General features: G+C 61.4%; 39 protein-coding genes (1 of these 39 only partly in view). 21 read left to right on the top strand and 18 right to left on the bottom strand.

Annotated elements, in window-relative coordinates; all coding sequences use genetic code 11:
- Positions 1-734 carry the 5' portion of a phosphonoacetaldehyde hydrolase gene (phnX, locus tag GIW28_RS09280; RefSeq protein WP_138453609.1) on the bottom strand. Its footprint begins 94 nt before the window's first position, so 734 of the gene's 828 nt are visible here — the first part of the coding sequence; the start codon lies at positions 732-734; its stop codon lies beyond the left edge, outside the window.
- A 29-nt stretch (positions 735-763) separates the two neighbouring features.
- Positions 764-1,873: a 2-aminoethylphosphonate--pyruvate transaminase gene (locus GIW28_RS09285; RefSeq protein WP_236446004.1), complete on the bottom strand. Its 1,110-nt coding sequence runs from the start codon at positions 1,871-1,873 to the stop codon at positions 764-766.
- 114 nt (positions 1,874-1,987) lie between these two features.
- Here GIW28_RS09285 and GIW28_RS09290 point away from each other — a divergent pair, with 114 nt between their 5' ends.
- On the top strand, positions 1,988-2,845 hold the full coding sequence (locus GIW28_RS09290; protein WP_017136483.1) for a LysR substrate-binding domain-containing protein: 858 nt from the start codon (positions 1,988-1,990) through the stop codon (positions 2,843-2,845).
- Between the two features lie 117 nt (positions 2,846-2,962).
- On the opposite strand, the gene GIW28_RS09295 is transcribed toward GIW28_RS09290, so the two are convergent.
- Positions 2,963-3,835 (bottom strand): LysR substrate-binding domain-containing protein, encoded by an 873-nt coding sequence (locus GIW28_RS09295; protein WP_236490391.1) that lies wholly within the window; start codon positions 3,833-3,835, stop codon positions 2,963-2,965.
- 255 nt (positions 3,836-4,090) lie between these two features.
- Here GIW28_RS09295 and GIW28_RS09300 point away from each other — a divergent pair, with 255 nt between their 5' ends.
- The gene (locus GIW28_RS09300) at positions 4,091-5,404 is read left to right on the top strand and encodes an MFS transporter (RefSeq protein ID WP_017136485.1); all 1,314 of its coding nucleotides are present in this window, start codon (positions 4,091-4,093) and stop codon (positions 5,402-5,404) included.
- Between the two features lie 110 nt (positions 5,405-5,514).
- Positions 5,515-6,222, top strand: a complete 708-nt coding sequence (locus GIW28_RS09305; protein ID WP_056858461.1) for a YebC/PmpR family DNA-binding transcriptional regulator — start codon at positions 5,515-5,517, stop codon at positions 6,220-6,222.
- Positions 6,223-6,345: 123 nt separating this feature from the next.
- Here the strand turns inward: GIW28_RS09305 and GIW28_RS09310 are convergent, their stop codons facing one another.
- Positions 6,346-7,650, bottom strand: a complete 1,305-nt coding sequence (locus GIW28_RS09310; RefSeq protein WP_026013646.1) for a protein kinase — start codon at positions 7,648-7,650, stop codon at positions 6,346-6,348.
- A gap of 40 nt (positions 7,651-7,690) precedes the next feature.
- Positions 7,691-8,785 (bottom strand): cell division protein ZapE, encoded by a 1,095-nt coding sequence (gene zapE / locus GIW28_RS09315; RefSeq protein ID WP_138452058.1) that lies wholly within the window; start codon positions 8,783-8,785, stop codon positions 7,691-7,693.
- A 215-nt stretch (positions 8,786-9,000) separates the two neighbouring features.
- Here zapE and GIW28_RS09320 point away from each other — a divergent pair, with 215 nt between their 5' ends.
- The 7 genes from GIW28_RS09320 to GIW28_RS09350 are packed head-to-tail and all read left to right on the top strand — an operon-like array spanning position 9,001 to position 15,351.
- Positions 9,001-9,501: a spore coat protein U domain-containing protein gene (locus GIW28_RS09320; protein WP_017136489.1), complete on the top strand. Its 501-nt coding sequence runs from the start codon at positions 9,001-9,003 to the stop codon at positions 9,499-9,501.
- The gene (locus tag GIW28_RS09325; RefSeq protein WP_170040858.1) at positions 9,495-10,037 is read left to right on the top strand and encodes a spore coat protein U domain-containing protein; all 543 of its coding nucleotides are present in this window, start codon (positions 9,495-9,497) and stop codon (positions 10,035-10,037) included. The genes GIW28_RS09320 and GIW28_RS09325 overlap by 7 nt, the downstream gene beginning before the upstream one ends.
- 18 nt (positions 10,038-10,055) lie before the next feature.
- Positions 10,056-10,589: a Csu type fimbrial protein gene (locus GIW28_RS09330; RefSeq protein ID WP_026013648.1), complete on the top strand. Its 534-nt coding sequence runs from the start codon at positions 10,056-10,058 to the stop codon at positions 10,587-10,589.
- A 5-nt stretch (positions 10,590-10,594) separates the two neighbouring features.
- A complete protein-coding gene (locus GIW28_RS09335) occupies positions 10,595-11,095 on the top strand; it encodes a Csu type fimbrial protein (protein ID WP_026013649.1) in 501 nt (166 codons plus the stop codon).
- A 26-nt stretch (positions 11,096-11,121) separates the two neighbouring features.
- The gene (locus GIW28_RS09340) at positions 11,122-11,907 is read left to right on the top strand and encodes a fimbrial biogenesis chaperone (protein WP_170040859.1); all 786 of its coding nucleotides are present in this window, start codon (positions 11,122-11,124) and stop codon (positions 11,905-11,907) included.
- A 44-nt stretch (positions 11,908-11,951) separates the two neighbouring features.
- Positions 11,952-14,345, top strand: a complete 2,394-nt coding sequence (locus tag GIW28_RS09345; protein WP_032865533.1) for a fimbria/pilus outer membrane usher protein — start codon at positions 11,952-11,954, stop codon at positions 14,343-14,345.
- Positions 14,346-14,361: 16 nt separating this feature from the next.
- A complete protein-coding gene (locus GIW28_RS09350; protein WP_236446006.1) occupies positions 14,362-15,351 on the top strand; it encodes a Csu type fimbrial protein in 990 nt (329 codons plus the stop codon).
- A gap of 75 nt (positions 15,352-15,426) precedes the next feature.
- Here the strand turns inward: GIW28_RS09350 and GIW28_RS09355 are convergent, their stop codons facing one another.
- Both GIW28_RS09355 and GIW28_RS09360 read right to left on the bottom strand, forming a co-directional pair.
- Positions 15,427-16,164, bottom strand: coding sequence for an anti-sigma factor family protein (locus tag GIW28_RS09355; RefSeq protein WP_017136496.1), 738 nt, complete (start codon positions 16,162-16,164; stop codon positions 15,427-15,429).
- Positions 16,161-16,667, bottom strand: coding sequence for a sigma-70 family RNA polymerase sigma factor (locus tag GIW28_RS09360; protein WP_017136497.1), 507 nt, complete (start codon positions 16,665-16,667; stop codon positions 16,161-16,163). Before GIW28_RS09360 ends, GIW28_RS09355 begins: the two co-directional genes overlap by 4 nt.
- A 197-nt stretch (positions 16,668-16,864) precedes the next feature.
- Between GIW28_RS09360 and GIW28_RS09365 the strand changes: the two genes are divergently transcribed.
- The 5 genes from GIW28_RS09365 to GIW28_RS09385 all read left to right on the top strand — a co-directional run bounded on the left by GIW28_RS09365 (position 16,865) and on the right by GIW28_RS09385 (position 22,282).
- On the top strand, positions 16,865-18,445 hold the full coding sequence (locus GIW28_RS09365; protein ID WP_017136498.1) for an amino acid adenylation domain-containing protein: 1,581 nt from the start codon (positions 16,865-16,867) through the stop codon (positions 18,443-18,445).
- Entirely contained in the window at positions 18,438-19,736 is a 1,299-nt protein-coding gene (locus tag GIW28_RS09370) for a hypothetical protein (RefSeq protein WP_099550039.1), read from the top strand. Before GIW28_RS09365 ends, GIW28_RS09370 begins: the two co-directional genes overlap by 8 nt.
- Before the next feature lie 42 nt (positions 19,737-19,778).
- On the top strand, positions 19,779-20,543 hold the full coding sequence (locus tag GIW28_RS09375; RefSeq protein ID WP_017136500.1) for an enoyl-CoA hydratase-related protein: 765 nt from the start codon (positions 19,779-19,781) through the stop codon (positions 20,541-20,543).
- 120 nt (positions 20,544-20,663) lie between these two features.
- Positions 20,664-21,746 (top strand): catalase family peroxidase, encoded by a 1,083-nt coding sequence (locus GIW28_RS09380; protein ID WP_138453619.1) that lies wholly within the window; start codon positions 20,664-20,666, stop codon positions 21,744-21,746.
- Complete coding sequence (locus tag GIW28_RS09385; protein WP_099550040.1) at positions 21,743-22,282, top strand: cytochrome b; 540 nt, start codon at positions 21,743-21,745, stop codon at positions 22,280-22,282. The genes GIW28_RS09380 and GIW28_RS09385 overlap by 4 nt, the downstream gene beginning before the upstream one ends.
- Before the next feature lie 19 nt (positions 22,283-22,301).
- Here the strand turns inward: GIW28_RS09385 and GIW28_RS09390 are convergent, their stop codons facing one another.
- Complete coding sequence (locus tag GIW28_RS09390; RefSeq protein WP_099550041.1) at positions 22,302-23,453, bottom strand: M14 family metallopeptidase; 1,152 nt, start codon at positions 23,451-23,453, stop codon at positions 22,302-22,304.
- Positions 23,454-23,918: 465 nt separating this feature from the next.
- Entirely contained in the window at positions 23,919-24,269 is a 351-nt protein-coding gene (locus GIW28_RS09395) for a DUF6124 family protein (protein WP_017136505.1), read from the bottom strand.
- A gap of 130 nt (positions 24,270-24,399) precedes the next feature.
- Between GIW28_RS09395 and GIW28_RS09400 the strand changes: the two genes are divergently transcribed.
- The gene (locus tag GIW28_RS09400) at positions 24,400-25,035 is read left to right on the top strand and encodes a LexA family protein (protein ID WP_017136506.1); all 636 of its coding nucleotides are present in this window, start codon (positions 24,400-24,402) and stop codon (positions 25,033-25,035) included.
- Here the strand turns inward: GIW28_RS09400 and GIW28_RS09405 are convergent.
- Genes GIW28_RS09405 through GIW28_RS09420 form a run of 4 tightly spaced genes read right to left on the bottom strand, consistent with a single transcriptional unit; the run spans position 25,032 to position 30,559 of the window.
- On the bottom strand, positions 25,032-26,957 hold the full coding sequence (locus GIW28_RS09405; protein ID WP_236446008.1) for an acetyl/propionyl/methylcrotonyl-CoA carboxylase subunit alpha: 1,926 nt from the start codon (positions 26,955-26,957) through the stop codon (positions 25,032-25,034). The two genes, GIW28_RS09400 and GIW28_RS09405, sit on opposite strands and share 4 nt — an antisense overlap.
- Positions 26,954-27,760, bottom strand: a complete 807-nt coding sequence (locus GIW28_RS09410; RefSeq protein WP_236446010.1) for a gamma-carboxygeranoyl-CoA hydratase — start codon at positions 27,758-27,760, stop codon at positions 26,954-26,956. Before GIW28_RS09410 ends, GIW28_RS09405 begins: the two co-directional genes overlap by 4 nt.
- Before the next feature lie 15 nt (positions 27,761-27,775).
- Positions 27,776-29,383 (bottom strand): carboxyl transferase domain-containing protein, encoded by a 1,608-nt coding sequence (locus tag GIW28_RS09415; RefSeq protein ID WP_017136509.1) that lies wholly within the window; start codon positions 29,381-29,383, stop codon positions 27,776-27,778.
- Between the two features lie 12 nt (positions 29,384-29,395).
- Entirely contained in the window at positions 29,396-30,559 is a 1,164-nt protein-coding gene (locus GIW28_RS09420; protein ID WP_017136510.1) for an isovaleryl-CoA dehydrogenase, read from the bottom strand.
- Between the two features lie 149 nt (positions 30,560-30,708).
- On the opposite strand from GIW28_RS09420, the gene GIW28_RS09425 reads away from it, so the two are divergent.
- Positions 30,709-32,346, top strand: coding sequence for an AMP-binding protein (locus GIW28_RS09425; protein WP_236448232.1), 1,638 nt, complete (start codon positions 30,709-30,711; stop codon positions 32,344-32,346).
- Between the two features lie 577 nt (positions 32,347-32,923).
- Here the strand turns inward: GIW28_RS09425 and GIW28_RS09430 are convergent.
- The 3 genes from GIW28_RS09430 to GIW28_RS09440 form a co-directional block, all read right to left on the bottom strand.
- Entirely contained in the window at positions 32,924-33,823 is a 900-nt protein-coding gene (locus GIW28_RS09430; RefSeq protein WP_099550045.1) for a hydroxymethylglutaryl-CoA lyase, read from the bottom strand.
- 17 nt (positions 33,824-33,840) lie between these two features.
- Positions 33,841-34,233, bottom strand: coding sequence for a MerR family transcriptional regulator (locus tag GIW28_RS09435; RefSeq protein ID WP_017136513.1), 393 nt, complete (start codon positions 34,231-34,233; stop codon positions 33,841-33,843).
- Positions 34,234-34,490: 257 nt separating this feature from the next.
- On the bottom strand, positions 34,491-35,426 hold the full coding sequence (locus GIW28_RS09440; protein WP_017136514.1) for a LysR family transcriptional regulator: 936 nt from the start codon (positions 35,424-35,426) through the stop codon (positions 34,491-34,493).
- A gap of 166 nt (positions 35,427-35,592) precedes the next feature.
- Between GIW28_RS09440 and GIW28_RS09445 the strand changes: the two genes are divergently transcribed.
- Positions 35,593-36,822, top strand: a complete 1,230-nt coding sequence (locus tag GIW28_RS09445; protein WP_058420935.1) for an acyl-CoA dehydrogenase — start codon at positions 35,593-35,595, stop codon at positions 36,820-36,822.
- A gap of 350 nt (positions 36,823-37,172) precedes the next feature.
- On the opposite strand, the gene GIW28_RS09450 is transcribed toward GIW28_RS09445, so the two are convergent.
- A complete protein-coding gene (locus tag GIW28_RS09450) occupies positions 37,173-38,501 on the bottom strand; it encodes a substrate-binding domain-containing protein (protein ID WP_236448170.1) in 1,329 nt (442 codons plus the stop codon).
- 197 nt (positions 38,502-38,698) lie between these two features.
- On the bottom strand, positions 38,699-39,511 hold the full coding sequence (gene xthA / locus GIW28_RS09455) for an exodeoxyribonuclease III (RefSeq protein ID WP_017134623.1): 813 nt from the start codon (positions 39,509-39,511) through the stop codon (positions 38,699-38,701).
- A 168-nt stretch (positions 39,512-39,679) separates the two neighbouring features.
- Here xthA and GIW28_RS09460 point away from each other — a divergent pair, with 168 nt between their 5' ends.
- The 3 genes from GIW28_RS09460 to GIW28_RS09470 all read left to right on the top strand — a co-directional run bounded on the left by GIW28_RS09460 (position 39,680) and on the right by GIW28_RS09470 (position 45,804).
- Positions 39,680-40,330 (top strand): GNAT family N-acetyltransferase, encoded by a 651-nt coding sequence (locus GIW28_RS09460; RefSeq protein WP_138814865.1) that lies wholly within the window; start codon positions 39,680-39,682, stop codon positions 40,328-40,330.
- 63 nt (positions 40,331-40,393) lie between these two features.
- Positions 40,394-42,121 carry an autotransporter assembly complex protein TamA gene (locus GIW28_RS09465; protein WP_170040869.1) on the top strand — a complete coding sequence of 576 codons (1,728 nt, stop codon included), beginning with the start codon at positions 40,394-40,396 and terminating at the stop codon, positions 42,119-42,121.
- Positions 42,121-45,804, top strand: coding sequence for a translocation/assembly module TamB domain-containing protein (locus tag GIW28_RS09470; protein WP_236448072.1), 3,684 nt, complete (start codon positions 42,121-42,123; stop codon positions 45,802-45,804). The genes GIW28_RS09465 and GIW28_RS09470 overlap by 1 nt, the downstream gene beginning before the upstream one ends.
- Positions 45,805-45,992 lie beyond the last annotated feature (188 nt).

Below are 45,992 nucleotides of genomic sequence, written 5' to 3' on the forward strand. Positions count from 1 at the left end.
GGTCGCGAACCCTCGAACAACTTCTCGATGCGTGTGCGCTCGCTGGCCAGGGCGGCGGCGTCCAGGTCACGAAATTGCTCGTAGGTCAGGCCCAGCGCATTGCCGGAGCAGGTCAGTGCCACGGTCCACATGCCGGCGCGACGGCCTTCGAGGATGCCCGGTACGGTATCGTCGACCTTCACGCACGCCGCCACATCGTCAATGCCCAGCGCGATCACGTTGGCCAGTGCCTGGGCGGGCCACGGGCGGCCGTTGGGCACTTCGTCGGTGGCGACCACGTGGTCGGCGATGTAGCCGTTGGTGGCGGCCAGGGCGACCACCTTGTCCATCACCTGTTTGGGGTAGCCGGAGCAGGAGCCTATCTTGATGCCTTGCACACGCAGGCGGGCGATGGTGTCGAGGGCACCGGGGATCAAGGCCGAGTGCTCGGCGATTTTCTCGATCTGCAAGGGCATGAAACGCTGGTAGATCGAGGTCACGTCGTCATCGGTCGGCGTGCGGCCAAAGGCTTTGCGGTAGCGTTCGGCGACCTGCGGTTGGTCGCAGAGCGTGCGGATATGGTCCCACTTGCCCATGCCCATCGGGCCACGGGCTTCTTCGATGGAGACTTGCACGTCGAACTCGGCAAACGCCTCGACAAAGATCTGCGTGGGCGCGAAAGAGCCGAAGTCGACCACGGTGCCGGCCCAGTCGAGGATCACGGCCTGGAGGGTGTTGGGGTTTTGATAGTTCATGGTTCAAGTCCTGTGGGTAATGGGGGCAATCAGATGTCCAGCACTTCCATTTCTTGCAGCACCTGGCCGATCGCCTCGACCGCCGCCTGCATGCCCTGCGCGTCAACGTGGCCGATGCAGCCGACGCGGAAGGTTTCTACTTGGGTCAATTTGCCGGGGTAGAGAATGAAACCCTTGGCCTTGACCCGCTCGTAGAAGTCCTTGAACTGGTAGCGCGGGTCTTTTGGCGCATGGAAGGTGACGATGATCGGCGCCTGGATGGCCGCTGGCAGGAAGCTGCGCAGGCCCAGTGCGGCCATGCCGTCGAGCAGCGTCCGGCAGTTGTCGGCGTAGCGTTGATGGCGTGCGGGCAGGCCGCCTTCTTCCTGGTATTGCAGCAAGGCTTCGTGCAGCGCGGCGACCACGTGGGTCGGCGGGGTGAAGCGCCATTGGCCGGTCTTGGCCATGTAGCTGTGCTGGTCGAACAAGTCCATTGCCAGGGAATGGCAGTTGCCTTGGGCGCCCGCCAGTGCCTGTTTGTCGGCGAAGACAAAGCCCATGCCCGGCACGCCTTCCAGGCACTTGCCCGAGGCGGCGATCAGCGCGTCAAACGGCACTTCGCGGGCGTCGATCGGCAGTGCGCCGAAGGAACTCATGGCGTCGATGATCAGGCGTTTATCGTGCTGTTTAACCACCTGCGCGATGTCCGGCAGCGGGTTGAGAATGCCGGTGCTGGTTTCGCAGTGGATCAACGCGACGTGAGTGATCGCCGGGTCGGCGTGCAGCAGGCGGTCGACGTCGGCGGCGGTAGTGGGTTCGTCTTCAGCGGTTTCGAAGGTGCTGAAGTCGCGGCCGAGCACTTCGCAGATCTTCGCCAGGCGCTTGCCGTAGGCGCCGTTGATCAGCACCAGTACCTTGCCGTTGCGCGGCACCAGGGTGCCAATGGCCGCTTCGACGGCAAAGGTGCCGCTGCCTTGCAGGGGCACGCAGTGGTGGCTGTCGGTGGCGTGCAGGATCGCCAGCAATTGTGTGCAGACGCTGGCGGTCAGTTGGTTGAAGCGGTCATCCCATGACCCCCAATCCACCATCATTGCCTGACGGGTGCGGTTCGAAGTGGTCAAGGGGCCAGGGGTTAGCAGGATCGGCGCGGCAGTGCTCATCTCAAGTCCTCGCAAGGTCATTGGGGGGTGAAGCTACGGCGCCTAAATTGCAGTTTGGCTTGTCATCAATCAAATTGTTTGTTGTTATGCGAGCTATCAGTGAGGCCGATAGCTATGAATTTGTTTCAACTGCGTGCATTCGATGCCGTGGCCCGCGAGGGCAGCTTTACCCGTGCCGCCGCACGGCTGTTCATCAGCCAGCCGGCGGTGACCGGGCACATCAAGGCCCTGGAAGAGCACTACCAGATCGCGCTGTTGCGCCGTACCGCCCGGCGGGTGGAATTGACCGAGGAGGGCACGCGTCTGGCCGCGATCACTCGGGCAATTTTCGGTCTGGTGGATGAAGCGCAGGCGTTGCTCGAAGCCAATCGGCAGTTGCTCAGCGGACGCCTGGAAGTGGCCGCGGACGGCCCGCATCTGGTGATGCCGATGATCGCCAGCCTGCGTGCCCGTTACCCCGGCATCACCGTGAACCTGCGTCTGGGCAATGCCCAGGAAACCCTGGCGGCGCTGCTCTCCGAGCATGCGGATGTGGCGGTGCTGACGGAGGTGGAGCCGCGCAATGGCCTGCACCTGCAGCCGTTGAGTGAGTCGCGGATTTGCGCGCTTGTCCCGGCCAGCCACCCGTGGGCGGCACTGCCCAAGGGCATTCGCCTGGAACAGCTCAACGAGGTGATCATGGTATTGCGCGAGCCCAGCTCCATCACGCGGCGAACCTTCGATGATGCGTGTGGAGCTGCGGGTGTGCAGCCCAAGGTGCTGCTGGAACTGGACAGCCGCGAGGCGGTGACCGAAGCCGTGGCGGCCGAGTTGGGCGTAGGCGTGGTGTCGTCAATGGAAGTCAGCCAGGACCCGCGTGTGCAGGCCGTGACGATTCAGGGCGATGGGTTGTTGAACCGGCATATGCTCGGCTGTATGGAGCGGCGCCGCTCGTTGCGGCTGATTCAGGCGTTCTTTGAGTTGGCGTCTTGAGTTGAAGACCGAGTCGAGGCCATCGCGGGCAAGCCCGGCTCCCACATTGGTCCGGTTACTCATGTACTACTCGGTCAACTGTGGGAGCCGGGCTTGCCCGCGATGAGGCCCTAAAACTCAGCGCAAACTGTCCCGCACAATATCGAGAAACGTCGCCACCACCCGCCGCGAACTCTGCTCCTTGAGGCACACCAGCGTTTCCTTCATGCGCTGGCTGCAATCGCGGATCGGCAGGGCATACCCCCGCGAGTCGGCGCCGAGTTCCGCTGCCGACACCACGCCCACACCAATCCCCACCACCACCGCCTCCCGCGCGGCTTCGCGGCCTTCCACCTGGATCGCCGGGCGGATGCGCAGCCCGGCCTGACGCATTTCCTGCTCCAGGGTCTGACGGGTGACCGAGCCGATTTCCCGCAGTACCAGCGGCGTGTCATCCAGGTCGGCGAGGCAGATGGATTCACGCCCAGCCCACGGGTGGTTGCGCGCCACAAAGGCGAGTAGCTGCTCATCGGGCAGCGGCAACGACAGCAGGCGTTCATCGTCGACATCGCGCCCCAGCAGGGCCAGGTCGGCCTGGTAGTTGTACAGGCGAAACAGCGATTCATCCGTGTTGCCGGTTTCGATCTTCACGCTGATCCCCGGATATAACTGGCAGAAGCGTGCGATCTGCGGCAACACGTGCACGGGCGCGTCCACGGCCAGGGTGAGGGTGCCGGTGAGCAGGGCGCGGGAGTCTTGCAACAGCTCTTCGGCTTCGGCCTCGATCACAAACAGGCGCTGGGTGATGCCGAGCAGACGCTCGCCCAGGTCGGTGAGGCGCACGGCGCGTTTGTTGCGGTGAAACAGCAGCACGCCGAAGCGTTCTTCGAGCTTGCGCACCTGGTCGGAAATCGCCGGTTGCGTCAGGAACAGGCGTTCAGCGGCCTGAGTGAAACTGCCGTGTACGGCCACGGCGTGGAAGGCTTTGAGCTGGGCGTGGGAAACCGACATCGCAGATCCTCTTACAAGCTGAGCTTATAGGTGAAATACGATAAATCGATTTTACCTATTAGTCAGCCATTGCTTTGATACGCCAACCGCCGACGGCTGAGTCCTACAACCGCGGCGGCCATGGGTTCTGGCAAACCGGACCCATCTGACCAATGCCGCGCCCTCCAGGGCTTGGCATTGCAGTGCTCAACCATAAAAACAACAGGCATTTGCTTCTAGATCCTGCCGGCACACTCACCTGAGGTCAGAACCACAATGAATATCCAAACGGGTAGCATCAAGCGTTGGCGCGTGCAGATTTTCGCCATCACCTGGCTGGCGTACGCCGCGTTCTATTTCACTCGCAAAGCGTTTTCGGTGGCCAAGCTGGGCATCGTCGATGACCCCAGTTTCCCCCTCGACAAAATGATGATGGCCAACCTTGATGGCCTGTACCTGGCGGCCTATGCCGTGGGGCAATTCACCTGGGGCATGCTGGCGGACCGCTTCGGGCCACGGGTGGTGGTGCTGGGCGGATTGTTGATTTCTGCCGCAGCGGCGTTGGTGATGGGCACCTTTGCCACCTTGCCGATTTTTATCAGTTGCATGTTGATCCAGGGGCTGGCGCAGTCCACCGGCTGGTCGGGGCTGTGCAAAAACCTCGGCAGTTTCTTCCCGGCGCAGCAACGCGGGCGGGTGTTGGGGTTGTGGAGTTCGTGCTACGCCTTTGGTGGCCTGGTGGCATCGCCCTTTGCCGGCTGGTGGGCGTACACGCTGATCGGCACTTGGCATGCGGCGTTTATTTCCAGCGCGGCGGTGGTGGCGGTGGTGGCTGTGCTGTTCTTTATCTTCCAGCGCAATACACCGCAGGATGTCGGCTTGCCGGCTGTTGAGCCGGAGCCGGTCGTGGCGGCCGACACACAGCGAGTCAGCGTGCTGGAACCGCTGCGCGCGATCCTGCGTAACCGTACGGTGCTGGTCTTGGGCCTGGCGTACTTTCTGTTGAAACCGGCGCGTTACGCGATCCTGTTGTGGGGGCCGGTGATCGTTTACGAGCAAATGCCCTCGGTGGGCAAGGTGGGTGCGGCCATCGTGCCCACGGCGTTCGAGCTGGCCGGGTTGCTGGGGCCGATCATGATCGGGCTGGCGTCCGACAAACTCTTCGGCGCCCGGCGCATGCCGGCCTGTGTGCTCAGCCTGCTGGCGCTGACCGTGGCCCTGGCGTTGTTCATGGGCGCGCTGCACACCGGTAGCGTGATGCTGGTGATGGCCCTGCTGTTTGTGATGGGCCTGACGCTGTATGGGCCTGACTCGATGATCAGCAGCACGGCGGCCATCGACTTCGGCACCGCCAAGGCCGGCGCCACGGCCGCAGGCTTTGTGAACGGTTGCGGTTCGGTGGGGGCGATCCTTGGCGGCCTGCTGCCGGGCTACTTCGATACGGTCACGGTGTTTATCGTATTTGCCGGCGCGGCGTTGTTTTCTTCACTGGTGCTGATGCCTTACTGGAACGCCAGGCCCGCCGCGCTGGCGCAGGTTGGCGACTTTGTGCCCGACCGCAACGTCACGATCAAACCCTTGCGCACCTGAGGCACTTGGCCGGTTTTTTGGTGGATTAGAGTGTTTTTGCGCTATAAACTCTGCCCCCAAAGCGCCGGCCAGTAGACGTTTCGGCGCGATGGACGAAAAGAGAGTGAGTCATGGGCGCACAGTGGAAAGTCAAACATAAAGAAGCGGCATCCAATGCCAAGGGCAAGATCTTCGGCAAGCTGGTGAAAGAAATCACCATCGCCGCCCGCAACGGCGCCGACACCGCGACCAACGCCCACCTGCGTTTGGTGGTAGAACAGGCCAAAAAGGCCTCGATGCCCAAGGAGACCCTGGAACGCGCGATCAAGAAGGGCGCCGGTCTGCTCGGCGAAACCGTGCAGTACCACCGCGTGACCTACGAAGGTTTTGCCCCGCACCAGGTGCCGCTGATCGTTGAATGCGTGACCGACAACATCAACCGTACCGTGGCAGAAATCCGCGTGGCCTTCCGTAAGGGCCAACTGGGCGCTTCCGGTTCCGTGGCGTGGGACTTCAACCACGTCGGCCTGATCGAAGCCTCGCCGGACAGCCCGGACGCCGACCCGGAAATGGCCGCCATTGAAGCCGGCGCGCAGGACTTTGAAGACGGCGAAGAAGAAGGGAGCACCTTGTTCATCACCGAAACCACCGATCTTGATGCGGTGCAAAAAGCACTGCCAGAGCAGGGTTTCACCGTGTTGTCGGCCAAGCTGGGCTACATCTCGAAGAACCCGGTCAGCGGTTTGACCGATGAGCAGATGGCTGAAGTCGAAGCCTTCCTGGAAGGCTTGGACAACCATGATGACGTGCAGGATATGTTCGTAGGGTTGGCTGGCTGATTTATCGCTGAATAAATGCCGGCAAAAAATGTGGGCGCTGGCTTGCCTGCGATAGCGGTGGAACATTCACCTACTCAGTGACTGATCCACCGCTATCGCAGGCAAGCCAGCTCCCACATTGGTTTAGTGGTGTGGCAGAGCGTGCAGCAATGCTTCGATTTCTTCGAAGCTCGGGCGCGCCAATACATCGGGCTGGCAGCAGCTTTGTTGCAGCGCCACCAGTGCTTCATTATTGAAGCCTTCTTCTACCCGCTCCAACAACTCCCCCAGCAACACCCCGAATGCACGCACTTCAATGCGTTGCAACGCCCTGGTTTCCTGCGTGTCTGCCGTGACATGGAACGACGCCGCGCCAAAATCCCCAAGCAAACAATCACCCGCCGCATTCCACAGAATATTGTGGCCGTACAGGTCGCCATGGGTAATGCCATGTCGGTGCAGATGCGCCGCCACCGAGGCGATGCCGCGTGCCATGCGCAAAGCCACTTCGGCACTGAAGCGCGTACCCGGTGCGTAGATATCGCGGGTGCATGACGCCAGGCTCGGCAAGGCCGCGAGGTTGCGGTAACTCGGGTCGATCAGGTCCATCACCAGGGCTGCCTGGTCCTCCGGGTGGCCGACCACGCGCCCCTCCACCTTGATCAGATTCGGGTGCAGCCCGGCGGCGATGCAGGCCTGCATTTCATGCAGCGGCGAGCCGTCGCTGGTGATCGTGCCTTTGTAGAGTTTGACCGCGACCGGCAACGCTGGCGGCTTCCACAACGCCTTGCGGATGATCCCCGAAGCGCCTTCGCCCAACACCTCGCCCAGTTCCAGTTCAGCCCAAGGGATATTCGGCGTTGCATCATCGCTCGCCACTTCAACGGCGATTTCCACCGGGTTACCGGCATAGGCCAGCCAGGTCAGGCTCGGCAGCGTCAGCAGCCATGGCGGCAGTTGGGTGAAGCGGTTGGAGGCGATACGCAGCAGCTCGAGGTTTTTGCAGTTGAGCAGACTATGCGGCAGGTCCGTCAGGTGGTTGCCGGCCAGCATCAGCTTTTGCAGGAGTGGGCGCTCGCCCAGCTCGCCGGGTAACTGGCTGATGCAGTTGTCGGTGAGGATCAGCCAGCGTAACTGTGGTGGCAGCGCGGCGGCGGGTACGTGGCTGATCTGGTTGGCTTTAAAGCCGATCATGCTCAGGTTGGCGCACTGGCCCAGGCAGGCGGGCAGCTCAGTGAAGGCGTTATCCGAGCAGAACAGCACGCGCAGGTGCGCCAGCCGATACAGGTCGTCGGGCAGGCTGCTCAGGGCGTTGCCGGTGAGGTTGAGGATTTCCAGGCTGTCGGCCAGTTCGAAGATTTCCGGCGGAAATTCGGTCAGCCCGCAAGACAGGTCCAGGCGTTTGATACCGGCCAATTGGCCAGCCTTGAGTTGGGCGAGGGTATTCATGAACGGCGCGGTCACTCGGCAAGGTGGGCGTGAAAGGCGCTCATGATACCGGGTCGGGCGCGGGTTGCGGGCACACCGTTTGTAATTGGTTCAGCCGGCTGGCGGTGCGGGCGAGGTCGATGGCCTGGCCTTCCAGGGCACGCGCCAGGGGTTGCTGGCCGATCAGGGTCAGGCGTTTGTCCTGGTCGTAGAGTACGTCCACCAGGTTGATAAAACGCTGTTGCACGGCGATCGGGCAGTCAGCCAGGGAGGGCAGGCCGTCGATGACCCAGTGGTCGAAATCCTCGCACAGCAACAGGTAATCCATCACGGCGGTGAGCTGTTCACACAGGTCGTTGAAGGTGAACACGATGCTGCGCGCCTGATGGCTGCGGCAGAGCAATCGGCGGTTGCCGACCTTCAGGGTTTGCGCCGCGCCAGGTGTGGCGGGCAGCCCGAGGACTTCGCGCTGGGCGGCGCTACCGGGCCATACATACTGGCCGCCGGTGAAACGCTGTTCGGCATGGGCCTGGGGCAAGCTGCGAAAATCCTCGGGCGAGCTGACTTCCAGCACCTGCATGCGCGTGGCGATCAAGTCGATCACCGGCTTGAAGCGCTGGTGGTACAGCGGGTTGGGCAGCAGGCCGTCGGGGGCGTAGTTTGAGGTCACCAGCACCAGCACGCCACGCTGGAACAAGGCCTGGAACAGGCGGCTGATGAGCATGGCATCGCCGATATCGTGGACGTGGAATTCGTCGAAACACAGCACCCGGCAATCGGCCAGCAGCTCGTCCAACGTCACGCCCAGGGCGTCGTCCTGTTCGCGGTGCTGGAACATGCCTTGGTGCAGGCGGGTGAAAAATGCATGGAAGTGCACGCGTTGCTTTTGTGCAATCGGCAGCGCCTGGAAGAACCCATCGAGCAGCCAGCTTTTGCCACGCCCCACTGGGCCGTGCAGGTACAGGCTGCGCGTCGGCTGGCCGGCGAGCAGATGCCGGGTTTCGCGGGCGAGGGCGGTAATTGCCTGGGTTTGGCCGGCGCTGAGGGTATAGCCCTGGTCTCGGGCCTTGTTTTCAAAGAACGCCGGGATAGGCGAGGCGCCTGTCAGCGCGTTTTTTTTACCCAGCAGACGCTGAATCAGGGAAAACACAACCAATGCACGTCACTCTGTATGTCGGTGGTTGCCCACTTTAGGGCGCTCGCGTCGATTTGACCAATACAGAACGGCGCCCCCCGCTATCTCGAAAAGGCATGTAACGCCCGCCACCCGGCCCAGACTGGCAGTTTCGCCCTTTGAGGCTAACCTCTTACAGAGCAATCACCCCTGTACAAGGATTTGGGGCCGTGAAGGGACGAGGCGTTTTGGCAGTCATGGGCACGATGCTCTGCAGCACGGTTTACGCTGCGCAACTCCAGGTGGAGGTGCGCATCGACGTGCAACGGGGCTGCCAGTTGGTGGGCACCACCCGCAGTGCGGGCATCGAGCAACTTGGCGTATTGGATTTTGGCAGCGGCCCGCGTCTGGATGACCCGGCCGGGCCTCTGAGTGCGGCGCTTATCAGCCAGCGCCAACCGCGCCTGGAGTGCAACCCCGACACCCCTTACCAACTGCGCGTTGACGGCGGCCTGCATGGCGGCAGCGGCGAAGTGCGCTACCTGAGTGCTGCGACGCCCTCGAGCAAACCGATTCCCTATCGTATCTATGCCGATGCCGCGCGGCGTATCGCCTTGCCGGTCAATGAACCGCTGAGCGGGCGTGTGCCCGACTCCGGCAGTGTCGACCTGCCGCTGTATGGGCGCATTGAGCCGCTCAAGGACATCCCGGCGGTCGGTCGCTACACCGACCTGCTCAAGGTCACCGTCACATGGTAAGCCGCAGCTTGGTCCTGGCGGCCATGGGCGGCCTGTTGCTGCTGGCCGATGACGCCCAAGCGGCGGTCGCCGGGCAGATCCACGCTCGGCTGGTCATCACCGCCAGTTGCCAGGTGAGCAAAGACATCGAGAGCGCGCCGGTGAGCCCCGCCGGCGGTAGTGCGCTACTGGATTTCGGCACCCAGGGGCCTACATGGAGCCACCCGTTGGGTGCGGGTGTTACCGATGGCAGCAAGGCGCCGCTGTCGGTGTCCTGCAACCCCTCGGTGGTCAGCAGCTTCACCGTGACCATCGACGGCGGCGCTCATGGTGATGGCACCACAAGGCGCCTGAGTAACGGGCGCCAGACCATTCCCTATCAACTGTCGGCTGACTCGCTCGGCCGGCGCAGCTACAGCATTGGCGAGCAACGCAATTTCGTCGTGACCAAGGGCACACAAGTACCGATCCCGGTATTCGGCTCGGTGGTGGCGAATACCAGGGCCTTACCGGCCGGCATCTACACAGACACCCTGACGGTGACTCTGGATTGGTAAACGATGAGGATGGACATCATGCATGCACTTATAGCAAAGGCGGTTTTTCCATTGATGGCGTTGGCGTGGGTGTCGGGCGCACAGGCGGCGACGGTGGCCGGTACGGTCAGCGCCACCCTGGTGCTCACCAGCAGCTGCCAGGTCAACGGCGCCGCAGCCACCGGCGGGATGAGCTTCGGTAACTTGAACTTCGGTACCGCCAACAGCCTGTTCACCGAAGCCGACGGCCAGGTGCTGGGCGGCGGTGGCGGGGCGTTGTCGATCCTGTGTTCGGCGGGTACTTCACCGACGTTGACGGTGTCTGCCGGTGCCCACGACGGCCAGTCCGTGGGCGGTGGTCGCGCGCTGTATGACGGGGTGGCCAATTACGTGCCGTATGACCTCTACACCGACAGCGGCCACTCGACGCTGCTGGCCATCGGAGGGGTGATCAACCTGGCGCCGAGCACTGGCGTGGCCCAGGCCGTGAATATCTACGGCAAGGCCAATGGCAAGGCGGGCTTACCGGCCGGTACTTACACCGACACGGTTAACGTGACCCTGACGTTCTAAGTGCCATGGGCCGGGCAGGGTGTGCGGCGTTGGCGGTGTGCATCGGCTGGGGAATGCCGCTGTCGCTGTTGGCGGTGACCAGCCAGTCGTTCCAGGTCAGCGCGACGATCACGCCAGGTTGCCTGGTGGTCGGCGGCGGTACCAATTACGGCAGCCTGGCGTTCGGCACCTATTCGGCGTTGGCCACCAGCACGGCGTCTGTCGCGCTGACGGGCGGCGTGACCCTGCAATGCACGCCGGGGGTGGCGCTGAGCATGAGTGTCGATGGCGGGTTGCATAACAACAGCGGACGGCGGATGCAGCTCAATAGCGGCACCGCCCAGGTGGTTTATCAGTTGTTTCGGGACGCGGCGTTCAGCCAGAGCCTGGGGATCAGCCAAAGCGTGAGCGTGGCCTACAGCGACGCCAACAACATCACCTTGCCGATTTATGGGCGAGTGCAATTACCGGGTAACCAGCCTGGGGGGACGTACAGCGACACGTTGCAGGTGCAGCTGTCGTGGTAAGGCGATCGGTATAAGGAGTGAGATCTATGTGTGCAGCTTCCCGGCACGGGTGGGCAGCGGGTTTGAGCGGGTTGTTGATGTTGGCGGCGGGGCAGGCCCAGGCGGCCAGCTCGGTGCTGATCTGGCCGATTGACCCGGTGCTGGAAGCCGACCAACAGGCCAGCGCGCTGTGGCTGGAGAACCGCGGCACCGAGACCGCCAACCTGCAGATCCGCGTGTTTGCCTGGACCCAGAGCGGTTTTGATGAGCAATACCAGAACCAGCGCGATGTGATTGGCAGCCCGCCGGTGGCGAAAATCGAGCCTGGGCAAAAGCAATTGGTGCGCCTGACCCGAACCAAAGAAGTGCCGCCCGGCCAGGAGCTGGCCTATCGCATCATCATCGATGAGATCCCTTCGACCACACCACCGCCGGCTTCGGCGGATGGCAAGACCGCCGCTGCTATCCGCTTCCAGATGCGTTATTCGGTGCCATTGTTTGCCTACGGTCCAGGCCTGTGGAGCAAGGTCGACGGCACCCGTGACCGTGACCCGAAAACCGCCGGCAAGCCGGATTTAAGCTGGAAAAAAGTCACCGTGGGCGGGCGCAACTACGTCGAGATGCGCAACCAGGGCGCCGTGCATGCGCGCCTCACCGATGCCACCTTCAAGCAGGGCGGCCAGCCGCGGCCCTTGGTAGAGGGCTTGATGGGCTATGTGCTGCCGGGCGCGACCATGCGCTGGCCGGTGCCGGATGGTTTGCCGGCCGATCAGCCGCTGCAGGTGCGCATCAATGGGGCAACGCAAGTGGAGAATCTCGTGCCAGGACGCTAACTCAGTGTGGCAGGGCATGGAGTAGGCCCTGGTGTTAACAACGGATGGAGATGTCCATTGATGGGCACAAAGCCTTGGTGAGCCAGGATCGGGCTCGATGTCTATGGCGATCGGTGTGGGTGGTGGGCGGCTTGTCTGGCTGGGTGCTGGCGCCGCCGGGCTTCGCTGCGCCGTTGCCGCCCCCGCCCAGCAGTATGGAGGCTGTTGCCGATGCGCAGTTGTTCCTGGAACTGGTGGTCAACCAGATGGACACCGGCCGTGTGGTCGCCGTCAATCAGCGTGCCGGGCAGTTGTTTTTGCCTGCGTCGGTGTTGCAGGAAGTCGGTGTGAAGCTGCCTGGTGCCGTGCCTGGCGAAGTCGCGCTGGAAAGCTTTCCTGGCCTGCACACCGATTACGACAGCCAGGGCCAGCGCCTGGTACTGAGCGTGCCGCCGGCCTGGCTGCCGGAGCAATTTATCGGCAGCCGCAACAACTACCCACGCACCCAGGCGCTGACCAGCTTCGGCGCGTTGCTCAACTATGACGCCTACCTGAACAACACGGACGATGCGGGCACCTACCTCGGTATCTTCAACGAAGTGCGGCTATTCGATACCTGGGGCACGTTGTCCAACACCGGCCAATACCGCACCACCATTGGCCGGGAAACCGCTGGCAGCTCGCTCGACAACGGCTATCGGCGCTATGACACCACCTGGCGGTTCTCCGACGATGAGCGCCTGTTGACCTATGAAGCCGGCGATGTGATCAGCGGCGCCTTGCCCTGGAGCACCTCGGTGCGCCTGGGCGGTGTGCAGCTGTCGCGGGACTTTGGCGTGCGCCCGGACCTGGTCACCTACCCGCTGCCGCAGTTTGCCGGGGAGGCGGCGGTGCCGTCTTCGGTGGACCTGTTTATCAATGGCTATAAATCCAGCAGTGCTGATCTGCAGCCGGGGCCGTACACCCTCACCAACGTGCCGTTTATCAACGGCGCCGGCGAGGCGGTGGTGGTCACCACCGATGCGCTGGGCCGGCAGGTGTCGACCACGGTGCCGTTCTATGTCACCAGTACCTTGCTGCAAAAGGGCTTGTCGGACTTCTCGGTGGCGGCGGGTAATTTGCGCCGCGACTACACCATACGGGACTTTGGCTATGGCCCTGGCGTGGCCAGCGGCACCTTTCGCTACGGCATCTCGGATGCATTTACCCTCGAAAGCCATGCCGAAGCCTCCAGTGACCTGTCCCTGGGCGGTGTCGGCGGCAACCTGCGGGTCGGTAACTTCGGCGTGCTCAATACCGCCGTCAGTCAAAGCCAGTACGACGGCAGGACCGGCCAGCAACTGAGCCTGGGCTACCAATACAGCAACCAGCGCTACAGCCTCTCGTATCAACGGGTCGAGCGCCGTGAGCAATACGCCGACTTGAGCCTGATCGACACGCCTTACGCCAGCCTCAGCAAGCGCAGCCAGCAGGCGACCTTGAGCCTGAACCTGAACAATTTTGGCAGCCTGGGCGTCGGCTATTTCGATGTGCAGGCGGCGGATGATTCGCGCACCCGCCTGGTGAACCTGACCTGGAGCAAGCCGTTGTGGCGCAACAGCAGTTTTTACCTGTCGGCCAACCATGAAGTGGGTGATAGCAGCTGGGCGGTGCAGGCGCAGGTGGTGGTGCCGTTCGACGTCTACGGCAGCCTCAGCGTGGGCACCGAGCGCAGTAAAACCGGCGCGAGCCAGCAGCGCGTCAACTACAGCCGAGCAGTGCCGGCCGAAGGCGGCGTGGGCTTCAACCTGGGTTACGCCAGCGGTGATGGGCCGGCTTATCGCCAGGCTGACCTGACCTGGCGCCTGCAGTCGGTGCAGTTGCAGGCCGGCGTGTACGGCAGCAGCGACGCGGAAACTCGGTGGGCGGACGCCAGTGGTTCGTTGGTGTGGATGGACAATCAAATGTTTGCCGCCAACCGCGTCAACGATGCGTTTGTGGTGGTAAGCACCGATGGGGTCAGTGGTGTACCGGTGCGCTACGAGAACCAGGTGGTGGGCGAAACCGACCGCAACGGGCACTTGCTGGTGCCGTGGACCAGTGCTTACTACCGCGCCAAATATGAGATCGACCCACTGAACCTGCCATCGAACGTGCAGGTGCCCAACGTCGAGCAACGGGTGGCCGTGCGCCGTGGCAGTGGCTACTTGCTGGAATTCCCGGTGCGCCAGGTGATCGCGGCGAGCATCACCTTGGTCGACGCCCAGCACCAGGACTTGCCACTGGGCAGCCAGGTGCGACACGAGCAAAGCGGCGCGCAGGCGGTGGTGGGGTGGGACGGCCTGGTGTACCTGGAGAACCTGGCCGCCCATAACACCTTGCAGGTCACCTTGGGTGACGGCCAGACCTGCCAGGCAATGTTCGAGCTGGATACCACCCAGGCCCAGGTGCCACTGATCGGGCCACTGGTGTGCCAATGACATAAGGAGTGTGCGTGTGCGGGTCAAGGAATGGCTGTTGCGGTGCCTGTTGCTGGCAAGCCTGGGCGTGTCGGCGCAGGTGCAGGCCGTGTGCTCGGTGGTGGCCAGCGTACCGGCCAGCTTTGGCACGACGGTGAGTTCGATGACCGTGCGCACCACCTCTCAGCCCAGTTCGACCACCAATGCCGGCTTCAGCTGCACGCCGGCGCTATTGTCGGTGTTGGCCTCCAATGACCATTTTTACGCGACCGTCAGTGGTTCGCCCCAAGGTGGCCTGGTGGGGCCGACCGGTGATGTCATCAACTATACGATCTATGCCAACAACACCACGGCGTTCCCGATGACACGCGGCACCGCGTTCGATTTTGGCGGCAGTGGCGGCATTGCCGCCTCCCTTGGCCTGGTGTTCGGGCCGGGCACCAAAGTCGTGCCGCTGTACTTCGCCACCACCCTTGGCAGCAACGTGGCGTCGGGGGTGTACAGCGAAACCCTGAGTATTTTCTGGAACTGGAACTATTGCTCGGGCATTGGTATTGCTGGGGCCTGTCTGGGCCGTGAGATCAACAACGGCACCACGACCTTGAACGTCAGCATGACGGTGGTCAACGACTGCCAGATCACCACGCCGCCGATTGCGTTCGGCAGTGCGCCGGTGGTCAGCGCCTTCGCCACCGTCAACGGCCAGGCCAGTGTGGCCTGCACCAAGGGCAGTGCCTACACCGTCGGCCTCAGTGATGGGCAGAACCCGGTGAGCGTGGGGGGACGGCGGCGGATGATTTCCGGCAGTAACTTCCTGGCCTACGACATCTTCATGAGTGCCGGCACCACGCGCTGGGGCAGTGTGGGCGCAGCACGGCGGGCCAGTTCCTCGGCCGAGATCAACCCCGGCAACGGCCTGGGCACCGGCAGCCAAGTGTTCAACTACAACGCCAAGATCTACACTGACCAAGCCACGCCGCCGGGCGGCACCTACATTGATAATGTGGTGCTGGATGTGGGCTTTTAACGCCGCGTCCGTTGAAGGTCCACGCGGTCAAAATGTGGGGGCTTGCCCGCTCCCACAAAAGCCGGTCTTGATCCTCTAGAACTTGAGCAAGTGCGTAGCCGCCTGATCCACCGGGCTGACCATCGCATAGTTGTACCCTCCACCGGACCAGTAATCGGCCTGCAACCCATCTTCGCTGCGGCTGCCGCGCGGCAAAAAGCCGTTTTCCGGTCCCGGTGGGCGGATGTAAAAGCTGATGCGATGGCCTTGCTGATCCTCGTACAACACCATCGCCGCCGCACCTTGCTCAGTGGTGAGCAGGCGCCCGCTCACGGGCTTGAAACCGGCCTGGCTCAAATCGGGCAGGCGATGGGCCTGGTTGAAATAGCGATCCAGCCAGGCTTGCATAGTGCCGCCATCTTCGGTGCTGAAGTCGGCGGGCATGATGCCCTCCTGGGCAAACAGGCGAAACGCCTGCATGGCGTCGGCCATCGGCAACATCGATGGTTGGGTCGCTTCGCGCGCGTGCCAACCGCCAAGCCCGCCGAGGCAGACTGCGATCAGCAGCACGGCGGCGCTGGCCAGGTGGCGGCGCGATTGATGCCGAATGCGTTGGCGAATCAGTGCCGGGTCGAGGTCGGGGTTGGCCGGTTGCTGCAAGGTTCCGCTCAAGGCGGCGCGCAGGGCTTGTGCATCCTGTTGCCAGGCATGTACCTGGGCGGCCCTTTCAGGGTGGGCAGCCAACCAGGTTTCAAGCACACGGCGGTCGCTCTCGGGCAGTTGGTGATCGACGTAGGCATGCAAATCGTGTTCGCTGGGGGGCAGGCTGATCATTTGAGTATCCGCAGGGCAGGGCTGGTAATTTCGCCTTCGCTGAGTTGACGCAAGGCCTGGCGCGCACGGGACAGGCGCGACATCACGGTGCCTACCGGTACCGCCAGGATCTCGGCGACTTCCTTGTAACTTAACCCTTCGACCGACACCCACAGCAGCAGTGCACGTTGCTCGGTGTTGAGTTGGTCGAAGGCGTGCAGGGTCGATTGGGCCATCACTGTGCGCTCCACCGAGGGTTGTGCATCGTCACGGCCGGTGAAGAATTCGAGCATGCGTGCATAACGGCGGCTGCGCCGGTGGGCGTCGAGGAACTGGCGGTAGAGGATCGAGAACAGCCAGGCGCGCAGGTCGCCTTCCAGGCGTTTGTCGGCCCAGCTGATGAGCGCCCGCTCGAGCGTGGACTGCACCAGGTCGTCGGCGCTGCTGGCGTTACGCGTCAGGGACACGGCAAAACGTCGCAGCCTGGGGATGAGTTCACGTAACGGTTCGTCGAGTTCGTGCATGGGCGTGGGTTCTGGTCAATTGTGCAGAGGAAGACGCCGGCCGACGTAGGTTATTCCATCAATAACTATAGGAAGATTGCGCTCTTTTGTAGGGGATATCTGCAATGCACTCGGGCCTGTAATACCGCTCCCACACCTCAATCAACCCTCGTAACAACCGCGAACAATTTCTGCGGTTAATTGATGAGGGTGCAGGCATGACCATTTCTCCGACCGATAAACAGTTTTATCGCCGCCCCGCGCTGGCTCACTTACCTGCCGCGCAGCGGATCGTGTTTGAACAATGGGGGGGCGGGCCATCGGCCAAGCCGGGCCACGACCGCGTACACCAGGCCATCGAGGTGCAAGCGGCGTTGACGCCACAAGCGATTGCGGCGGTGTGGGCGGGACAGCGTATCAGTTATGAACAACTCAACCGTCAAGCCAATCGATTGGCCGTGCGCCTGATTGATCTGGGCGTGAAGCGCGGCGACACAGTGGGGCTGTTTGTCGAGCGTTCGATTCCCATGCTGGTAGGGCTTCTGGCGGTGTTGAAGGTGGGCGCTGCGTATGTGCCTCAAGACGCCAGAATCGTGCCGACGCTGCAATTGGGCATGGTGCTGGAGTCGTTGACCAGTCCGGTGATTATGACCTTGTCGAACCTGGCCGATCGCCTGCCGGCCGATGCGACGCAGCGCAGTGTATGCCTGGACACGTTCCTGGCCGAAGAGCCCTGGGTCGCCGAGGACAACACTCAGGTGTTCGCCGCTGCCGACACCGATGACCTGTGTTTCGTGCTGTTCACCTCCGGCACGACCGGGCGGCCCAACGGTGTGTGTGTCAGCCACCGCAACGTGTGCAATATCTTGCTCACGCAGCCGGGGCAGATGGGCATGGCGCCGGGTCGTAACGTGGGGCAAATCCTCAATATCGGCTTTGATATGGCCGCCTGGGAAATCCTCGGTTGCTTGGCCCATGGGGCGACCTTGCTGATTCGTGATAAAGACATTGCGCAAACCGCTGCGCAATGCCACGTGCTGATCGCCACCCCCTCGATACTGGCGAACCTTGACCCGGCGCAGTGTCCTGACCTGAAGGTGGTTGCGGTGGCAGGTGAGCCCTGTTCTCAAGCGCTGGCCGAGCGTTGGGCCGAACATTGCACGTTCTACAACGGCTGCGGGCCTACCGAAACCACCATCGTCAACACGTTGCACCGGCATGTGCCCGGCACGTTGTTGACCATCGGCAAACCGACTCCGAATAACACCGTGTATGTCCTCGACGAACACGGTCGCGCCTGTGAACTGGGTGAGATCGGTGAAATGTGGGCCGGCGGCGTCGGGGTAACGGCCGGTTACTTGAACAATACCGAGCTGACCCAGGAGCGCTATCGCCCGGACCCTTTTATGGGCGGTGACGCAATGATGTTTCGCACGCGGGACCTGGGGCGCTGGACGGCAGACGGTCAACTGGAACACTTGGGGCGCGTCGATGATCAGGTGAAGGTGCGTGGCTTTCGTGTGGAACTGGACGCTGTGTCTACGGCCCTGGAGGCGGGCGATGGCTGCATGCGGGCGGTCACTTTGAAGCTGGACAGCCGTAACCTGGTGGCTTTCGTCTCGCCCGTCAGTGCCGACGTCGAGTCGTGCCGAGCCCGCTGCCAGGAGCGCCTGGCCTACTACTGCGTGCCGACATCCATCTACGCGGTGGAGGCTTTTCCGCTGACCGCCAGGGGCAAAATCGACAAGGCCTTGTTGCTGCAACAGGCATTCGCGGCCGAGGTGGCTCGCCATGCTTGATGCACTGACCCGTGCCGTTGTGCCACCCAAACCGGCGTTGTGGCGTCGCTGGACTGCACTGCCGGTGTTTTCCTACTACAACCGCCTGGTGGCACTGGTGTTGTTGGTTAATGCCGTGTTTGTACTGTTGGCGGTCGATTTTGCTGCCATTACGGTTGAAAGGCTTTCGGACATGGTGCTGATCAACCTGTCGCTGGCCATCCTGATTCGTCAGCATTACCTGATCAATGCACTGTTCTGGCTGGCAACCCGTGTGCCAGTTACCTGGCCGTTGCGTGTGCGGCGCAGCGTGGCCAAGGTTTACCACTTCGGCGGGCTGCACAGTGGCGCGGCCCTGGCGGCGACCGCGTGGTTTATAGCGATGGTCGGCGTTCAGGTTGCACGCTATCTGCGCCAGCCCGATAGCGTGTCGTCAGCCTGGTTGTGGCTCACGGGTGTGTTGCTCGGGCTGTTGCTGTTGATGGTGAGCATGGCGCAGCCGTGGATTCGCAGCCGATTCCATAATGGCTTCGAGCGGGTCCATCGGTTTGCCGGCTGGAGCGCGCTGTTACTGTTCTGGGCGTTGACGTTACTGGCGTCCAGCGAGACTTCGACCAGCTTATTACACAGTGGATCATTCTGGATGCTGGTGCTGCTGACGCTGAGCATTGCCCTGCCATGGTTGCGTCTGCGCAAGGTCGCCGTTGAACACACACGGCCTTCCGGGCATGCGGTGATTACGCGCTTCAAGCACACCACGCCGTTCGCCGGTTCATCCACTGCGATCAGCCGCAACCCTCTGCTGGAGTGGCATTCGTTTGCCAATATTCCTGCACCAGAGGCGGCGGGGTTTCGCCTGATCATATCGCGTGCGGGCGATTGGACTGGGCGCTTCATCGAAGACCTGCCCAGCCACGTGTGGGTCAAAGGCATCACCACGGCGGGCGTGGCTAATGTGGAAACCCTGTTCAAGTCAGTGGTGTATATCGCCACCGGCAGTGGGATCGGCCCGGTCATGCCGCATTTGCTGGCCGCCCAAGTGCCGATCCAGTTGATCTGGTCTACCCGCAGCCCGCGCAAAACGTATGGCGATGAACTGGTGGACGAAATCCTGCGTGCTCAGCCCGGGGCATTGATCTGGGACACCGATGAGCGTGGTAAACCGGACTTGGTGCAATTGGCCTACGGCGCGGTGCAAACCTTCGGTGCAGAAGCGGTGATCTGTATCGCCAACCAGGCGTTGACCGAGCGCGTGGTGCATGAAATGGAAGCCCGTGGCATACCGGCTTATGGCGCGATCTGGGATTCCTGAAACGGCGGCATTGAGGCACAACATTAATCAGCAGAGGTTTTTATGAATGTATTAATAGAACGTCATGGTCGAGTGGTACTGGTCAGGCTTAATCGCCCCCAGGTCAAGAATGCGTTGAGTTCGGCGCTGATGACGGAGTTGATCAGCCGTCTGGAAGTGCTGGACCAGGACCCGCAGGTCGGCTGTTTCGTCATCACCGGCACGCCTGAATACTTCGCCGCTGGGGCCGACATTAAGGAGATGAGTACCAAGTCCTACCTGGACATGCTCGACGAGGATTACTTCGTCGGCTGGGAAGCCTTTACCCGCCGGCGCACGCCAACGATTGCCGCAGTGGCCGGCTATGCGTTCGGCGGCGGCTGTGAGCTGGCGATGATGTGCGACATGATTTTCGCCGCCGATACGGCGACCTTTGCCCAGCCGGAAATCAAACTGGGCGTTATTCCGGGCATGGGTGCGACCCAGCGCTTGACCGGGCTGGTCGGCAAGGCCAAGACCATGGACATGGTGTTGACCGGACGGCCGATGATGGCTCAAGAGGCGCTCCAGGCCGGGTTAGTGTCGCGTGTGTACCCGGCGGCAGACTTGATGGAGCAGACGCTGGCGGTGGCTGCACAGATTGCCGGGTTCTCGCGCACCGCCACGCGGGCGGCGCGGGAGGCGGTTGAGCAAGCCTTGGAACTTGGGTTGCACGATGGCGTGCGCCTGGAGCGCCGACTGTTTCATGGGCTGTTCGCGACGCCGGATCAACAGGAGGGAATGCAGGCGTTTATAAACAAGCGCCCGGCAGTCTTCAACGCGGTTTAGAAGAACGCTCGGTTTGGCAACGCATCTGCTCTGAAAAAACTACAGTGAAAAGGGAATAGACCTACGTGGGATTCGTCTCATAGTTCATTTTCCCTGTGGCCACGTGCCCTGGAGTTTTTCATGGTAGATCACTCATCGCCGCCACGTACGCCCCTCAGTACCGCCAGTTTGTTAGTCAGGTTGGCGTGTATTGGCAGTGTAGTGGCGGTTGTTGCCGGGGCATTCGCCTACGTCAACGGCACGCTTGACCCACAGCGCCTGCGTCCCAAAACCCTGGTCAATGCCCTGGAAACCAATAACGGTGTACACCCTGGGTTTCGGCGTAACCATGCCAAGGGCGTGTGTGTGGCCGGTTACTTCGAGAGCAGCCCCGAGGCGCGCGCTTACTCCAGTGCCCAGGTGTTCAGCGCGGCGAAAACCCCGGTGATCGGCCGATTCGCCTTGCCCAGCGGCAACCCCTACGCGCCGGACAGCAGTGTGCCGATCCGCAGTTTCGCGGTGCAGTTCAGCCAGGCCAACGGCCAGCAATGGCGTACGGGGATGAACAGCATGCCGGTGTTCCCGGTGGGCACGCCTGAGGCGTTTTACCAGATGCTCAAGGCCGGCGCACCCGAGCCGGCCACCGGCAAGCCGAACCCGGCCAGTATGCCGGCGTTTTTTGCCGCGCACCCCGAGACGGCGCCGTTCCTGGCGTGGGTCAAGACCGCCAAGCCCTCGGCCAGTTACGCGACCGAAACCTACAACGGCATCAATGCCTTTTACCTGGTAAACGCCGATGGCCAGCGCCAGGCGGTGCGTTGGGGCGTAGTGCCACAGAGCCAGGATGCGACGGGTGACACCGCGCCGCCTGGCGCTGACTTTCTCGAAAAGGATTTGGTGCAGCGTCTGGCTTCCGGGCCGCTGCGTTGGCAGCTGAACCTGACCCTGGCCAACCCCGGCGATCCGCTGGACGACGCCAGCAAAGCCTGGACCGGCGAGCACAAGGTGCTCAACGCCGGCACCCTGGTGCTGCAAAGCAGCCAACCGCAGGCTGACGGCGATTGCCGCGATATCAACTTTGACCCGCTGATTCTGCCCAGCGGTATCCAAGCCTCCAATGACCCGCTGCTGGCTGCACGCTCGGCGGCTTATGCCAGTTCCTACGTACGCCGCGCTGGCGAAGTCAGCCCGCTGCACAGTGCCCCTCAGGAGTCGAAACCATGAATGCCCAACCACGGTTTTTCGCGCCTCTGGCCCGCCTGCTGCATTGGCTGATGGCGTTGATGGTCATTGCCATGTTGTTTATCGGCGCGGGCATGGCGGCGTCGGTGTCGGAGCGTCACGAGTGGCTGATTCATCTGCACAAGCCACTGGGTATCGCGATTTTGGCGTTGGTGATCGTGCGGCTGGTGGTGCGCTTTTCCACCCGTCAGCCGCCGTTGCCGGCTGACCTGCCACTGTGGCAAGTGCTGGCCGCCAAAGCGTCCCATGTCGTGTTATATGCGTTGATGCTGGTGCTGCCGCTGCTGGGCTGGGCGATGATTTCGGCGGCCGGTGACCCGGTGATGCTCAGCAGTTCGGTGCAATTGCCGGCGTTGGTAGCGGCCAATGCACCGTTATTTGCGCTGCTGCGCAAGGCCCATGGCTACCTGGCCTACCTGTTGTTCCTGACAGTACTGTTACACCTGGCGGCGGCGCTGTTTCACGGGTTGATTCGTCGCGACGGTGTGCTGCAAAGCATGACCGGCACCAAAGGCTGATGCCGGGGGGCAGGGCGGGTCAGCGCAGGGTGGTGACGATATCGGCCACGGTGCTCAACACGTCCTTGCCCAGTTGCCTGGAGCGCTCACCGGACCAACCGGTTTTCGGGTTGGGGGCGTCGTCGTTGTCCTTGAAGGGCATCTCGAGGGTCAGCGACAGGCAGTCGTATTGCTGGCCAACGGCATTGCAGGCCAGGGTCATGTTGGCTTCGCCCGGCAGGTCGCGGGTGTAGCCGTGGGTGGTCTGGAAATCGCGGGTCAGGGCGCTCAAGTGCCTGCGGAAGTGTTTTTCCAGCGCTTCGATACGCGGGGTGTAACCGGGGTTGCCTTCGCAGCCTGCGGTGAAGACGTAGGGGATTTCTTCATCGCCATGGATATCGAGGAACAGGTCGACGCCGTATTTCTCCATCTGCTGCTGGGCGAACAGCACTTCCGGGCTGAGCGCCTCGCTGGCGTTCTGCCAGGCACGGTTGAGGTCCTGGCCCATGGCGTTGGTGCGCAGGTGCCCGTGAAAGGCGCCATCGGGGTTCATGTTGGGGATCAGGTACAGGTCGGCGACGGCCAGGAGTTTTTTCAGCTCGGCATCACCGTCCTGTTGCAGGCGCTCGATGACGCCTTCCATAAACCATTCAGCCATGTGTTCGCCGGGATGCTGCTGGGCGATGATCCACACCTTGCGCTGGCCTTCGCCACCTTTGCCGCGGCGTAGCAGCTGGATATCACGGCCCTCGACGCTTTTGCCGGTGGCGAGCAGTTGGGTACCGGCGCGGTTCAGGGCCTGTTCGATCAGCCAGTCGTGACGCTCACGGCTATACGGTTCGAAGTAGGCGAACCAGGCTTGCTTCTCGCGGGTTTGCAGGCTGATGTGCAATGTATCGCCATCAAAACGCGTGGGCACGCGGAACCAGTTGACGTGGTCGTAGGACGCCACGGCGTTGTAACCACTCCAGGCATTTTTATATGACGAATGGCTGGCGTTGCTCAGGCGGAAGGTGTGGGTATGGCCCACATGCATGCCTTCGGCCTTGAAGTGGAACCATTGGAAATGTGCGCTGCGAGTATCGGGTTTGATCGCCAGCAACAACTGATAAGCGTCGCTGGCATCCAGGACCTGGATGTTGCCGCTGTCGAAGTCGGTGCTGATCTTGATGGAGGTCAAGGCCACTGTCATGGGCTGGCTGCCTGCGTAGGATTGTTGTGGCAGATATCTTACACAGGAGTGAGGCAAAATCTTGGTGCAAAATTGTTGCACGGGGAAGGGGGCGTCGTCCTTGACGCCGAGGCAGCTTAGATTCTATGAGATTGATTCTCAAGCGCTATTTCGCAAAGTTCCGGGCTAGAGCGTTCGATCGGCTTTCTTTTGGCGATGCTCTTTTGCTACCATGCGCGCCATCAAGCAACACACAGTCTTCATTAGCCTGAAGCCACGCCAGAAAAACTGGCAAAAAAAAGACCCGGCCAAAGAGCCGGGTCAAAAACCGTGATTAGCCTGATGAGGAGATATTCCAAGAGTCCGACCTAAGGTCCCTTGGTCTATCGACTGATCTCGCGATCAGCTGAGCCCAATAATAATCATTATCATTTGCAAGTCAAATGTTTTTATCCGTGTGATAGAAATATTTTTCTTACGTGCCTGTCAGGCGTCCGCCTGGGCAGCAGGCACCTGCACTGCCTGTTCCACCATCGCTTTGGCCATATCAATCAAATACACCACCGAAAAGGCCAGGTCCCGCTGGTTGCCCTGCCGGTTGCTTGCTGATTCATAGGCGGCTGCCGCCGCACTGCGTAGCAGGTCCGATGCGTGCACCAGGGCGTCTTCCTGGCTGATGCCGGGCCTGATGTCGAAAAACGCGGCGTCAGGCGTGGGCGCCGACACATCTTCTTTCAGGTAATAGTCGAGTGCCCGTTGCGCGGCGCCACTGCTGCGCAGGGTCAGCAGTTCGTCGGTTTCGGGCGTGCAAGGCAGGTGATTCGGGAGGGTCATCATGAGGGCGATTACTCTGGCTGGACGTTGAAAACCTGCACCTGATAGTAATACGAATCGTATTTATGTCATTTGATGGATTACTACAAACTGTTTATTGTCGTGGCAATTGCGCAACGTATGGTCAGGCTCCATGGACAACTGGATAGCGTTGGTCAAAGCCAACATGAAAGACCGCAAGGTCACGCAGGATGAACTGGCCGAACGCTTGGGCATGTCCCAGGGCGGCGTCGGTCATTGGCTCAATAAGCGCCGCGTGCCCAGTCTTGCAGACATGAACCGGGTGCTGGACGAGCTGGGGCTCGGCTATCTGGAAGTCGCGCTGGAGATTCGCGAAAAGGCCGACCCAACACCCGCGCTGGAAAAACACTACAACCCGTATTTCCGCTACCCGGTCAGCGACTGGAAAGGCGTCTGCGAAATCCGCGAAGAGCGCCCGACCTACGGCGCGGCCCGTTTCGAACTGAGCGATTACCATGCCCAGGGCGAAGCCTTCTGGCTGCCCGTAACGGGCGATGCCATGACCGCGCCCAGCGGCCTGAGCATCGGTGCGGGCATGATGATTCTGGTGGACCCGGCCATCGAGCCCGAACCCGGCAAGCTGGTGGTTGCGCAATGGGCCGACAGCACCCAGGCGACCTTTCGCCAATTGATGGAAGAGAGCGGCCAGCTTTACCTGGTGCCGCTCAATCCGACTTATCCCAAGCAGCTTTTCACCGATGCGTGCCGAATCCTCGGGGTCGTGGTGCAAGCCACGGCGAAGTTCTAGTCCGTGGTCTCAAGTTCCACCAGGGCGCTTCCTTCGGCGACCATTTCGCCTTCCTGGCAAAACACTGCCTTGACCGCCCCGGCGTGAGGCGCGCGGATACTGTGCTCCATCTTCATGGCCTCGAGCACCACCAGCTGAGTGCCAGCCTCCACGTGTTGACCGACTTCTACCAGCACCCGCACGATGCTGCCGTTCATCGGCGCTGTGAGGCCGCCTTGATGAGTCTGGTTGGCCTCGACTGCAGCAATCGGGTCATACAAGCTGACGGCCTGCATCTGGCCGTCCCAGCGCAGATACAGGATGCCTTCGCTGCGTACCGCCAGATAAGCGCGGCGCACGCCATGGTGTTCGATCAGTAGTTGCTCGCCGCGCAATTGCGCAGTGCCCGCTACCAGCTTCACCAGCCGGTCCTGCCCGGCGCAACTCAAGTGCAACGACACGTCGCTCGGCAACCCGGCACGAAAGCCTCGGTTATCCGCCCACGGGCCTTCACCGGCGGGCTGGCTCTGCATAAACGCCGCCCCTGCCGCCTGCCAGAACTCATCGCTCAAAGCACCAGGTGCTGGCAGCAGTTCATCCTGATAGCGCGGAATAAACCCGGTATCGAGTTCAGCCGCCGCAAACGCCGGATGGCCGATGATGCGCCGCAAAAAGCCGAGGTTGGTCTTGACTCCGCCGACCGCAAACTCATCGAGCATGCTCAACAACCGCAGGCGCGCCTGTTCGCGGTCTTCACCCCAGGCAATCAATTTGCCTAGCATCGGGTCGTAGAAGGGCGAAACGTTGTCGCCTTGTGCTACGCCGCTGTCCACACGGCGCCCCGGGCCTGGCGTAGATTCGCGGTACAGTGCCAGGTGCCCGGTGGCTGGCAGGAAATCATTGGCCGGGTCTTCGGCATACAAGCGCACTTCAATCGCATGGCCCACCAACGGCACCTGATCCTGAGTGATCGGCAGCGGTTCACCCTGAGCCACACGAATCTGCCAGGCTACCAAATCAAGGCCGGTAATCGCCTCGGTCACCGGATGCTCCACTTGCAGCCGCGTGTTCATCTCCATGAAGAAGAACTCGCCACGCGCGTCCAGCAAAAACTCCACGGTGCCGGCGCCCACATAGCCGATCGCCTGGGCCGCACGCACGGCCGCCTCACCCATGGCTCTACGCTGCTCGGCACTCAAGCCCGGTGCGGGTGCTTCTTCCACCACCTTTTGATGGCGACGTTGAATAGAACAGTCGCGCTCATTGAGGTACAGGCAATGGCCGTGTTGGTCGGCAAACACCTGAATCTCCACGTGGCGTGGCTTGAGCAGGTACTTCTCCACCAGCATTTGCCCATTGCCGAAGGACGACAGCGCCTCACGCTGGGCCGAGGCCAGGGCTTCGGCCAACTGGCTGACGTCCTCGACCACCTTCATGCCCTTGCCGCCACCACCTGCCGTGGCTTTGAGCAGTACCGGGTAACCGATACGTTCGCAGGCATCGCGGAAAGTTTCCAGGTCCTGGTCCGCGCCGTGATAACCCGGCACCAACGGCACCCCGGCAGTTTCCATCAGCGCCTTGGCCGCCGATTTGCTGCCCATGGCATCGATGGCCGAGGCGGGCGGACCCAGGAAAACAAGACCGGCGGCTTCAATCGCACGAGCAAAGCCGGCGTTCTCCGACAGAAAGCCGTAACCCGGATGGATCACCTGGGCGCCACTGGCTTGGGCGGCGGCGATCAGTTTGTCGATCTGCAGGTAACTGTCGGTGGCCTTGCTGCCACTCAGGTCAACCCGAATGTCGGCCTCGCGGCTATGGCGCGCATCGCGGTCGGTGGCGCTGTGGACCGCCACGGTGGTCAACCCCATCGCCTTGGCGGTGCGCATTACCCGGCAGGCGATTTCGCCACGGTTGGCCACCAGCACAGTGGTCAGTGTGCTCATGAACGTGGCTCCTGCGCTTGCCAGCTGGGCGGGCGTTTTTGCAGGAACGCGCGCAAGCCTTCCTGGCCCTCGGCGCTGACGCGAATCCGCGCGATAGCATTTTCGCAATACCGACGCAGCGCCGGGGTGAGGGCGCCGTTGCCGACTTCGCGCAGCAAATCCTTGCTGGCGCGCATGGCAGCCGGGCTGTTTTGCAACAGGTTGGCGATCCACAGTTCCACTTGCGCATCCAGCTCGGTGGCCGGGTAACTTTCCGCCAGCAGGCCAATGTCGCGCGCACGCTGGCCGCCAAAACGCTCGGCCGTCAGCGCATAGCGCCGCGCGGCCCGCTCGCCGATGGCCTGTACCACGAACGGGCTGATCACCGCCGGTGCCAGGCCGATGCGCACTTCCGACAGGCAGAACTGCGCGTCATCGGCGCCAATCGCCATGTCGCAGCAACTGATCAAGCCCAGCGCGCCCCCGTAGGCTGCGCCTTGCACCACTGCCAGGGTCGGGATTTTCAGCTTGGCCAGGTTGTACATCAACTCGGCCAGCTCGCGCGCGTCGTCCAGGTTGGTGTGGTAATCCAGCTCGGCCGATTGCTGCATCCAGGCCAGGTCTGCGCCGGCGCTGAAGTGCTTGCCACGTGCGCGCAACACTAAAAAACGCAGGGACGCATCGGCCTGCACCTGGTCGAGGGCGATGATCAACTCGCGGATCATCTGCGCATTGAACGCGTTGTTCTTGGCTTCACGACTGAGCCACAGCGTGGCAAAACCACGGCTGTCGGTGACCAGTTCGAGGGTGTTGAAATTGCTCATGGGGTACAGCTCCATTTACATGCGGAACACGCCGAAGCGGCTCGGCTCGATGGGGGCATTCAGCGCGGCGGACAACGCCAGCGCCAGCACGTCACGGGTCTGCTGCGGGTCAATCACACCGTCATCCCACAAACGTGCGCTGGAGTAGTAGGGATGGCCCTGGGTTTCGTACTGGTCGAGAATCGGCTGCTTGATCGCGGCTTCTTCTTCGGCACTGAACGCATTGCCCGCGCGCTCGGCCTGTTCACGCTTGACCTGCACCAGCACGCCGGCGGCCTGTTCGGCGCCCATCACACCGATGCGTGCGTTCGGCCACATCCACAAAAAGCGCGGGTCATAGGCGCGGCCGCACATGCCGTAGTTACCGGCACCAAAGCTGCCGCCGATGATCACCGTGAACTTGGGCACCTTGGCGCAGGCCACCGCCGTGACCAGCTTGGCGCCGTGCTTGGCGATGCCGCCGGCTTCGTATTTCTGGCCGACCATAAACCCGGTGATGTTCTGCAAGAACAGCAACGGAATCCCGCGCTGGCAGGCCAGTTCGATAAAGTGCGCGCCTTTTTGCGCGGCTTCTGCGAACAGAATCCCGTTGTTGGCCAGGATCGCAATCGGGTAGCCGTGCAGGTGCGCAAAACCACACACCAGCGTGGTGCCAAACAGCGCCTTGAACTCATCGAATACCGAGCCATCCACCAGCCGCGCGATCACTTCGCGCACATCAAATGGCTGCTTGGCATCGGCCGGGATCACGCCATAAAGTTCTTCGCTGCTGTACAACGGCGCCACCGGCGGGCGTTGCACTAACTGACCCTGCTTGCGCCAGTTGAGGTTGGCCACACTGCGTCGGGCCAGGGCGAGCGCATGTTCATCGCTGTCGGCATAGTGGTCGGCTACGCCGGAGATCTTGCAGTGCACATCGGCACCGCCCAGGTCTTCGGCGCTGACCACTTCGCCGGTCGCGGCTTTTACCAGCGGCGGCCCGGCGAGGAAGATCGTGGCTTGCTGGCGCACCATGATCGCTTCGTCGGCCATGGCGGGTACGTAGGCGCCACCGGCGGTGCAGGAGCCCATCACCACGGCGATTTGCGGGATGCCCTGGGCGCTCATGTTGGCCTGGTTGAAGAAGATCCGCCCGAAGTGTTCGCGATCAGGAAATACCTCATCCTGACGCGGCAGGTTGGCGCCACCGGAGTCCACCAGGTAAATGCACGGCAGGCGGTTCTGCTCGGCGATGGTCTGGGCCCGCAGGTGTTTTTTTACCGTGAGCGGGTAGTACGAGCCGCCTTTGACCGTGGCGTCGTTGGCGACAATCATGCATTCGACGCCTTCCACACGGCCGATTCCGGCGATCACGCCAGCGGCGGGCACGTCCTCGCCGTACACCTGGTGAGCCGCCAGTTGGCTGAGTTCCAGGAACGGTGAGCCAGGGTCGAGCAAGCGGTTGATACGCTCACGGGGCAGCAGTTTGCCGCGCGAGGTGTGCCGTTCCTGGGCCTTGGCGCCGCCGCCTTGCTGCACATGGGCGAGCAGGCTGTGCAGGGCGTCGACCTGTTGGCGCATCGCCGTGCTGTTGGCGGCGAACTCCGCTGAACGCGGGTTTAGCTGGGTATGCAAGGTGGCCATGGGGGCGCTCCTTCAGCGGGTTTCGTTGAAGAGTTCGCGACCGATCAGCATCCGCCGAATCTCACTGGTGCCAGCACCGATTTCGTACAGCTTGGCATCACGCAACAGGCGCCCGGCGGGGAATTCATTGATGTAGCCATTGCCGCCGAGAATCTGGATCGCGTCCAGGGCCATTTGCGTGGCGCGCTCGGCACTGTAGAGGATCACCCCGGCGGCGTCCTTGCGCGTGGTTTCGCCACGTTCGCAGGCCTGGGCCACCGCGTAGAGATAGGCGCGGCTGGCGTTGAGCTGGGTGTACATGTCGGCGACCTTGCCCTGGATCAGCTGGAATTCGCCGATGCTCTGGCCGAACTGCTTACGGTCATGGATGTAGGGCACGATCAGGTCCATGCACGCTTGCATGATCCCGGTCGGGCCGCCCGAGAGCACCACGCGCTCGTAGTCCAGGCCGCTCATCAGCACTTTGACGCCGCCATTGAGCACACCAAGGATGTTTTCTTCGGGCACCTCGACGTCATCGAAAAACAGTTCGCAGGTGTTGGAGCCGCGCATGCCCAGCTTGTCGAACTTGTTGCTGCGGCTGAAGCCTTTGTAGTCGCGCTCGACGATAAACGCGGTGATGCCGTGAGGGCCTTTTTCCAGGTCGGTCTTGGCGTAGATCACGTAGGTGTTGGCGTCGGGGCCATTGGTGATCCAGGTCTTGCTGCCGTTGAGCACGTAGTGGTCACCACGTTTGTCGGCGCGCAGCTTCATCGAGACCACGTCGGAGCCAGCATTCGGTTCGCTCATGGCCAGGGCGCCGATGTGCTCGCCGCTGATCAACTTGGGCAGGTACTTGAGTTTTTGTTCGTGATTACCGTTGCGGTTGATCTGGTTGACGCACAGGTTGGAGTGCGCGCCGTAGGATAGCGCCACTGACGCCGAACCACGGCTGATTTCTTCCATGCTCACCACGTGCGCCAGGTAACCCAGGCCGGCGCCGCCGTACTCTTCCGGCACGGTGATGCCCAAGAGGCCCATGTCCCCGAACTTGCGCCACAGGTCGGCAGGGAACAGGTTGTCGATGTCGATCTGCGCCGCGCGGGGCGCGATCTCCTTCGCCACGAACGACTGCACCTGGTCGCGCAGCATGTCGATGGTTTCACCGAGGGCGAAGTTCAGGGACGGGTAACTCATGGACAGGCACCTTAATGTGAGCTTTGTTGTTGTGTGGGTGGGGCGCGAGGGAGGGCGCTCACCTTTACGTTAACGTAAGCTTGCGTTACGGCGCTGTCAATCGTAGTTTACGTTTACGTCAACCTACAAAAAAGACAACAGGGGTCGTTATGGATCAACCGCACCCGAGCTACAGCCGTGGCTCCCAGGACAAGACCTTGCTGGCCATGACCATCGGTCAGGCTTTCGATCGCACCGTTGCGCACTACCCCGATGGCGAAGCGTTGGTGGTGCGCCATCAGCAACGCCGTTACACCTGGCGGGAGTTGGCCGAGACGGTGGATTTGCACGCCCGCGCATTCATGGCCCTGGGCATGCAAACCGGCGATCGCCTGGGCATCTGGGCGCCGAATTGTGCCGAGTGGTGCATCACTCAAATAGCCAGCGCCAAGCTCGGGGTGATCCTGGTGAATATCAACCCGGCCTACCGCAGCAGCGAATTGGACTACGTACTCAAACAGTCCGGCTGCGCATGGCTGGTGTGTGCCGGCTCGTTCAAGAGCTCCGATTACCACGCGATGTTGCAGGGACTGCACCCCGACGTGCGCGGCCTCATCAGCCTGGACCCCAGCCCGCCAGCGGGATTTATGCCCTGGTCGCAATTGGCGGCCCTCGGTGCTGGCATCCCGCCCGAGCAGCTTTATAGTCGCCAAGCCAGCCTGCACTTCGATCAAGCCGTCAACATCCAGTACACCTCCGGCACTACGGGCTTCCCCAAGGGTGCCACCCTCAGTCACCACAACATCCTCAATAACGGTTACATGGTCGGCGAAAGCCTGGGCCTCACCGCGCAGGACCGCCTGGTGATCCCGGTGCCGCTGTACCACTGCTTTGGCATGGTCATGGGCAACCTCGGCTGTATCACCCACGGCACCACCATGATTTACCCCAATGACGGTTTCGACCCGCTGCTGACGCTCACCGCCGTCGCGCAGGAACGCGCCACCGGCCTGTACGGCGTGCCGACCATGTTTATTGCGCTGCTGGATCACCCACGTCGCAGCGAATTCGACCTGGCCACCTTGCGCACCGGCATCATGGCCGGCGCCACGTGCCCCATTGAAGTGATGCGTCGGGTCATCAGCGAGTTGCACATGGGCGAAGTGCAGATTGCCTATGGCATGACCGAAACCAGCCCGGTGTCATTGCAGACCGGCGCCGATGACGACCTGGAGCGGCGCGTCACCACCGTTGGCCGCACCCAGCCCCAGCTCGAAAACAAAATTATCGACGAGGCCGGTAACACCGTGCCCCGTGGCCAGATCGGTGAACTCTGCACCCGTGGCTACAGCGTGATGCTCGGCTACTGGAACAACCCCGAAGGCACCCGCGACGCGATTGATGACGCAGGCTGGATGCATACCGGCGACCTGGCGAGCATGGATGAACACGGCTACGTGTGCATCGCCGGGCGCAACAAGGACATGATCATTCGTGGCGGTGAGAACGTGTACCCGCGCGAGCTGGAGGAGTTTTTCTTCACTCACCCGGCGGTGGCCGATGTGCAGATCATTGGCATTCCGGATGAGCGTTACGGCGAAGAGATCGTTGCCTGGGTCAAATTCCATCCCGGCCATGTGGCCAACGAACTGGAGCTGCAAACCTGGTGCAAGGGCCGCATTGCGCACTTCAAGACGCCCAAGCACTTCAAGTTCGTGGATGAGTTTCCGATGACGGTGACGGGCAAGATCCAGAAGTTTCGCATGCGCGAAATTTCGATCGAGGAGCTGCGAACCCAATCCAACTGACAGCACAGGCTCATGTGGGAGCTGGCTAGCCAGCTCCCACATAAAGCACAAAGGGGACCTGAAGGTCCCCTTTAATTTGTCGTTGCGTGCTCTTTTTTTATTATTGAGGGGCGGTCTATTGTTGTTTTTGGCAACCGTTACCCTTTACCGCTGTTTTTTTGCGACCCCCATCCGGGATCAAGAGCAAACGTATTTTTTTGAACGCTGATCTGCTTCTTCGTTAACGATCCAACCAGTGGCAGCTACCTGAGGTAGTTTTATTTTTCTCTAACCGGTTGCGGGTGTCGGCACGCCGTACCCTGCGAAGCACATCTTCTTCAAAAAAATCTGTTAGCTGCGTCTCTGCCGTGTTGTTTTTGTTATGTCAGAGTCGTTTCGTCTTATTTTTATTAGGTTTGGCGCTTTTTATTCTTGTTATGCCATAGAGATAGCAGGAGCCGTGCCAACTTTTAAAAGTCATTTAAAATCAATGGTTTAATTTTTGTGTAGGGTATTGCCTACGGCAAATTCGACAAAATATGTTCCCGTGTTACTCGATGTGTATGCGTGCGGTAACACATTGTCACGGCTAAGCTACTCAACCGGCGTTACGTGCCTTGGCGACTCGCGAACCCGTCGGCCGACCCAGCACGTTACTGATCTGCAGGCCTGCACGAATCAATGCCTCCAGATCGATACCGGTGTCGATACCCAGACCATTGAGCAGGTACACCACATCTTCGGTGGCAACGTTACCGCTGGCGCCCTTGGCGTAAGGGCAGCCGCCCAGGCCCGCAATAGAGCTGTCGAACACCGTGATGCCTTCGAGCAGGCTGGCGTAGATATTCGCGATTGCCTGGCCATAGGTGTCATGGAAATGCCCAGCCAGCTTGTCCCGTGGCACCTGCGCGCCGACCACTTCGAACAACCGTCGTGTGGCGCCTGCGGTACCGGTGCCGATGGTGTCGCCCAGCGACACTTCATAACAGCCCATGGCATACAACTCACGTGCTACTGCGGCGACTTGTTCCGGCGCAATCTGGCCTTCGTAAGGGCAACCCAACACACACGATACATAGCCGCGCACGCTGATGCCGTGTTGCTTGGCGGCCGCCATGATCGGCGCAAAGCGCTCCAGGCTGTCGCTGATGGAGCAGTTGATATTGCGCTGCGAAAACGCCTCGGACGCCGCCGCAAATACCGCGACTTCCTTTACGCCAGCCGCCAGCGCATCTTCAAAGCCGCGCAGGTTTGGCGCCAGCGCGCCGTAGGTGACGCCGGGCGTGCGCTGGATCTGCGCAAACACCTCGGCGGAGCCGGCCATCTGCGGCACCCATTTGGGCGAGACAAAACTGCCGACTTCGATATAACTCAAGCCGGCTGAGCTGAGTGCGTCCACCAGCTGAACCTTGTCGGCCACGCTGATCGGTTGGGCTTCGTTCTGCAAACCGTCGCGCGGGCCGACTTCCACCAGGCGCACATAAGAGGGGAGAGACATGGGCAGCTACCTTGTGTTTATGGACCAACCGGGTTCATGGTCTGCGCCAGCGCCTGGGTGCAGCGCTCTTCGGCGGTGTCCAGTTCCAGCTTCATCTGTTCGATATCAAGCATCTGTTGCTCGAGCTGCTCACGGCGCTCGGCAATTTTCGCCAGCATGCTGTTGAGCTGGATGTGGTTGCCGCTGGTGGGGTCGTAGAGTTCGATCAGCTCACGGCATTCGGCCAGGGAAAAACCGATGCGCTTGCCGCGCAGGATCAACTTGAGGCTGACCTTGTCGCGCGCCGAGTAGATGCGCTCCTGGCCCCGGCGCTCCGGGGCCAGCAGGCCTTGTTCTTCGTAGAAACGAATGGCGCGGGTGGTGATGTCGAGCTCGCGGGCGAGGTCAGAGATGCTGTAGGTCGTGCTCATGGTGGCGCTCAAGAAGGTCTTGGCGCTAAGCTAAAGGCAGGTTGACGTTTACGTCAAGCAAATAGCCTGGATGGATACTTATCCTGTGGCGAGCAGGCTTGCCCTGCGCTGGGCTGCGAAGCAGCCCCAATCAAGACAACTCATTTTTCCAGGCAGAAACGCGGTGTCTGGTTTTGGGGCCGCTGCGCAGCCCAGCGCAGGGCAAGCCTGCTCGCCACAACAAGCCTGCTTACTACAACCAACCTGCTCACCAGAACTCAAGCTTGCTTGCCATCCAGTTTCTTTTCGTGCGCGGTGACTTGCTGGCACAACTCGATCATCTGCTCACGCATCCAGCGGTTGGCCGGGTCCTGGTCGGTGCTTTCGTGCCAGTACAGGTGGGTTTCCACCGGCGGCACATCGTTGACCGGCAGGTTGAACCAATGCAGCTCATGGCGGCGGGCAAAGCGTTCGGGCACGGTCATCACCATGTCGGTCTGCTGCAACACTTGCGAAGCCATCAGGTAATGCTGGGAACGCAGGGCGATCTTGCGCTGGATGCCCATCTTGCCCAGCGCCAGGTCAACGTGGCCCAGGCCGTTGCGGCGGCTGGAGATATGAATGTGAGTCAGCGACAGGTAGTCATCCAGCGTGAACTTGTCCTTGCCCGCCATCGGATGGCCCTTGCGCATGGCGCATACATAGCGATCTTCCATCAGTTTGACGTGGCGCACTTGCGGGTCGGTGTTGAGCGGTGCGTCCACGGCGAAGTCCAGGCGCCCGGCGGCCAGTTCCTTGGTGGTTTCGCGGCGTTTGGACAAGAAACTCTCGATCACCACGGTCGGCGCCAGGCGGCGCAGGCGCTGGAACAGCAGCGGCAGAATCACCGCCTCGGTGAGGTCGGTCATGCTGATGCGATAAGTCTTGGCCGCCTGTTGCGGGTTGAAAATTCGGCTTTCCTGCACCGACACCCGCAGCAACGACAACGCGTTGCGCACCGGGCCGATGATGTTCTGCGCCATGGGCGTGGGCACCATGCCTTGCGCGGTGCGCACGAACAGCGGGTCGTTGAAGGTTTCGCGCAGGCGGGCCAGGGCGTTGGATACCGCCGGCTGGGTGATACCAACGATCTGCCCGGCGCGGGTCAGGTTGGCTTCGGTGTAGATCGCGTCGAAGACGATAAACAGGTTGAGGTCGACCTTGCTCAGATTCATGTCGTTGCGCTCTTATTTTCAGGTGGCGATTTATCAGGTGCTCATACGCCGATCATATATCGGTGATGAATGTTAATACACGCCGAGAATAGGCTAGGTAAATTATCAGCGCTGTTCTAGCATCGATTGCATGACCTAAACAACCTCTCAGAGAAGGGAGCTGCTCATGGATTTCGCCTATTCGCCCAAGGTTCAGGAACTGCGTGAACGCGTCACTGCGTTCATGGACGCTTACGTTTACCCGGCCGAGCCGGTGTTCGAACGCCAGGTCAGCGAAGGTGACCGCTGGCAGCCCACCGCGATCATGGAAGAGCTCAAAGCCCGTGCCAAAGCCGAAGGCCTATGGAACCTGTTCCTGCCCGAATCCGAGCTGGGCGCCGGCCTGACCAACCTCGAATATGCGCCATTGGCCGAAATCATGGGCCGCTCGCTGTTGGGCCCGGAGCCGTTCAACTGTTCCGCCCCCGACACTGGCAACATGGAAGTGCTGGTGCGTTACGCCAATGAAGAACAGAAGCAACGCTGGCTCGAACCGCTGCTGCGCGGCGAGATTCGCTCGGCGTTCGCCATGACCGAACCGGACGTGGCCTCATCCGACGCCACCAACATGGCCGCCCGCGCCGAGCGTCAAGGCGATGAGTGGGTGATTAATGGCAAGAAGTGGTGGACCTCCGGCGCCTGCGACCCACGCTGCAAGATCCTGATCTTCATGGGCCTGAGCAACCCGGACGCGCCGCGCCACCAGCAGCACTCGATGATCCTGGTGCCGGTAGACACGCCAGGGGTAAAAATCGTACGACCACTGCCGGTGTTCGGCTACGACGACGCACCCCACGGCCACGCTGAAGTACTGTTCGACAACGTGCGTGTGCCGTATGAAAACGTACTGCTGGGTGAAGGCCGTGGCTTCGAAATCGCCCAGGGCCGCCTTGGCCCAGGCCGCATACACCACTGCATGCGCTCCGTCGGCATGGCCGAGCGTGCGCTGGAACTGATGTGCAAACGCTCCGTCAGCCGCACCGCGTTCGGCAAGCCATTGGCGCGCCTGGGCGGTAATATCGACAAGATCGCCGACTCGCGGATGGAAATCGACATGGCGCGCCTGCTGACCCTGAAAGCGGCGTACATGATGGACACCGTCGGTAACAAAGTGGCGAAAAGCGAAATCGCGCAGATCAAGGTCGTGGCGCCGAACGTGGCCTTGAAGGTGATTGACCGGGCGATTCAGATCCATGGTGGCGCCGGTGTTTCCAACGACTTCCCGCTGGCCTACATGTACGCCATGCAACGCACCCTGCGCCTGGCCGACGGCCCGGATGAAGTGCACCGTGCGGCGATTGGCAAGTTTGAGATTGGCAAGTATGTGCCTAAAGAGCTGATGCGCAGCGGGCAGTAACACCGAGGCGCCTGCATCGCAGGCAAGCCAGCTCCCACACTGGAATGCATTCCAAAGGTGGGAGCCGGGCTTGCCCGCGATGAGCATAGGTATCTACACAACTTTTGAAGGCAGCCAATTTCTCCTGTGGCGAGCAGGCTTGCCCTGCGTTGGGCTGCGAAGCGGCCCCAGTAAAGGCACGGCAATTTTGCTGAAAGTACTCAGCGTCTGTTTTTGGGGCTGCTTCGCAGCCCAACGCAGGGCAAGCCTGCTCGCCACAACAGCCCACTTACAACAGGCTTCGTGTTAACCGGTTGTGTAGATACCTATGCCGCGATGAGGCCAGTGTTTACAAGACAAAACCCGAGCGGTCAGTACACCCAAACCTCCACCCGCCGATTCTTGATCCGCCCCTCATCCGCCGTGTTCGCCGCCACCGGCATCTGCGCGCCGAAGCCGCGAATATCCCGCAGCACCACGCCGCTCTTGACCAATTCCCGGCGCACCGCCATTGCCCGCAACTTTGACAACAGCGCCGCCCGCTGCGGGTCATTCTTGGCATCGCCAAACCCCACCAGCGTCACCTGCTTGTCGAGCTTGCCGTGGCTTTTTATATACGCCACCACCCGCTGCAAGTCCTGGCGCGCCTTGTTGTCCAGGCTGGCGCTGCCTTCTTCGAAACGAAAATTCACACTCAAGCGCTGGGCGTCACGGACGATGTTTTGATAGTCCTCGGGCATCGACGCCCGTGGCTCCACGGCAATCGCCTGCACCTGCTGGGCGATAAAGCCATTGGCGGCGACGATCGCCTGGCCTTTGCCACTTTGGGTAAAGTCCACCAGGGCTTTGGCCCACGGGTTGCGGTTCGACGGCGGCAGGTAAAAATACAAGCGGCGTGACAGCGGGTAATCCTCGGTGGCGATCAGGCTGGTCACCGGTAACATCGGCTGTGAGTCACCGTCGACAATTGCCAGCGCCTTGGCCTGGCGCACATACGGCAGGCCGATAAAACCAATGCCTTGCGGGTCATGGCTCACCGCATCGGACAACGCCTCGCTGGATTCGAAGCGCTTGGCGGCCACGGCCAGCGGTTTGCCGCGCCGGTTCAGCACCAGCTCTTTAAAGGTGTCATAGGTGCCGGACTGATCATCCCGGGCATACAGATGAATGGCGCCGTCGACGCCGCCCACATCCTCCCAGTGGCTGACTTCACCATTGAAAATCTGCGCCAGCTGCTCGGTGTTCAAGGTATTCAACGGGTTTTGCGGGTTGAGGATAATGGGCAGGCCGTCGATGGCAATCACGTGCTCGGCCTCTGGGCTTTTCAGGTCGCCCAGGGGTTCAAGGTCCACCAGTTCGCTGTCCTTGATCGGGCGCGAAGCAGCCGCAAGGTCAGCGTTGGATTTTTTCAGTGCGCTGAACCCGGTACTTGAACCGTGGGCTGCGACCTCCACCGTGACGGTTTTGCCCTGACGCGTCTTGCCGATCACCCGTTGTTCATTGGCGCCATCGCCGGGCTCGCTGTGCACCGCCTGCAAGCCCTGGTGCTCCATCATGCCCTTGACCAACGCAGGTCCAAGCGCCGCACCAATGGTATTGGAACCCTGGATACGCAGGGCGGGGCCTTGGTCGGGAACGGGGAGGGCAGCGGCGGCAGCGTAGAGCGGCAGTATCAACAGGAACAGAACGCGCAGCATCATGCCGGCACCTTCTTAAGCCAAAGGGAGTGCCGCCAGATTAAGTCAGTGGGGTTTCAAAAATATGACTGACGCACAGCAAGTCAAAATGTGGGAGCTGGCTTGCCTGCGATTGCAGTGGGCCAGTCATCAAATGGTTGGCTGACACACCGTTATCGCAGGCAAGCCAGCTCCCACATTGAAGTACACAAACCTTGAAATCAGCTCAACTCAAGCCAGATCGGCGCATGGTCCGACGGTTTTTCCAGCCCACGCAAGTCGTAATCCACCCCAGCATCCTTGACCCGCGACACCAGGCCGTTGGACGCCAGGATCACGTCAATGCGCAGCCCACGCTTGGGCTCATCTTCAAACCCACGGCTGCGGTAGTCGAACCAGCTGAAGCGGTCGGCCACGTCCGGGTTCAAGTGGCGGAAGCTGTCCACCAGGCCCCAGTTTTTAAGGCGGGCCATCCACTCGCGCTCTTCCGGCAGGAAGCTGCACTTGCCGGTTTTGAGCCAGCGCTTGGCATTGTCGGCGCCGATGCCAATGTCGATATCTTCCGGCGAAATATTGATGTCGCCCATCACTACCAGCGGCTGGTCATTGCTGAACTGGCTTTCCAGCAGTTGCTGCAAATCTTCGTAGAAGCGTTGTTTGGCCGGGAACTTGGTCGGGTGGTCGCGGCTTTCGCCCTGGGGGAAGTAGCCGTTCATCACGGTGATCGACTGGCCATGCTCGTCGGCGAAAGTGCCCCAGATAAAGCGACGCTGGGCGTCTTCTTCGTCGCTGGCAAACCCTTTGTGCAGGCTCAACGCCGGCTTGCGCGACAGCAGGGCCACGCCGTAATGGCCTTTTTGCCCGTGGTAGTACACGTGATAGCCAAGGGCCTGCACTTCGGCCAGCGGGAACTGGTCATCGTGCACCTTGGTTTCCTGCAGGCCGATCACGTCGGGTTGATGCTTTTCAATCAGCGCCGCCAGCTGATGGGGGCGGGCGCGCAGCCCGTTGATATTGAAGGAGACGATTTTCATGGTCGGCAGTCCAGTCTGGCAAAAGGCCGATGCTAGCCGACAAGTCGGACGGGGGCCAGCGTGGCGGTAGGGCGCATGCACTGCTAATGTCTGGGAACGACTGGTGCTGCACAGGTTCGTACCCATAAGAACGCCATCGTTTGAGTGGCGCCCAGGGAGATTGACTGTATGCCGGACACTGCCACTGCCATTGCCGAAATTCGCCTGCTCAACAGCGGCTATTCCCGCGAGGCCCGTTCCTTGTTGTATCAGGCCTATCGGCATGAACCGACCTTTGCCTACATCTTCGAAGCCGAGCGCTCGGGGTACGAACAGCGCGTGCGTGCCACCGTGCGTGAGCTGGTCAAGCAGCATTTTTTCCAGAAGCTGCCCGCCATCGGCCTGTTCGTCAACGACCGGCTGATCGGCATCGCCCTGATTGCGCCACCGCAACGGCGCCTGGGCATCACCGAGAGCTGGGCCTGGCAGTTGCGTATGTGGCTGAGCACCGGCGTACGCGGCACCCGGCGTTACTTGGATTACCATTACGCGGTGCTGGCGTGCCTGCCGAACGAGTCGGTGCATGTGTTGCCGCTGCTGGGTATTCACCCGCAATTTCAGGGCAAACACTACGGCGAGCAACTGTTGCAGGCCGTGCACAACTGGTGTGCCGAAGACCCGCATTCATCCGGTGTGGTGCTCGATACCGGCAACTCGCGCTATCTGGATTTTTACAAGCGCCAGGGCTATGAGGAAATCGGCGAAGTGGCGGTAGGACCTGTCCTGGAGCATGTGTTTTTTCATCCCAATCCCCAGGCGTTACATGCTGCAACGGCTTGAGACAGAATTATTCAGACAATTCCGGGTTCAAAGAGTCTCCCCAGCTGTGTAGCATCCGCGCCTATGAAGCTTCCAGGAAGATTTACCAGCGGCTTGGTTCTGCTGTTCACAAGCTGCGGCGTATTTGCGCAAAGCGAATTGGACGTGCGCATCAAGCCATCAAACGACGCGTTGAAAGCCAACATCGAAGGCTATATCGGCGGGGTTGGCGATCGTGATGAAGAAGCCTTGCTGCGGTTCAGCCGTGGCGCCGAGGAGCAGGCCCGCAAGGCGGCCCAGGCTCTGGGCTTCTATCAGCCGCAGATTTCCAGTGACGTGAAGGGCGGCAAGAACCCGCGCCTGACCCTCACCATCGACCCCGGCGAGCCGGTGCATCTGCGCAACGTGACCATTCGGGTCGACGGCCCGGCCGCGAGCCTCAAAGCCTTTCGCGTGCCTGCCAGCGACGACCTCAAATCGGGCGCCGTGCTCAACCACGGCAACTACGAAGACGCCAAGCGGCTGATTCAGAATCAGGCTTCGCGCTACGGTTTTTTCAATGGGCGTTTCAGCAGCCAGAAGCTGCTGGTGGACCCGCAAGCCGGTGTCGCCGATATCGAACTCATCTACGACAGCGGCCCGCGCTACACCTTGGGCAAAGTCGGGTTTACCGGCGATACGCCGTTCGATGAAGACCTGCTGCAACGCATGGTGCCGTTCAAAAGCGGCGCCCCTTACGACTCCGAACTGATCGCCGAACTCAACCAGAACCTGCAATCAAGCGGCTTCTTCGAAGGCGTACGCGTGGACGCCAGCCCAACCGCCTCGACCAACGATGTGATCCCGGTGGCGGTCCAGCTCGATACCCGCAAGCCACGCACCATGGGCCTGGGCCTGGGTTACTCGACCGACGTCGGCCCGCGCGGCAAAGCCAACTGGACCCGCCATTGGGTCAACCCGCAAGGCCACAGCTATGGCTGGGAGGCCGAACTGTCGGCGCCACGCCAGAACGTCGGCCTGTGGTATGACATCCCGCTCGACCCGCCGTTGACCGACAAGTTGCGCTTCGCCGGCGGTTACCAGAACGAAGAAATCGCCAACACCGACACCCTGAGTAAATTGCTCACCCTCGGCCCCGAATGGCACAGCAAGCTGCCCAGCGGCTGGACGCGGGTCATCTCGCTCAAATACCAGCGTGAAGAATATCGCCTGGGCAATGACTCGGGCTTGAGCAACCTGGTGATGCCGGGCATCAACTATTCCTACCTGCGCAGCGATAACCGCATCGACCCGCACAATGGCTATCGCCTGATGTTCGACGCCAAGGTCGCCAAGGAAGGTCTCGGCTCCGACACCAACTTGCTGTACGGCACCGCCACCATCAAGGGCTTGACCACTTTATGGGATAACCACCGTTTCCTCGGCCGTGCGCAGTTCGGCGGCAGTGCCACCAACGGCTACAAGTCGGTGCCGCCGTCGCTGCGCTTCTTTGCCGGTGGTGACCAGAGCGTGCGCGGCTACGAGTACCAGACGCTGTCACCCGAAAACGATCGCGGTGACCGCATCGGCGGGCGTTACATGGTGGCCTTGAGCGCCGAGTACCAATATTCCATCGCCGAAAAATGGCGCATCGCGACCTTTATCGACCAAGGCAACTCCTTCAACACCCTGGAAATGCCCAGCCTGAAAACCGGCGTGGGTGTCGGTGTGCGCTGGGTGTCGCCAGTGGGGCCGATTCGCCTTGACCTGGCCCATGCCCTCGAAGATCCGGGCGGCATTCGTTTGCACTTTTCCATGGGGCCTGAGCTGTGATGCGTGGTTTGAAAATAGCAGGGCTGGCCCTTGTGGCGGTCCTCATGCTGCTGCTGTTGGCGCTGTGGACAGTGCTCGGTACTCAAGCAGGCAGCCGTTGGGCCTTGAGCCAGGTGCCGGGTTTGAGCGTGGAAAATTACCAGGGCCACCTGGGTGGCCAATGGAGCGCCGACCATCTGCTATGGCAGCAGGACGCGAGTCGGGTAGAACTCAATGCTCCGAAGTTTGATTGGTCACCAGGCTGCCTGTTGCGCATGACCCTGTGCATCAACCAATTGGACGTGGAACAGGTCAACCTGCAATTTCCGCCGAGCAATGAACCGAGTAGCGGTCCGATAACGTTACCGAATCTGAAGTTGCCGGTTGCCATCCAGTTGGGCGACGTTCGCGTCGGCAGCCTGCTGTTTAACGGCAGTGAGGAACTCAAGGGCCTGCAGTTGGCGGCGCATTGGACGGCTGCTGGCATGCAGATCGATTCGGTGCACCTGCAACGCGATGACCTGGTGCTGGACCTCAACGGCCTGCTGCAACCCACCGGCAACTGGCCGCTGAGCGCCACCGGGAACCTGAGCCTGCCCTATGCGCCCGGCGGCGCGCCGTGGAAGGTTGCGCTCAAGGTTGACGGCGACCTGCTCAAGACCCTCAAGCTCGACGCCGACAGCAGCGGCTACTTGCCCGCGAAGCTCAGCGGCGAGCTGCAACCTTTGGTGGAGAACCTGCCCGCGCAGTTGCACATCACGGCGGATGGCTTTAAACCGAGCGCCGATTTGCCCGACACCTTGCAGCTCAATCAACTGGACCTCACTGCCAAGGGCGACTTGAGCAGCGGCTACCAGTTGCTTGGCCGGGCCGTGCTGCCCGCAGAAAAAGGCCCGGTGGCCTTGCTGTTGCAGGGCAAGGTTGACGCCAAGGGCGCACAGATCGCCGGCCTCGACCTGACTGCCGGTGAGCAGCAAAGCCTCAAGCTCAGCGCCAACCTGGACTGGCAGCAAGGGTTCAGCGCCGACGCGAAAATCAACTGGCTGGATTTTCCCTGGCATCGCCTCTATCCATTGATTGATGAGCCTCAGGTCGCGTTGCGTACGTTCAATGGTGAAGTTTCCTACAAAGACGGCAATTACCTCGGCAATCTCAACGCTGACCTTGACGGCCCAGCGGGTAAATTCAATCTGGTCACGCCATTCAGCGGCGACCTCAAGCAAGTCTTCCTGCCCGAACTCAAACTGACTGCCGGTCAAGGCAAGGCCGAAGGGCACCTGAACCTGCAATTTGCCGACGGCATCGCCTGGGACACTGCGCTGGACTTGTCGGCACTCAACCCGGCGTACTGGGTCGCAGAATTGCCAGGCACCTTGGCCGGGCCATTGCGCAGCAAAGGCGAGTTCAAAAACGAGCAGCTTAAACTGAATGCCGACCTCGACCTCAAGGGCCATTTGCGCGGCCAGACCGCCGTGCTGGCGGCCAAGGCCGAAGGCGCGGGCGAGCAGTGGACCCTGGCCAACCTGGATATCCGCCTGGGCGACAACCGCATCAATGGCAGTGGCAGTCTGCAGCAACGCTTGGCCGGGCAGATTGACATTAAACTGGCGCGCCTGGCCCAACTGTGGCCGCAGTTGCGCGGGCAAATCAACGGCCGCGTGGATGTAGCCGGTACGCTGAAGGCGCCGCAAGGCAAGCTCGACCTCAAAGGCCAGCAACTGGCGTTTGCGGATAATAAACTGCAAAGCCTCACCCTCGATGCGGCCCTCGACAACGCCCAGCGTGCGAAGATCGACCTCAAGGGCAGCGGCATTCAAGCCGGTGAAACCCAGGTCGGCACCCTGACCGCCAGCGCCCAGGGCGACATCAAGAGCCAGAAGGTGCAACTCGATCTGGCCGGGCCGCTGGTCAAACTCGCCCTGGCCCTGGATGGTAACCTTGACAAAGGTAACTGGCGTGGGCGCCTGGCCAGTGGTGATGTGCAGGCCGGCGGCCAGGATTGGAAGCTGCAAGCCCCGGCGAAAATCGAACGCCTGGCCGACGGCAAGCTGACCTTTGCCGCGCATTGCTGGGTGTCTGGCGGTTCCAGCTTGTGCGGTGAAGACCAGCGTCTGATGCCTGAACCCAAGCTGCGCTACCACCTCAAGCAATTCCCGATCGACAGCCTGGCGGCCTTCTTGCCCAAGGATTTCGCCTGGCAGGGCAAGCTCAACGCCGATGTGCAACTCGACCTGCCCAGCAGTGGCCCTAAAGGCGTGGTCGCGGTGGACGCCAGCGGCGGCACCTTGCGCGTGAAGGACAAAAATCAGTGGGTGGATTTCCCCTACGACACCTTGAAGCTGGAAACCACCCTCAACCCCAAGCGCATCGACACACAGCTGAATTTTCGCGGTGGCAAGCTCGGCGAGTTGCTGTTGCAGGCGCAGATCAACCCGTTGCCCAAGGACAAGCCGATTACCGGTACGTTCAGCCTCACCGGCCTGGACCTCGCTGTGGCGCGCCCGTTTGTGCCGATGGTGGAAACCCTCAATGGCAAGCTCAACGGTAACGGCCGTATCTCGGGTGGTCTGTTGGCGCCGCAGGTCAACGGCAATGTGAACCTGGTGGACGGCGAAATTTCCGGGCCTGAGCTGCCGATGAGCCTCGAGGGCTTGAATGTGCAGGCGCTGATTGCCGGTGAAAGTGTGCAGCTCAACGGTGGCTGGCGCAGTGGCAAAGACGGGCAGGGCAGCCTCAAGGGCCGCGTCGGCTGGGGCCAGGCCCTGGCGGTGGACCTGAGCCTGCAAGGCTCGAAATTGCCGGTCACGGTTGAGCCCTATGCCAAGCTGGAAGTGGCGCCGGACCTTAAGATCAGCCTCAAGGACGACAAGCTGGCGATTGCCGGCAAGGTGCACATCCCGCGCGGCGATATCACCGTGCGCGAACTGCCGCCGTCGACGGTCAAGGTCTCGGATGACACGGTGATCGTCGGCAGCCAGACCGAGGAGGGCAAGCCGCCGATGGCGATGGCCATGGACATCGACGTCGAGGTGGGTGAAGACCAGCTTAACTTTGCCGGCTTTGGCTTGACTGCCAAGGTTCAGGGCCATGTGCATATTGGCGACAACATGGACACCCGTGGTGAGTTGTGGCTCAACGACGGGCGTTACCGTGCCTACGGGCAGCGCCTCAATGTGCGGCGTGCGCGGCTGTTGTTTGCCGGTCCCTTGGATCAGCCGTTCCTGGATATCGAAGCGACACGGGTGGTCGTGGAAGACTCAAGGACTGTGACTGCCGGTATTCGCTTGAGTGGCAGCGCCGAGCAGCCGACGACGCAGATCTTCTCCGAGCCGTCGATGCCTCAGGAAGATGCGTTGTCGTACCTGGTGCTTGGGCGTTCGCGTAACAACACGGGCGAAGATAACAATATGCTTGCTGAGGCCGCTCTGGGCCTGGGTTTGATGGGCAGTGCGGGGGTGACTTCGGATATCGCCAACAAGCTGGGGATTCAGGATTTCGACCTTGACACCCAGGGCTCCGGGAACAAGACCGCAGTGGTGGCCAGTGGCAAGATTACCGAGAAGCTCAGCTTGCGCTATGGGGTGGGGGTGTTTGAGCCGGCCAATACCATTGCCTTGCGTTACTTGCTGAGCAAGAAGGTGTATCTGGAAGTGGCCAGTGGCGTGGCGAGTTCGTTGGACATCTTCTACAAGCGGGATTTCTAAACCCCGTACTCGTTAAAACTGTGGGAGCTGGCTTGCCTGCGATAGCGGTTTGTCGGTGTGTATATCCGTTGCTGCGGTAACGGCGGCTTATGGTTCCGCTCTTACAGCGGGTCACTTTTGGCAAACGCCCGGAATGCCGGCCCAGCCAAAAGTAACCAAAAGGTCTTCGCCCCACCACTCGGCACCTC

Source organism: Pseudomonas sp. PA-5-4B (assembly GCF_021606215.1).
GTDB classification, from domain to species: domain Bacteria; phylum Pseudomonadota; class Gammaproteobacteria; order Pseudomonadales; family Pseudomonadaceae; genus Aquipseudomonas; species Aquipseudomonas edaphica.

Bases quoted from the DNA above. Each gene is read 5' to 3' on its own strand.
- GIW28_RS09285 (WP_236446004.1), bottom strand. From the start codon at position 1,873: ATGAGCACTGCCGCGCCGATCCTGCTAACCCCTGGCCCCTTGACCACT.
- GIW28_RS09290 (WP_017136483.1), top strand. From the start codon at position 1,988: ATGAATTTGTTTCAACTGCGTGCATTCGATGCCGTGGCCCGCGAGGGC.
- GIW28_RS09295 (WP_236490391.1), bottom strand. From the start codon at position 3,835: ATGTCGGTTTCCCACGCCCAGCTCAAAGCCTTCCACGCCGTGGCCGTA.
- GIW28_RS09300 (WP_017136485.1), top strand. From the start codon at position 4,091: ATGAATATCCAAACGGGTAGCATCAAGCGTTGGCGCGTGCAGATTTTC.
- GIW28_RS09305 (WP_056858461.1), top strand. From the start codon at position 5,515: ATGGGCGCACAGTGGAAAGTCAAACATAAAGAAGCGGCATCCAATGCC.
- GIW28_RS09310 (WP_026013646.1), bottom strand. From the start codon at position 7,650: ATGAATACCCTCGCCCAACTCAAGGCTGGCCAATTGGCCGGTATCAAA.
- GIW28_RS09320 (WP_017136489.1), top strand. From the start codon at position 9,001: ATGGGCACGATGCTCTGCAGCACGGTTTACGCTGCGCAACTCCAGGTG.
- GIW28_RS09325 (WP_170040858.1), top strand. From the start codon at position 9,495: ATGGTAAGCCGCAGCTTGGTCCTGGCGGCCATGGGCGGCCTGTTGCTG.
- GIW28_RS09330 (WP_026013648.1), top strand. From the start codon at position 10,056: ATGCATGCACTTATAGCAAAGGCGGTTTTTCCATTGATGGCGTTGGCG.
- GIW28_RS09335 (WP_026013649.1), top strand. From the start codon at position 10,595: ATGGGCCGGGCAGGGTGTGCGGCGTTGGCGGTGTGCATCGGCTGGGGA.
- GIW28_RS09340 (WP_170040859.1), top strand. From the start codon at position 11,122: ATGTGTGCAGCTTCCCGGCACGGGTGGGCAGCGGGTTTGAGCGGGTTG.
- GIW28_RS09345 (WP_032865533.1), top strand. From the start codon at position 11,952: ATGGAGATGTCCATTGATGGGCACAAAGCCTTGGTGAGCCAGGATCGG.
- GIW28_RS09355 (WP_017136496.1), bottom strand. From the start codon at position 16,164: ATGATCAGCCTGCCCCCCAGCGAACACGATTTGCATGCCTACGTCGAT.
- GIW28_RS09360 (WP_017136497.1), bottom strand. From the start codon at position 16,667: ATGCACGAACTCGACGAACCGTTACGTGAACTCATCCCCAGGCTGCGA.
- GIW28_RS09365 (WP_017136498.1), top strand. From the start codon at position 16,865: ATGACCATTTCTCCGACCGATAAACAGTTTTATCGCCGCCCCGCGCTG.
- GIW28_RS09370 (WP_099550039.1), top strand. From the start codon at position 18,438: ATGCTTGATGCACTGACCCGTGCCGTTGTGCCACCCAAACCGGCGTTG.
- GIW28_RS09375 (WP_017136500.1), top strand. From the start codon at position 19,779: ATGAATGTATTAATAGAACGTCATGGTCGAGTGGTACTGGTCAGGCTT.
- GIW28_RS09380 (WP_138453619.1), top strand. From the start codon at position 20,664: ATGGTAGATCACTCATCGCCGCCACGTACGCCCCTCAGTACCGCCAGT.
- GIW28_RS09385 (WP_099550040.1), top strand. From the start codon at position 21,743: ATGAATGCCCAACCACGGTTTTTCGCGCCTCTGGCCCGCCTGCTGCAT.
- GIW28_RS09390 (WP_099550041.1), bottom strand. From the start codon at position 23,453: ATGACAGTGGCCTTGACCTCCATCAAGATCAGCACCGACTTCGACAGC.
- GIW28_RS09395 (WP_017136505.1), bottom strand. From the start codon at position 24,269: ATGATGACCCTCCCGAATCACCTGCCTTGCACGCCCGAAACCGACGAA.
- GIW28_RS09400 (WP_017136506.1), top strand. From the start codon at position 24,400: ATGGACAACTGGATAGCGTTGGTCAAAGCCAACATGAAAGACCGCAAG.
- GIW28_RS09405 (WP_236446008.1), bottom strand. From the start codon at position 26,957: ATGAGCACACTGACCACTGTGCTGGTGGCCAACCGTGGCGAAATCGCC.
- GIW28_RS09410 (WP_236446010.1), bottom strand. From the start codon at position 27,760: ATGAGCAATTTCAACACCCTCGAACTGGTCACCGACAGCCGTGGTTTT.
- GIW28_RS09415 (WP_017136509.1), bottom strand. From the start codon at position 29,383: ATGGCCACCTTGCATACCCAGCTAAACCCGCGTTCAGCGGAGTTCGCC.
- GIW28_RS09420 (WP_017136510.1), bottom strand. From the start codon at position 30,559: ATGAGTTACCCGTCCCTGAACTTCGCCCTCGGTGAAACCATCGACATG.
- GIW28_RS09425 (WP_236448232.1), top strand. From the start codon at position 30,709: ATGGATCAACCGCACCCGAGCTACAGCCGTGGCTCCCAGGACAAGACC.
- GIW28_RS09430 (WP_099550045.1), bottom strand. From the start codon at position 33,823: ATGTCTCTCCCCTCTTATGTGCGCCTGGTGGAAGTCGGCCCGCGCGAC.
- GIW28_RS09435 (WP_017136513.1), bottom strand. From the start codon at position 34,233: ATGAGCACGACCTACAGCATCTCTGACCTCGCCCGCGAGCTCGACATC.
- GIW28_RS09440 (WP_017136514.1), bottom strand. From the start codon at position 35,426: ATGAATCTGAGCAAGGTCGACCTCAACCTGTTTATCGTCTTCGACGCG.
- GIW28_RS09445 (WP_058420935.1), top strand. From the start codon at position 35,593: ATGGATTTCGCCTATTCGCCCAAGGTTCAGGAACTGCGTGAACGCGTC.
- GIW28_RS09450 (WP_236448170.1), bottom strand. From the start codon at position 38,501: ATGATGCTGCGCGTTCTGTTCCTGTTGATACTGCCGCTCTACGCTGCC.
- xthA (WP_017134623.1), bottom strand. From the start codon at position 39,511: ATGAAAATCGTCTCCTTCAATATCAACGGGCTGCGCGCCCGCCCCCAT.
- GIW28_RS09460 (WP_138814865.1), top strand. From the start codon at position 39,680: ATGCCGGACACTGCCACTGCCATTGCCGAAATTCGCCTGCTCAACAGC.
- GIW28_RS09465 (WP_170040869.1), top strand. From the start codon at position 40,394: ATGAAGCTTCCAGGAAGATTTACCAGCGGCTTGGTTCTGCTGTTCACA.
- GIW28_RS09470 (WP_236448072.1), top strand. From the start codon at position 42,121: ATGCGTGGTTTGAAAATAGCAGGGCTGGCCCTTGTGGCGGTCCTCATG.